The sequence below is a fragment of the Bradyrhizobium sp. JR4.1 genome, assembly GCF_040548605.1.
Taxonomy (GTDB): domain Bacteria; phylum Pseudomonadota; class Alphaproteobacteria; order Rhizobiales; family Xanthobacteraceae; genus Bradyrhizobium; species Bradyrhizobium canariense.
The window spans coordinates 168,513-214,780 of sequence record NZ_JBEPRY010000013.1; the positions used below are offsets into that span (position 1 = coordinate 168,513).

Here is a 46,268-nt window from a genome sequence, read left to right on the forward strand (position 1 = left end):
GCGCGGCTGCAGTCGCTGCACGACATGCTCGCGACGCTGCTCGGACCCGCGATCGAAATTGCGATGCGGCTGCCGGCCGAGCCCTGTCTCGTCAATGCCGATGCGAGCCAGTTCGAGACGGCGTTGATCAACATGGCGACCAATGCGCGCGATGCCATGCACGGCAAGGGCAGGATCGTTTTCGAGGTCGAGGCCGCGGCGACCATTGCGGACACGCGGGCTCCCGTCTCGGTCAACGCTGACCTTTCAGGCCACCATGAGCTTTCCGGCAAACATGAGCTTGCTGACAAACATGGCTTCGTCGGCATTGCCGTCAGCGACACCGGCATCGGCATTCCGGCTGCGAGGCTCGAGCGCATCTTCGAGCCGTTCTTCACCACCAAGCAGGTCGGCCACGGCACCGGTCTCGGCCTGTCGCAGGTGTTCGGCTTCGCCCGGCAGTCCGGCGGCGAGGTGACAGTCACCAGCGAAGTGGGCCACGGCAGCACCTTCTCGCTCTATCTGCCGCGCGTGGCGCCGCACCTGCTGCCGCAGCGGCAGGCACCGAACACGGCCCCGGCTGTGGCCGGTAGCGGCATGTCGGTGCTGCTGGTCGAGGACAATATCGAGCTCGCCAATTTCGCGGCCGACGGCCTCACCGAGCTCGGCTACAGCATCACGCTGATCGACAATGCAACTGATGCGCTCGCCGAGCTGGTCATGGATTCCGATCGCTTCGATGTCGTTTTCTCCGACATCGTGATGCCCGGCATGACCGGGCTCGATCTCGCGCAGGCAGTCCGCGAGCGCGGCATCGGCGTGCCGGTCGTGCTGACCACCGGCTACAGCGAGGCGCTGTCCCAGGACGGCAAGGTCGATTTCGAGCTCGTGCAGAAGCCCTATGCGATCGATCAGCTATCGCGCGTGCTGCACCGGCTCGCGCGACGCCGGGTGCGCGACGGCGCCGCCGAATGATCCGACACTCGGAACCGAGTGGAACCTTTTGATTTAGCTTGCGTTATCCGGCCATGCAAAAGCCGGCCAGAAAGCGCGAATCGGGCAAGAAGCCGCCCATCGTCGAAATCGTCGGCGAGACCGGCGAGGAAGAGGCTCCGCCGCCGCCCGAGTTGGTCGAGCCCGACCCGGAGCAATCGCCCGAAGAGGCCGAGCAGGCCCGCAAGGACTACCTCCTCACCCGCTTCTGGATCAGCGCGCGCGGCTTCTGGGGCCGCAACGGCGACCGGCTGGCGTGGCCGTTCTCGATCGGCCTCGGCGTGCTGATCGTCCTGACCGTCGGCTTCCAATACGGCATCAACGTCTGGAATCGGGCGATCTTCGACGCGATCGAAAAACGCGAGGCGTCCACCGTCTTCCATCTCACCGCGGTGTTCTTCCCGCTCGCGATCGGCAGCATCGTGCTCGGCGTGGCGCAAGTGTTCGCGCGCATGGGCATCCAGCGGCGCTGGCGCGCGTGGCTGACGGCCAGCGTGCTGACGCGCTGGCTCGGCAACGGCCGCTATTACCAGCTCAATCTCGTCAGCGGCGACCACAAGAATCCGGAATACCGGATCGCGGAGGATCTGCGCGTCGCGACCGATTCGCCGGTGGATTTCCTCGCCGGCGTGACGTCCGCGCTGCTGTCGGCCGCGACCTTCATCGTCGTGCTCTGGACCATCGGCGGCGCGCTCACCGTCACGCTTGCGGGATCGTCGGTGACCATTCCCGGCTTCCTGGTGATCGCCGCGATGCTTTATGCGGGAATCGCATCGGGCTCGATCCTGGTGATCGGCCGCCAATTCGTGCAGGTCTCCGAGGACAAGAACCAGGCCGAGGCCGATTTCCGCTACACGCTGACGCGCGTGCGCGAGAACGGCGAGAGCATCGCGCTGCTCGGCGGCGAGGAGGAAGAGCGCGACGGCATCGACCGCAACTTCACGAATGTACTGCGGCAATGGGCGCGACTGGCGGGCCAGCACATGCGCACCACGCTGGTGTCGCAGGGATCGAGTCTTGTTGCTCCCGTGGTCCCTCTCCTGCTCTGCGCGCCAAAATTCCTCGACGGCAGCATGACGTTGGGGCAGGTGATGCAGGCGGCTTCCGCCTTCACCATCGTGCAGAGCGCGTTCGGCTGGCTGGTCGACAATTATCCGCGGCTCGCCGACTGGAATGCCTGCGCTCGCCGCATCGCCTCGCTGATGATGTCGCTCGACGGCCTCGAGCGCGCCGAGCAGGGCGACGGAATCGGTCGCATCAAGCGTGGGGAGACCAGCAACGACGCCATGCTGGAGCTGAACGACCTCTCCGTCACGCTTGATGACGGCACCGCCGTGGTCGGCGAGACCGAGGTGGTGATCGAGGCTGGCGAGCGGCTCCTGGTGGCCGGCGAATCCGGCACCGGCAAGAGCACGCTGGTGCGCGCCATCGCCGGGCTCTGGCCATGGGGTGGCGGCAGCGTCAATTTCCATCCCGACCGGCGGCTGTTCATGCTGCCGCAGCGACCCTACGTGCCATCAGGCTCCTTGCGCCGCGCGGTCGCCTATCCCGGCGCGGAAGATGACTGGACCGTCGAGGAGATCGGCGAGGCCTTGCACAAGGTCGGTCTCGACCATCTCAAGGACAAGATCGAGGAAGAAGCACCGTGGGACCAGACGCTGTCTGGCGGCGAGAAGCAGCGTCTCGCTTTTGCGCGGCTGTTGCTGCACAGCCCTGATATCGTCGTGCTCGACGAGGCCACCTCGGCGCTCGACGAGAAGAGCCAGGACAAGATGATGAAGATGGTCACCGACGAGCTGCCGAAGGCCACCATCGTCAGCGTCGCGCATCGTGTCGAGCTGGAGGCCTTTCACAGCCGCAAGATCGTGCTGGAGCGCCGCAAGGGCGGTGCAAAACTCGTCAGCGATATCGACCTGATCCCGCGCAAGGGCAAGCGCAAGCTGCTCGGGCGATTCCTGGGCCAGCGCAAGGCGCCACCGAAGAAGGCGGCGTGAGGCTAGCAGCTGTAGCCCGGATGGAGCGTAGCGCAATCCGGGACAGTCCATCGAGAGGCGAAACCCGGATTGCGCTGCGCTCCATCCGGGCTACCGACCCCTCGTGAACGATTGGAGTCCCCGGCAAAACCGGCTATGCATGCGCCGCTTGCAACGAGGACTTTGACTTGGCGACCGACAATGCCCCTTCGTCCGCGCCGTTCGGCGCGTTTGCGCCGAATGCGGCGCAGGCCGCGATCATTCGCCTCGCGACACAGTCGCGGCTGAAGCGCGGAGCGTTCCGGCCCTGGCTTTCGCGATTGGTGAACCTGCTGCGCAGTGGTCCCGTCGACGTGCAATACCAGGGCGCATCGTTCCGCTTCTATCACCAGGGCAGCGCGACCGAGCGCGGCGCGCTGTTCAATCCCGATTACAATCTCGACGAGCTCGACTTCCTGCGCCAGCACACCCCGGAGGCCGGCGTGTTCGTCGATGTCGGTGCCAATGTCGGCACCTTTGCGCTGGTGATGGCGCGACAGGTCGGGCCATCAGGCAAAGTGGTCGCCATCGAGCCGCATCCGATGACGTTTGGACGGCTCTCGTTCAACCAGGCCGCATCGAAAGCGACGCAGGTGCGCCTGGTGCAGGCGGCCGCCGGCGACAGCGACGGCGAGCTGATGATCGAGAGCGGCGGCGGCAATCTCGGCGCCACGCATGTCGTCACCGGCACGGCCAGCGCGGAGGCGATCAAAGTACCCTCGCTGCGGTTGACGCGCATTCTCGACGAGGCCGGCATCACCAAGGTGGACGCATTGAAGATTGACGTCGAGGGCTTCGAGGATCGCGTGCTGATCGGCTTCTTCCGCGACGCGCCGCAATCGCTATGGCCGCGCGCGGTGGTGATCGAGCATTTGTCACAAAAGGAATGGCGGGACGATTGTATCGCTGACATGGTCGCGCGCGGCTTTGTGGTTGCGCGCAAGACGCGGAGCAATACGTTCCTGTCGCGCTGACGACGAACGACGGAGGTTGCGATGATCGACCATATGGGTTTCCCGGTCTCCGACTATGAGCGCGCCAAGGCGTTCTACGCCAAGGCATTGGCGCCGCTCGGCTACAGCCTGATCATGGAGGTCACGCAGGAGCAGACCGGACACGATCCGGCCGCCGGCTTCGGCGCCGACGGCAAGCCGGATTTCTGGATCGGCGGCGAGGGCGCGCTGAACAAGCCGGTGCATGTCGCGATTCTGGCGAAAGACCGCGCTGTGGTGGATGCATTCTACAAGGCGGCGATTGCGGCGGGCGGGCGCGACAACGGGCCGCCCGGGATCCGGGCACATTATCATCCGACCTATTACGGCGCCTTCGTGCTCGATCCTGATGGACACAACATCGAGGCGGTTTGCCACGCGCCGGAATAGATAAAGTTCCTTCTTCCGGCCGGAACCTCGTTCCGCGCCCGCCGTTGTCGTCCCTTGCAAGAAGGAGCACGACATGGCCAACGACAATGCTCGCGACGTCGATCGCGATTTGGATCGCGTGTGGGATCTGATGAAGTCGATCGGATTCGCGATGCTGGTGACGCGCGATGGCGACAAGCTCCGCGCGCGGCCGATGAGCGCCTATCTCGATCGCAACGCGGACACGATCTATTTCCTCACCGACGCGCGGCGTCACAAGGACGATGAGATCGCGCGCAATCCGTCCATCAACCTGTCGTTCGCGGATGCGGGCAGCCAAAAATACGTGTCGCTGACGGGCACTGCCGTGGTCTCCAATGACCGTGCGAAGATCAAGGAGCTGTTCGCGACGCCGGCCAAGGCGTGGTGGGACTCTGCGGAAGATCCCAACATTCGCGTGCTCAAGGTCACGCCTGACGATGCCGAGTTCTGGGATTCGCCCGGCACGGTGATCTCCTATGTGAAGATGGCGGCCGCGGCGGTGACGAACACGCGGCCCGATCTCGGCGACAACCGCAAGGTCTCGATGTAATGCCGATCGAGCCGCCCGAGATTCCGCCGTCGACGCCGGGCACGCCCACCGAGCCGCCGCCGGGGATTCCGCCGGGCAATCCGCAGCCTGAAATCGCGCCGCCGGTGCGCGAGCCCGGCGCGCCGACGCCACCCGACGAACTGCCGGGCCGCATGCCTGAAGAGATTCCATCGCGCGGGCCGAACGGACCGCTCACGCCGAATCCTGCGACGGATGCAAGTCCGCCGCGGGATCGCGCATGAGGCGACGCATCACATCGGAGGCAATTGCAACCTGCGTCTGAATGCGCAATGAACGTCACTATAGTGAGGTGATTTGCGTGCAGAAATAAATCGCGCCGCGTCGGCTTCGTCCGCCACAATCCGGCCTAACGCGTAGCTGTTCATCCCAACACTTCGTCAAAGAACCTTCCGGGGAAGTTCACCATCATGACTAATCTTCGTTTCGTGCTGCTTGCCACCACGGCTCTGACCGCGATGCAGTTCGCAAGCTCCGCATCACATGCGCAAGGCGCGCCGCCGCTCGTGGTCGCGCAGGCGCAGCCACAAGAGACCGGCCCTGACGGAAAACCGAAGGAGCCGCCGAAGGGAGCGCCCGCGCGCCCGGCTACACCGCCGCCTGCGGCGCCCGCGCGCCCGACCGCACCGCCGCCCGCAGCTGCACCGCCCCATCCGCCCGCGCCGCCTCCGCCGGCGGCCGCTCCGCAGCGCCCAGCAGCACCGCCGCCGCCTCCGCCGCCACCTGCGGCTCGTCCGGCACCGCCGCCGCCCCCACCGCCGCCTGCCGCCCCGAAGCCGCCTGCGCCGCCCCCGGCTGCGGCTCCGCAACAGCATGCGCCGCCTCCTGCACCGCCCGCGGCACGCCCGGCTCCCACGCCTCCAGCGCCGCCGCCCGCCGCGGCTCCGCAGCAGCACGCACCCACGCCTCCGCCGCCTGCGGCTCACCCGACACCACCGCCGCCACCGGCAGCAACTCCTCAAGGCCATCCCGCGCCGGCGCCCACGGGGACACCGTCGCCTGCGCCCGCGCCGACGGTGCGACCGGGCGCGCCCGCTCCGGCCGCCACACCTACACCGACAAGTACACCTTCACCGACCGCGACGCCGGCTCCGGGCAGTACGCCGCCGACTGGCCGTCCCGGTGCGCCGACCCCCGGCGGACGTGCGCCCTCGGCGGCGGGATCACCGACACCGGCTCCAGGCGCCACGCCCGCTCCAACGACGACACCGGCGCCAGGGGCCACCCCGACGCCGTCCGGCCGTCCGGGTCCCGCGCCGAGCGCAACGCCGGCACCGGGCGCAACGCCCGCGCCCGGAGCAACCCCTGCCCCGACAACGACGCCGGCCCCCGGTGGCGCCGTGACATCGCCCCCGGGACGCCAGGGTGGTGCACCCGCTGCTGGCGCGCCCGCTGCCGGAGCTCCGCCGACCCAGCCGCAGACAGCTGCCCCGTCCCGGCCGCCGGCTCCCCCCGCCGGCGCCGCAGCACCGAGCACCGTCCCGGGCTCGGCGGCTGCGACCCCGCCGCCCAACAGGGCGCAATACGCGACGCCCACGGTTGCGCCGGCCTTCCGCGCCGCGCCCACGACGACCACGCCCCTGCCGCCACCGCCGCGTCCGCCGCAGCGTGACCTGACACCGCTCGCGATCGGTGCAGGTGTCGTTGCCGGTGCCGTGATCGGCGCCACCATCGCCGACTACCGCAACCAGCGCCGCGAAAGCATCGAAGGCGGCCGCACCGTCTACACCGAGCCGGACCGCATCATCATCCGCGATCCGGGTGGGCAGACATACGTCCGCGGCAACGATCTCTATCGCTTCCGCTATGGCGCCCGCGACATCCGCACCGAGACTGTCGGCGCCGATACCCGCACCGTGGTGATCCGTCCCGACGGCAGCGAGATCGTTACTGTTGTCGGTCCGGACGGTCGGCTGCTGCGGCGAATCCGCAGGGACCCGGCCGGGCGCGAGCTCGTCATCATCGATAACAGCTACCGCGATCCGCAGTCGGTCGGCGGTTTCTATGTCGACGCTCCGCCGCCCGTCGTGAACATTCCCTACGATCGCTATATCGTCGATGCCGAGGAGGCGTCGCCGGACGTGATCTATCAGACGATGGTGGCGCCGCCGGTGCAGCGGATCAACCGTCGCTACACACTCGACGAGATCCGCTACAGCCCCAATGTTCGCATGCAGATGCCGAGCATCGACCTCAACACGATCAACTTCGAGACGGGATCGTGGACCATCCCACCAGACCAGGCGGCGAAGCTGCAGTCGATCGCCGACGGTCTTAACCGTGCGATCCAGGCCAACCCGCGCGTGGTGTTCTTGATCGAAGGTCACACCGACGCGGTCGGCAACGACGTCGACAATTTGTCATTGTCGGATCGTCGTGCGCAGGCCGCGGCCGAATTGCTGACCCAGCAATTCGGTGTGCCGTCCGAGAACCTGACGTCGCAGGGCTATGGCGAGCAGTACCTGAAGGAGCAGACGCAAGGACCGAGCGCGATCAACCGCCGCGTCACCGTCCGCAACATCACGCCGTTGCTCAACGGCGGCCAGGCTTCGCTGCCGCCGCCCCCGCCCGGCACCGCGCCGCCGCGGTAACGGCACGCACAAACGCAAATGGCCGGGAGCAATCCCGGCCATTTTTGTTTTGCTTGTAGGGTGGGTTAGCCGAAGGCGTAACCCGCCACTGTTCGTATCCGCAGAGACAGAAGAGGTGGGTTACGCTGCGCTAACCCACCCTACGCTTCAGCCCTTGTCGTTCTCCAGCCGGAAGATCTGCGAGCCTTCACTGCCCGACAGCAGGCCCGTGTCGCTGTAGAGCTTCAGCTTGGCGCGGGTATCGTTGATGTCGAGGTTGCGCATGGTGAGCTGACCGATGCGATCGGCCGGCGTGAACGCCGCGTCCTCGACCTTTTCCATGCTGAGCCGCTCCGGCGCATAGGTCAGGTTCGGGCTTTCCGTGTTGAGGATCGAGTAGTCGTTGCCGCGGCGCAGCTCCAGCGAGACCTCGCCGGTGACGGCGCGGGCGACCCAGCGCTGCGCGGTCTCGCGCAACATCAGGGCCTGCGAATCGAACCAGCGGCCCTGATAGAGCAGACGTCCCAGGCGCATGCCGCTGATGCGGTACTGCTCGATGGTGTCTTCGTTGTGGATGCCGGTGACGAGGCGCTCATAGGCGATGTGCAGCAGCGCCATGCCGGGCGCTTCATAGATGCCGCGGCTCTTGGCCTCGATGATGCGGTTCTCGATCTGGTCGCTCATGCCGAGGCCGTGGCGGCCGCCGATCGCGTTGGCTTCGAGGAACAGCGCGACGGGATCAGAGAAGGTCTGGCCGTTCAGCGCGACCGGCTGGCCTTCCTCGAATCGCACCACGACCTTCTCGGCCTTGACGTTGCAGTCGTCACGCCAGAATGGCACGCCCATGATCGGGTTGACGATCTTGATGCCGCTGTCGAGGCTTTCGAGATCCTTGGCCTCGTGCGTCGCGCCGAGCAGATTGCTGTCGGTCGAATATGCCTTCTCGGCGCTCATCTTGTAGGCAAAGCCCTGCGCCGTCATGAACGCCGACATCTCGGCGCGGCCGCCGAGCTCGTCGATGAACTGCTGGTCGAGCCAGGGCTTGTAGATGCGCAGGCCCGGATTGGTCAGCAGGCCGTAGCGATAGAAGCGCTCGATGTCGTTGCCCTTGAAGGTCGAGCCGTCGCCCCAGATGTTGACGCCGTCCTCCTTCATCGCCGCGACCAGCATCGTGCCGGTGACGGCGCGCCCCAATGGCGTGGTGTTGAAATAGGTGATGCCGCCGGTGGAGATATGAAAGGCGCCGGACTGGATCGCGGCGATGCCTTCATGGACGAGCTGCGTGCGGCAATCGACCAGCAGCGCTTTCTCCGCGCCGAACTCCATCGCCTTGCGCGGAATCTCGTTGTAGTCGGCCTCATCGGGCTGGCCGAGATTGGCGGTATAGGCGTAGCAGCGCGCGCCCTTCTGCTTCATCCAGAGCAGCGCCGCTGACGTGTCGAGGCCGCCCGAAAAAGCGATGCCGACTTTCTCACCCTTGGGCAGGCTTTTCAGGATCGTGGTCATGGGGCTTCCAATCGGTCTCGAAGGGCGGATGTCGTTTCACGGGTTGACCGCGCGAATATCAAATTTCGCGGGGCTCGGCACCCCTTTAATGGCTCAAACTGACGGCTCGGGCCCCGTCTTGCGGCCGAACAGGCGCTGGCGCAGCCGGTAGGCAGGCATGTTCAGGCGGGTCAAGGCGGCATCGACGGCCTCGTCCGAAAACCGGGTCCGCGGCCAGCGGTAAATCAGCGCGTAGGCAAACCAGATCACGACGAAGGTGACGAGGCCGGCGATCGATACGTCGGTGAAGAAGTGGCCGCCAAATGCCATCCGCAGGCCGCTGGTCACGAGGCCGAACACCACGGCTCCGGCATAAGCGAGCGGCCGCCACGGCGGCGGTGCCAGTGCGGCGGGCGCCAGCGTCCAGAACGCAGTCGCGCCCTCGCCCGAGAAGAACGAGCAGTTGCGCGCGCAACCGCCGCGTGGGTCCCACCACGGCACGAATTGCTGGTCGCCGGCAAACTGCGTCACCACCACCGGGCGCGGCCGGCCCCAATGGGTCTTGAAGGCGAGGTTGGAGAGAATGACGGCTGAGAGGATAATCGTGGCCAGCAGGAACACGATCGCGCGGCCGGATACCATCAAGGGACGGTCAGGCCGGATCATCTTGACCACAAGCGCGACCAGCGCAGGCAGCACGAACGCCCAGGCAACCCACATCGCGGCGTCCCGCGCAAAGCTGGCCCAGCCGTTCAGCTTGAGCGGAAATGTCTTGGTCTCAGGGTCGAAGAACAGCGCGGCGAGCTTGAGATCAAGCTCGGGATAAAGGCCGAAAACGACGCCGATCACGAGCCACAGCGCCAGGGCAATGAAGAGTCCGGTCCGGTTCATGGCGCGCGGTTTAGCCGAGTGGGAAGGGGATGAAAACCCTGGAATCCGTCATTCCGAGCGAAGCGAAGCAATCCAGAATCCATCCGCGGCGATAGTCTGGATTGCTTCGTCGCTTCGCTCCTCGCAATGACGGCACCTCAATCCGGCCTTGAATTCGAGGGCAGCGGCGGAGGCGGCTTACGCGGCAGCGGCGGATTGCGCCAGGCACCGGCATTGCGACCGGCGATCAGCCAGTAGACGACACCGGCGACGATGCCGGCGCCGGTCATGATCTCGAGATGGCGGCGCACGATGCCTTCGAACTGCAAGGTGTCGGAGTGAAAGGGAATGAGGCCGAGATAGCAGGCGAGGCCGACGAGGCCGCCGCCGACGGCATAGGTGAGAGCACTGCGGATGTAGAGCGCCTCGGTGATCGCGACGATCACCGCCGCCGGCACAAGCGCAAAGCCAGAGACGAAGATGAAACCGAACCCGAGCAGGATGTCGATCGTGCCCTGATCGACGGGACCGGCGCCGAGATCGGCGAACTCCGGAAACAACAGCGCGATGACGACGATCATGCCGCCGACGAAGCAGGCGGCGAGAAAGCCGATGAAGATGACGATGAGGCGGCCGATCAAGGACATCACACCACCCTCGCCGTCATTGCGAGCGTAGCGAAGCAATCCAGTCTGCCTCTGCGGAAAGACTCTGGATTGCTTCGCTGCGCTCGCAATGACGAGGATGCGAGAGCATTTGCGCGCATCAACTCAATCCGTCATCGCCATGGCGCGCAGCGTCTGGCGTTCCCTGGCGGAGAGTTTTTCGGTCTCCGACTTCAGCTGGCCGCAGGCGGCGAGAATGTCGCGGCCGCGCGGGGTGCGCACCGGCGAGGAATAGCCCGCGTTGAAGACGTATTCGGAGAACTTTTCGATCTGGTCCCAGTCCGAGCATTCATAGGCGGTGCCGGGCCAGGGGTTGAACGGGATCAGATTGATCTTGGCGTGAATGCCCTTGAGCATCTTCACCAGCAGCTTGGCATCGTCGAGCGAATCGTTGACGCCCTTGAGCATCACATATTCGAAGGTGATGCGACGCGCGTTCGAGGCGCCGGGATAGTCGCGACAGGCCTGCAGCAATTCCTTGATCGGATATTTGCGGTTGAGCGGCACCAGCTCGTTGCGCAGCTCGTCGCGCACCGCATGCAGCGAGATCGCGAGCATCACGCCGATCTCCTCGCCCGCGCGCACGATGTTCGGCACCACGCCCGAGGTCGACAGCGTGATGCGGCGGCGGGAGATGCCGATGCCTTCGTTGTCGCCGACGATGAGCAGCGCATCGCGCACCGCTTCGAAATTATAGAGCGGCTCGCCCATGCCCATCATCACGATGTTGGTGACGCGACGCGTACCGTCTTCGCGATCGGCCCAGTCGTTCAGACGATCGCGTGCGACCATCACCTGTCCCACGATCTCGCCGGCGGTGAGGTTGCGCACCAGGCGCTGCGTGCCGGTGTGGCAGAACGAGCAGTTCAGCGTGCAGCCGACCTGGGAGGACACACACAGCGTGCCGCGATCGGTTTCGGGGATGTAGACGCACTCGACTTCATGCGCCCGCTCGACATTGTCGCCGCTCGGCAGCCGCAGCAGCCATTTGCGGGTGCCGTCGTTGGAGATCTGCTCGGCCACGACTTCGGGCCGGTCGACGGTGAAATGTTGCGCGAGCTCGGCGCGAATGCCCTTCGAGACCGAGGTCATCTCTTCGAAATTCTGGGCGCCACGGAAATACATCCAGTGCCACAGCTGCTGCACACGCATCTTGCGCTGCGCCGGTGCAACGCCGATCTCGCCGAGGCGATCGGCAAGCTCGGTGCGCGACAGGCCGATCAGCGAGGGCCTCGCCGGCGGCACATAGGTTTCGAGCGGAGTCTTCTCCACCAGCGTTGCGTTGTGCGGCTCGGTCATCGGTTGCATTGAATGGCCTGATTAGGTGGTCGTTCCGGGATGGTCCGAAGGACCAGACCCGGAACCTCGAGATTCTCAGGTGCGCAATTGCGCACCATAGTTGGCGCTTCGCGCGCCCCGGAATGACGGGAGAAAGTCTAGTCCGCCCTATATAGCAACCGGAACCGCCGATTGCGACCTTATCGACCGCAGGCTTAACGCCTGCAATCCTGCGCGATCTTGTCGAGCGCCTGGGCGAGGCCCTTCAGCGAGAACGTGTCGGTGGTCTCGGTCCCCTTGGACGAGACGCCCTTGACCACGAGATCGGCGGATTTACGCATGGCCTCGACCATCCGCTCTTCCTCGGCCGCATTCTTGATCCAGAGACCGTCGCCCTGCGAGTACATGGCGAAAGCGGCGCCACCGACCTCGACCGACGATTCAGAGCCCGGCTTCAGTGCGTAGCCGATCAGGACCGAGACTTCGTTGTTGACCTTCTCCGCCGGGCGGGTGGAGACGAAGGCATAGGCAGGATCGCGCGGCCGATTCGGCGGGTTGGTCTTCGACGACGACGGCTTGGCCAGCGCGAAGCAGACCTTTTTGCCGTTGGGCGCGGCCGAATAGGCGCCCCAGGTGCCGAACTGACCAATCAGGGTTGGCTCTGCGCCGCCCGCAACCGCCGCGTGCGGAGCCACGGGCTTGCTCTCGGGCTTTGCAGCCGTCTTTCCAGTCGTATTGGTCGCCGGCGCAGCCGATTTCGGCGCGGCCTCTTTCGGTGCAGTTTTGGGCGCGGGCTGCGCCGTCTGCGCCCGCGCGGAATCGACGATTCCACAGGCCGCCACGCCCGTCATCAAAGCTAAAATCAGCACCCGCCACATGCTGGAGTGGTTCCCTCAATATTGTGACTGGAAGATGGCCCGGTCGCGCATTGTCCCCGCGGCAGGGATAGCCGGGAAAGTCCAATTTGGGAAGGCAGTTAGCGAAGGTCGCGGCGACTAGGCCCGGGATCGCGCCGCGCGTTGCTCCGCCCATTGCGCATCGGTCCAGCGCAACAAATCCTCGGCGCCTGAGCTGCGCAAATGCGCGCCACCGTCGATCACCACCATCTCGCCGTTGATGTAGCCGGCACGGTCGGAGACCAGGAAGCTGGCGAGGTCGGCAAGCTCGCGGTGCTCGCCGGCGCGTCCCATCGGGTTGCGCGCGGCCCACCCTTCGTCGCGACCCTCGGGGCGGAGCTGACCCGAGGCGCCCGCGGTCGGGAACGGTCCCGGCGCGATCGCGACGGTGCGGATGCCCTTCGGGCCCCATTCCACGGCGAGACTTTTGGTCATCGCCAGCACGGCCGACTTCGCCATCGCCGACGGCACGGTGAAGGCGCGGCCGGTGATGGTCGAGGTCGAGAGGATCGAGAGCACGACGCCGCCATGCTTGCCGTCGATCCAGCGCTTGCCGGCGGCAAGCGTGCAATACATCGCACCATGCAGCGTCGGCGCAAGGATCGCATCCGCAGCGCGAAATGAGAGATGCTCACTCTGCGCGATGAAAGTCGCAGCCGCGTTGTTGACGAGAATATCGAGCGGCGCCTCGCGCCAGATGGCGTCCATCATGCTCTCGACGGCGGTGCCATCGCGGATATCGCAGGCGATCGTCGTGACTTTGCCGCCGATCTCTTCGCGCATCGCGCTCGCCGCCGCCTCGAGCCGATCGACCTTGCGGCCGCAGATCACGAGTTCAGCGCCGAGCGCGAGGAAGCGGCGCGCCATTGCAGCACCGAGACCCGAACCGCCACCGGTGACGAGGATGCGCTTGTCCTTGAGCAGGCCTGTTTCAAACATGGTTTGAATCCTCCCTTTCTGTCTTCCCGTCATTGCGAGCGCAGCGAAGCAATCCAGGCTATTTCCGCGGCACGGATTCTGGATTGCTTCGCTGCGCTCGCAATGACGAGAGGATAGGCCGGTGCGGTCTAATAGACAAAGAAACCGGATTGTCGCCCGCACCTAAATCCGGCAGAAACGGGCAAACTATAAATCCACTCGAAACGCCCAGTACTTCACTTCTCAAGAAGGTGCCGCCATGAAAGCCATCCTCTGCTCGCAATATTGCCAGCCCGACGATCTCGTTCTGGCCGACGTGCCGGATCCGGTGGCCGGTCCCGGCGAAGCCGTGATCGCGATCAAGGCTGCGGCGCTGAACTTCTTCGATATCCTGATGATTCAGGGCAAGTACCAGATCAAGCCGCCGTTCCCGTTCTCGCCGGCCGCCGAAGTCGCGGGCGTGATCGAGAGCATCGGCCCCGGCGTAACCGATCTGAAGGTCGGCGATCGCGTCGTCGCCTCCTGCGGCCACAATGGCGCGCGCGAAAAGATCGCGCTGCCTGCGGCATCGATCGTGAAGATCCCCGACAATCTCGATTATGACCGGGCGGCCGGCATCATCATCATCTACGGCACCGCGCTGCATGCGCTGGAAGATCGCGCGAGCCCGAAGCCGGGCGAGACGCTCGCGGTGCTCGGCGCCGCCGGCGGCACCGGACTTGCCGCGTGCGAGCTCGGCAAGCTGATGGGCCTGAAGGTGATCGCCTGCGCGTCGTCGGACGAGAAGCTCGAATTCGCGAAGGCGCACGGTGCAGAACTCACGCTCAATTACGGCAAGGAAGATTTGAAGGAAGGCTTGCGAAAGCTCACCGGCGGCAAGGGCGTCGACATCATCTTCGATCCGGTGGGCGGCACCTATGCCGAGCAGGCGCTACGCTCGATTGCCTGGGAAGGCCGCTTCCTCGTGATCGGATTTGCCGCCGGCGACATTCCGAAGATGCCGCTGAACCTCGCGCTGCTGAAGGGCTGCGACATCCGCGGCGTGTTCTGGGGCGCGTGGACCCGACTTAACCCGGAAAAGAACCGCGCCAATCTCGAGAAGCTCGTGAAGTGGACAGCGGAGGGGAAGATCTCCTCGCATGTCGATCGCGTCTTCCCGCTGGCACAGACTGCGGATGCGCTGAAGGTGCTGGCGGGACGTCAGGCCATGGGCAAGGTGATCCTGCATCCGTGAGGCTATGCGGCGTGGCGTGTGTCGGTACGGCCGCTCGCCACGAGCTCAACTGTCATCGCCCGGCTTGACCGGGCGATCCAGTACTCCGAGACGTCAGTCATTGAATCGAGAAGCCGCGGCGTACTGGATTCCCGCCTTCGGGGAGAATGACAGCGAGCGCGGGACAGGCAGTGTCCGCGCCGCCGCCGGATCAATCCCCGTCAACCATTACCGACAAAATTGCGGGGCATTCCTTCGCCTCGCCCCAATCAAACCCAAATATCTCCCGATTCGCGCAAGCCGCCGACTTTTTTTGGGCTGATTCAGACGGCGATTTACCGGCTCCAGTTTGCGGGGCATTTCTGGACAACAACAAAAAGACTGAAGCCGGGATGCCCCAGCGTTGCGTTAGTAAGGGGGAGCATCACCATGGAGACGACGGCGTACCGCCCGTCCAGGGAATCGAGATCGGTCGATTCCGATCAAGCTGCATCACATCCGGCCGTCGCGTCCTATATCCGTGCGCGCGCCGCGCGGGTCGATCTGTCACCGGAAGATCCAATTCCACTGTTCCTGTCCGATCCGCTCGGTGTGCCGGATTCAGCCGAATATACGGCGCGGGCGTTGAGTCCCCGGCTCAGATTTGTCCCGCCTGTTCTCGCGGCGGTTCTCGTCGCATCCACGCTGGCCGTTGCGGCCGCGCTGTTTCAGCCCAGTCTCCGCAATCTCTTCGCCGCCGACGCTGCCAGCCCGACGGGTGCCGAGCTGGACCAGGCCATGGCGTCGGCCGACGTGCCGGACAGGCCTCAAACCGCGTACAAGGACCCGGCGCGCTTGGGCAACACGAGGCTGGCGAGCGCTGACGCGCAGGATCTCCCCGCAGCCTCAGCTCCGAGCCGCGAAGCGATTGCGACTGCCTATCAAACCGCGCTGCAAGCCCAGGCGCCCGGGCCAGTCGCCGCGCCGCCTGCGCCCCCACCGCCCGCCAAGACGCTCGATGCCGACACACTGGCTGGGCTGATGGCGCGCGCGAACGGTCTGTTGGCGGTCGGCGACATTGCCGCGGCGCGCCTGCTGCTCGAACGCGCCGCCAATGCACAGGATGCAACGGCTGCATTTCTGCTCGCGCAAACCTATGACCCGGCGGTGCTGGGCACGAGCGACGCGCGGCGCGTTGCTGCCGACGCGACCGCCGCGCGCGACTGGTACCAAAAGGCCGCAGGCCTTGGATCGGCGGAGGCGCGGCAACGCCTCGCCCAGCTTCAGAACTAGAACTCTTTAGGGGATATCATGCGTAACGCTTTGAGAATGGCGCTTGCCGCCATCATGACGATCTGTGCCTTCGCGGCACGCGCCGAGCAGACCGAATATGATCCGGCCAAGGTCTCTGACAGCCTGAAAGCCATCTTCCAGTTCGGTTCGAGCTCGACCAAGCAGTCGCTGAACGCCAACACCGTGACGTTGATCACCGGCACGATCGGCGGCACCTATGTGCAATTCGGCGCCGACCTCGCCTCCGTGCTCGACGACGGCAACAGGATTCGTGTGTTGCCAATCGTCGGCCGAGGCTCGGTGCAGAGCGTTGCCGACATCCTGTTCCTGCAAGGCGTCGATCTCGGAATCGTGCGCGCGGATACGCTCGACTATCTCGAGCGCAAAGGTTTTGCCAAGGACATCAAGAAGCAATTCACCTATGTGACGAAGCTCTACAACGAGGAGATGCAGGTGATCGCGCCAAAAGCGGTCGCGACACTCAAGGATCTGGAAGGCAAAACTGTAAGCGTCGATCTGCCGAACGGCGGCACCTTCGTCACCGCGCTCACCGTGTTCGAGCGGCTCGGGATCAAGGCGAAATTCGTTTATGTCGAGCAGCGCATCGCGATGGAGAAACTGAAGGCCGGCGAGATCGACGCCGTCATCGTGGTCGGCGGCAAACCGTACAAGTCCGTTTCGACCTTCGGCAATGACGGCCGCTTCCACCTTGCGACCGTGGATTATGCAAAGCCCCTCCAGAGCGACTATCTGCCGGCGACGCTGACCGCCAAGGACTATCCGAACCTAGTCAAGGAGGGCGAGAGCGTGGACACCATCGCGGTGCCGGCGGTGCTCGCGGCCTACAACTGGGCGCCCAACACCGAGCGCTACCGCAAGCTTGCATTGTACGTGGACGCGTTCTTCACGAAGTTCCCGACGCTGCAGAACCCGCCTTTCCATCCCAAGTGGAAGGAGGTCTCGCTCGCGGCGCCCCTGGCGGGCTGGAACAGATTGCCGGTGGCGCAGCAATGGCTCAACCGCCACGGCGTCGAACCGGTGACGCGGCAACGCTTCGAGGCGTTCCTGCAACAGAGCCCCTCGGCCGCAAAAGTGTCCGACGCGGATAAGGAAACGCTGTTCAAGCAATTCCAGGCGTGGGACGCGGAAAAGGCGCAGGCGCAGGCGGAAAAGAAGTAGCGAGCAGCCATCCACAGCTGTCATCGCCCGCGAAGGCGGGCGATGACAGCATTCCGAGACGGTTATGGTTCAATCGGAAGGCGGCCGCGGCGTACTGGATTCCCCGCCTTCGCGGGGAATGACAGCGGAGTATGCGGCGACAGCTACTGCGCGGCTTCCACGTCCACCTCATCCACCCCGCGCTTCAGCGCGGCGCGGGCGGCTTCGCGATGCTCGTTCGTGATGTGGCTGGCGACCATGCGGATCGCAGTGGCGAGCACGGCGGCGTCATCGGTGAAGCCGAGGATCGGCATCACGTCGGGGACGAAATCGAACGGCAGGATGAAATAAGCGATCGCCCCGAGCAGCGACGCCTGGACATGGCGCGGCGTCTGCCGGTCGAAGGCGCAGTAATAGGCGGCGAGCAGATCCTCCGCGAACGGTAGTTGCGCGGCGACACGCTTCAGCTTGCGCCAGAAGCGGCGCCGCACGCTCTCACGATCTTCCGCGAGCCGGTCGGCCGGCTCGAAACCGACGCTGTGTTCGGCGGCCATTTTCGGCAAACTCCCCGTTCCAGCCTGGGGCGGCAGATCGCCGCATCCCGTGCTGATCACAAGATGGGGACGCGGCCGGGCCCTGCAAGACGTCAGCCTGGTGTCAGCTTGGCGATGGCGTTCATCGCCTTGGCGAGCGCGATGTCGAGCGCGGTGACGCCGCCGGCGTCGTGGGTCGACAGCACCACCTCCACCGTCTTGTAGACATTGCGCCATTCGGGGTGGTGGTCCATCTTCTCGGCGACCAGCGCCGCGCGCGTCATGAAGCCGAACGCCTCGTTGAAATCCTTGAAGACAAAGGTTTTCCCGATCGCGTCGCGTCCTTGAACCTCGGTCCAATCAGGTAGTCCGCCCAGCGCCTGCCTGCGCGCCTCCGCCGAGAGCCGTTCTGCCATCATCGCCTCCGTCCTTCAGGGGAACTTTACCTTAACACCGCACCGACGCCCCGGGTTCATACGGGATTAGACCCCATCCGCTAACCATGACGGAGATGTAACCCTGCCGGACAAGAAATTTGCTACACTTGCGGGCGTAAATCGCCGGCCAAGATGAAACTGAGCCTCAAGCGACTGTTCGGGAGATCGATGACCGGGGGATTGGACCTGGCCGAAGCGCCCACCCCGCCCTCGCCGCGATCATCGGCGCGGAAGACGGCGCTCGTGACTCTCGCGCTGGTGCTCGCGATCGTTGGCGCGCTCGCCGGCGGCTACTATTTTGCCATGCGGCCGGTGACGCTGAAGATCGCGGTCGGCCCCGCCAATAGCGATGACGTCAAGGTCGTGCAGGCACTGACCCAGGCCTTCGCGCAGCACAAGAGTTCTGTGCGGCTGCGCCCGATCCAGACCGACGGCGCCACCGCCAGCGCCAATCTGCTCGCGGAAGGCAAGGCCGACCTCGCCATCGTGCGCGGCGACGTCGACGTACCGAAGAACGCGCAAGCGGTTGCGACCCTGCGCAAGAACGTCGTGGTGCTGTGGTCCGTGTCCGGCAAGGGCAAGAAGAAGGGTCCGAAGATCACCAAGATCGCGCAGCTCGCCGGACATCGGGTCGGCGTGGTCGGCCGCACCCAGGCCAACGTCAATTTGCTCAAGGTGATCCTGCAGCAATACGGCGTCGATCCCGCCAAGGTCGAGATCGTGCAATACCCGGCAAGCGAAGCCGTCGAGGCGATCAAGGCCCAGAGGGCTGATGCCTATCTCGCGGCCGGTCCCGTCAACAGCAAGATCACGTCCGAGGCGATCGCCGCCTCCACCAAGGATTTCGGCACGCCAACCTTTCTCGCGATCGATTCCGCGGATGCGATCGCGCAAAATCATCCGGTCTATGAAGCGGCCGAAATTCCCGCGGGCACTTACGGCGGCTCGCCCGATCGCCCCGAGGACGAGGTCAAGACCATCAGCTTCTCGCACCACATCGTGGCGCGCAAAACTGTGTCCGAAACCACTATCGCGGCGTTCACGCGCCAGCTTTTCTCGGTACGCCAGCAATTGGTGACGGAATTCCCGCTGGCGGCGAAGATCGAAACGCCCGACACCGACAAGGATGCGGTGATCCCCGTGCATCCCGGCGCCGCCGCTTTCGTCGACGGCGAGGAAAAGACCTTCCTCGACAGATACAGCGATTACATCTGGTGGACCCTGATGGCGCTCTCGGCCATGGGCTCGATCGGCGCCTGGTTTGCAGGCTATCTGAAGAAGGACGAGCGCGACAACAACAGCCATCTGCGCGAGCGGCTGCTCGACATGATCACCGCCGCTCGAAAGAGCGAAACGAACGAAGATCTCGATCAGATGCAGACCGAGGCCGACGAGATCCTGCGCGACACTCTGCGCTGCTACGACCACGGCGCGATCGAGGAAGGTGCGCTCACCGCCTTCAACATCGCGCTCGACCAGTTCCATGCGGCGGTTGCCGACCGCAAGGCGGTGCTGTTCAGCCTGCCGCAGAACCTGCAGCGCGCCGGCGCGCAATTCCGGGCCGCCGGCAACGCGTAAGCGCTTGCACCCGTTATCGCTGCGTCACATTGTCTCAATATAGCGTCGGGCTCACCGTGGCGACCGCCCTGGACGGCCGCCTCACGCGATATCGAGACCATCCCATGAACATCAAATTCTCCCGCCGACGTTTCCTGACGACCGGTGCCGGCGCGCTCGGCGCGGTCGCAATGCCCCATCTCTCTCGCGCGGCCGACCGGCCGGCGGTGACCCATGGCGTGCAGTCGGGCGACGTCACCGTCGACGGCGGGGTGGTCTGGGCGCGTACCGACCGGCCCGCACAGATGCTGGTCGACGTGGCGACGACGGAGTCGTTCAGGGATGCCCGCGCACTGCCGCCGATCGCGGCGCTGCCCGAGAGCGACTTCACCGCAAAGATGCTGATCGAAAACCTGCCGGGCGGACAGGACATTTTCTATCGCGTCCGCTTCCGCGATCTTTCGCACACCGCGGTGGAGGGCGAGCCGGTGACCGGCCGCTTCCGCACCGCGCCCGCCGACCGCCGTGACGTCAGCTTCGTCTGGGGCGGCGACGTCGCAGGACAAGGCTGGGGCATCAACCCCGACGACGGCGGCATGTTCACCTTCTCGGCGATGCGCAAGCACCGTCCGGATTTCTTCCTGCACTCCGGTGACACCATCTATGCCGACGGCCCTATCCAGTCCGAGGTGAAGCTCGCCGACGGCAAGATTTGGAAGAACGTCACGATTCCCGAGAAGGCCAAGGTCGCCGAGACGCTGGACGAGTACCGCGCCGCGCACAAATACAATTTCACCGACGACAATCTTCGCGCCTTCAATGCCGAAGTGCCGATCTTCGTGCAGTGGGACGACCATGAGGTGACCAACAACTGGTCGCTGTCGAAGGAGCTGCCCGCGACCTACAAGGAGCGCGACATCGCGCTGCTTGCGGCCCGCGCAGGCCGTGCCTTCCACGAGATGTATCCGATGCGCGAAAGCATCGTCGAGCCCGGCCGGGTCTATCGGCAGATCTCCTATGGTCCCCATCTCGACGTGTTCGTGCTCGACGAGCGTAGCTATCGCGGCCCGAATGGCCCCAACCTCGAAACCGCTTACGACCCGGCCAGCTATTTCCTCGGCCCGGACCAGACCGCCTGGCTCAAGCGCGGCCTGTTGAATTCGCGCGCGACCTGGAAAGTGATCGCCTCCGACATGCCGCTCAGCCTCGTCGTGTCGGACACGCCGAAGGGTGGATCGGAAGCCATTGCGCAGGGCGACGGCCCGGTGCGCGGCCGCGAGTTCGAGATCGCCGACATCCTGCGCTTCATCAAGATGGCGCCGGTCAGCAACACCGTGTGGCTGACGGCGGACGTGCATTACGCCGCCGCGCATTATTACGATCCGAATAAGGCGCAATTCCAGGATTTCGAGCCGTTCTGGGAGTTCGTGTCGGGCCCGCTTCACGCGGGCACATTCGGTCCGAACGCGCTCGACAATACGTTTGGGCCGGAGGTGCGTTTCGTCAAGGCGCCGGGGAAAGACAACCAGAACCTGCCGCCGTCCGCCGGGATGCAGTTCTTCGGACACGTCAAGATCGACGGCGCTTCCGGCCAGATGACGGTGACCTTGCGCGACCGCGCCGACGTCGCGCTGTGGTCGACCACGCTCGATCCGAAGCAGGCCTGACGCCGTATCGCTAGTCCGCCGCGCGGACCTGGAGCGCCGCCTCCAGCGCTTCGCTCGAACACGGCTTCTGCAGACGCGGCTGGCTGGCGAATTCCGGCGGGATGCGCGCGTCAGCGCCGTAGCCGGTAACGAAGACGAACGGAATTTTCAGCGCCGCGAGCCGTTCGGCCACCGCAAAGCTGTTCTCGCGACTCAATCCGACGTCGAGCAAGGCGAATCCGGGGACGCGCGCCGCGATCGCGGCCAGCGCCTGCGCCACTGAACCTACCGTGCGCACGCTCTTCACGCCAAATCCGAGCAGGCGATCCTCGAAGTCGATCGCGATGATCGGATCGTCCTCGACGATGAGAACATCGGCAGGACAATTTGAACTATCGGAAACGGCGGGTGCCATCATCGTAACTTGGAGCATGAGGTTTCTCTGACTGGGATACCGGTCACGACGCCTGCACCCAGCGCGGAGGGTTCCCGGAACGAAACCCACCACATTACAGTTATTAGGTCTGTCCACTTGTGCACACAGGACCTCGACGGAACTCGCTAAGGTGGAGGCGGATGGGAGTTTGAGATGGACGCGCGGACCAGCAACGCCACCGAGATCGACAGCCGGCCGACCAACAATCTGCTGCGGCGCTTGAGCCCGGCCGACTTCGCCCTGCTTGCGCCACATGTCATGCTCGAAAGCGCCGCGGCGAATGAATTGCTCTACAACCCCGGCGATGACGTCCAGGTCGTCCACTTTCCCTGCGGACCATCGCTTGCGACCTTCCTCGTTCCCAATGAGGACGGCCGCGACGTCGAGACCATCCTGGTCGGCCGCGAAGGCGCGGTGGGCGGCATCGTCAGCGAAGGATTTTTACCGGCCTACACCCGGATCTGCGTGAAATTCGGCGGGCCGTTTGCGCGCATTCACGTCGGCAAGCTGGAGGCCGCCAAGCAGCGCTCGCCCTCGTTGCGCCATGTCTTCGCTCGCTACGCCGACTGCATGCTGGCGCAGATCTTCCAGTCCACCGCCTGCAACGCCATTCACTCGATCGAGCAGCGCACCGCCAAATGGATGCTGGCGGCGATGGAGCGGACCGGCGACGAGAGCAGTGTGCCTCTGACCCACGAGCAGCTCGCGACACTGCTCGGCGTCGGCCGCAGCTATGCCAGCCGGGTGCTTCAGTCGTTCAAGGCGGAAGGCGTGCTCGACACGCGACGCGGATCGATCCTGGTCCGCAACCGCGAGGGCCTGCGCCTGCGCGCCTGCATGTGCAACGAGGCCGTGAAGTTGCACTTCGAAGAGGTGCTGCGCGGGGTCTATCCGACCGAAGAGCGGCAAGCCGGCTAGCCACCTGCCTCGCTCCTCTTCGGGGATAAGAAGCGGCCGCACTATCCCGCCGGGCGGGAACCTGGGCTAATGTCCCCCCGCATGAGCGGGGCTTTCCTTCACACTCTCTTCGACATCGCAGCATGGCTGGCTGCGGCCGTGGCGCTGTACTGGCTGTCGCGACAGGGCTTGCTGTTTCCGGCGCAATCCTTCGAGCGGTCCTACCTCGCCGCTTTGGTGTTCGGTGCGGGCCTCGGCGCCTATCTGTTCGGCTCCGCCAATCTGTGGCTGTCGGGCCAGAGCGGCATTGCGCGCTCGGTCGAGGGCGCGCTCGCCGGGGGCATCGCGGCGATCGAGCTCTACAAATGGTCCGCAGGGATCACGGTGCGAACCGGCGCCCGTTTTGCGCTGCCGCTGGCCCTCGGCATCGCGATCGGCCGGCTCGGCTGCTATTTCGCGGGCCTTGAGGATTTCACCTACGGCACGCCGGCGGCATGGCCCTGGGGCCATGATTTCGGCGACGGCATCCTTCGGCATCCCGTGCAGCTGTACGAAAGCGCCGCGATGGGCGTATTCGCGCTGCTCTACGTGGTGGCGGTCTTGAACCGGAGCGCGTTTGTGATCACCAATGGTTTCTACCTCGTCCTCGTCTACTATGGCGCACAGCGCTTCCTGTGGGAATTCCTCAAGCCCTACGGCACGCTGATCGGCCCCTTCACGCTGTTTCACGTGCTGTCGCTGTCCATCCTGCTCTACGCTGTCGTCATGCTGGCGACGGCGCCCAAAGCGAGACCCATGCATGAACGCGCCGTTGCGTAAGTCGCGCCCCTATATCTTCTGGGGCCAGACTCAATCTCTCTGCGAGACCTGCCTGAAGCTGGTGCCGGCCAAGATCCAGATCCTCGACAACGAGGTCTGGTACGAGAAGCGCTGCAAGGAGCATGGCGTCCAGTCCACGCTGGTCTCGACGGACGCAGCCTATTGGCGCCTGTGCAAGGATTTCATCAAGCCCGGCGACCGGCCGCTCGCCTTTCAACGGCATACCGAATTCGGCTGCCCCTATGATTGCGGCCTGTGCCCCGACCACGAGCAGCATTCCTGCCTGGCCCTGATCGAGATCACCGAGCATTGCAATCTGACCTGCCCGGTGTGCTTTGCCGATTCCTCGCCGGCGCGGACCAGCTTCACGCCGCTGGCCAAGATCGAGCGAATGCTCGACGCGCTGGTCGCGAGCGAGGGCGAGCCTGATTTGGTGCAGATCTCCGGTGGCGAGCCGACGCTGCATCCGGACTTCTTCGCGATCCTCGATGCGGTGCGCGCCCGCCCGATCCGCCATGTCATGATCAACACCAACGGCCTGCGTATCGCCCGCGAAAAAGATTTCGTGGCGCGGCTCGCCGAGAACAAGCGAGGGCTTGAGGTCTATCTCCAGTTCGACTCGCTTGAACGCGACGCGCTGATCAATCTGCGCGGCGCGGATTTGCGCAAGATCCGTCAGCAGGCGCTGGAGAATCTCGAGCATTACGGCGTATCGACCACGCTGGTGGCGACCATCAAGCGCGGCGTCAACGATGCCGAGATCGGCGACATCGTTCGCCACGCGCTGACCTGGAAGTGCGTTCGCGGCGTCACGCTGCAGCCGGTGCAGGATGCCGGCCGCAACGAGAATTTCGACAAGAACACCGACCGCATCATGCTGTCGGAGATCCGCAAGCGCGTGGTCGAAACCGGCGTGTTCGGCGACAAGGACATGATCCCGCTGCCCTGCAACCCCGAAAGCATCTCGATCGGGTACGGCCTGCGCAACGGCGACAAAGTGCTGCCGCTGACCTCGCTGATCCCGCAGGAGCAACTCGTCGCATTGTTGCCCAATACGATAAGCCCGGAGAAGCATCCGGCGCTGAGGGAGAAATTCATCGATCTGTTTTCGCTGTCCTCGGGGCCGCTGAACACCAGCGAGCGCGTCTGCGAATTGTTGTGCTGCCTGCCGAGCTTCGAGGTACCGCAGGGCATCACGTACGAGAACGTATTCCGCGTCACCATCGTGCAGTTTCTCGACCGCTTCAATTTCTGCGTCGGCAACGTCAAGCGCAGCTGCATCCATTTCGTCACCGAGAGCGGCGCGATCATTCCGTTCGACACCTACAATCTGTTCTACCGGAACGGAAAGATCGACGGCATCCGCGCCGAACTGGCGGCGCAGTCAACCGAAGGAGTCCTGCAGGCATGAGCATCAGCGACACGCCGCCAGCCCCTCCGGGACCGCCTCCTGCCCCGCCGAACAAGCGCAGCGGCTGCCTGACCGCGCTCATGGCGATCTTCGGGATCATCCTGCTGCTGCCCGGCGCCTGTGCACTCCTGTTCGGCGGAATCTCCATATCCGACAGAGGCCGGATCGATTCCGACGTCGCGCCCCTGGTGTTCCTGGGCCTGGTCGTGGGGCTGGGCGGGGTCGGCCCTGATCTGGGCCGCCATCAAGGGCCGGCGCGGCTGAGGGCGGCTTTTCGCCTAACCCCCGGGAATCCCCGGACAAAATTCAATCAACCAACGGCCAAAGAACACATTGTTTTTTGGCCGTTTTTGCCTATATTGCGCCGCAACGCGTAGGGTGCCCGGTCGATATGCCGGGCTTTCCCTTTTGGGCGGAAAGCGCCCCGTTTCCAGTCTTCAAGCGTTGTTTCGAGAAGAGGTCCCGGTCTGACCGGCGAGATCGCGCTTAACCCATTGTCCGACCGCAAAGAAGCTCACTCATGAACCTTCGCAACATCGCCATCATCGCCCACGTCGACCACGGCAAGACGACTCTGGTCGACCGCCTCCTCCAGCAATCCGGCACCTATCGCGAGAACCAGAAGGTGACCGAGCGCGCCATGGACTCCAACGATCTGGAGCGCGAGCGCGGCATCACCATCCTGGCCAAGGCGGCCTCGGTGCAGTGGAAGGACACCCGCATCAACATCGTCGACACCCCCGGCCACGCCGATTTCGGCGGCGAGGTCGAGCGCATTCTCAACATGGTGGACGGCGCGCTGGTGCTGGTCGACGCCGCCGAGGGCCCGCTGCCGCAGACCAAATTCGTGGTCTCCAAGGCGCTCAAGGTCGGTTTGAAGCCGATCGTCGTGATCAACAAGGTTGACCGTCCCGACGCGCGGGCGACCGAAGTCATCAACGAGGTGTTCGATCTGTTCGCGGCGCTCGACGCCAGCGAGGAGCAGCTCGACTTCCCGATCCTCTACGGGTCGGCCAAGCAAGGCTGGATGGCCGAGAGCCCGGACGGGTCGCACGAAGCCGGCATGCAGCCGCTGTTCGACCTGATCGTGCGTCATGTCGCGCCGCCGACCGTCGAGGAAGGCCCGTTCCGCATGATCGGCACCATTCTGGAGGCCAACCCCTATCTCGGCCGCATCATCACCGGCCGTATCTCCTCAGGCTCGATCAAGCCGAACCAGGCCGTGAAGGTGCTGGGCGCCGACGGCAAGACCATCGAGACCGGCCGCATCACCAAGATCCTCGCCTTCCGCGGCATTGAGCGCACTCCTCTCGACGAAGCCGAGGCAGGCGACATCGTCGCGATCGCCGGCCTGACCAAGGGCACAGTCGCCGATACCTTCTGCGATCCGTCGGTCGACACCCCGCTGGTGGCGCAGCCGATCGATCCGCCGACCGTCTCGATGTCCTTCATCGTCAACAACTCGCCGCTCGCGGGCACCGAAGGCGACAAGGTGACCAGCCGCATGATCCGCGACCGCCTGCTGCGCGAGTCCGAAGGAAACGTCGCGCTGCGGGTCGTCGAAGCCTCGGACAAGGACGCGATGGAAGTCTCGGGCCGCGGTGAATTGCAGCTCGCGATCCTGATCGAGACCATGCGCCGCGAGGGCTTCGAGCTTTCGGTGTCGCGTCCGCGCGTCGTGCTGCAGAAAGACGAGGCCACCGGCGCCACGCTGGAGCCGATCGAGGAAGTCGTCATCGACGTCGATGAAGAGCATTCCGGCGTCGTCGTGCAGAAGATGAGCGAGCGCAAGTCCGAGCTGATCGAGATGAAGCCGTCCGGCGGCAACCGCCTGCGGCTGGTGTTCTACGCGCCGACGCGCGGCCTGATCGGCTACCAGGGCGAACTGCTCACCGATACCCGCGGCACCGCGATCATGAACCGTTTGTTCCATGGCTACGCGCCGTACAAGGGCGAGATCCAGGGCCGCCGCAATGGCGTGCTGATCTCCAACGACCAGGGCGAAGCGGTGGCTTACGCCATGTTCAAGCTGGAAGATCGCGGCCCGATGATGATCGAGCCGGGCTGGAAGGTCTACAAGGGCATGATCGTCGGCGAGCATACCCGCGACAACGACCTCGAGATCAACGTGCTCAAGGGCAAGCAGCTCACCAACATCCGAACCACGTCGAAGGATGAAGCGGTGCGCCTGACCCCGCCGATCCGCATGACCCTGGAAAAGGCGCTGGCCTATATCGAGGACGACGAGTTGGTCGAGATCACGCCGAAGTCGATCCGCCTGCGTAAGCGGCACCTCGACCCGAACGAGCGCAAGCGCGCGGAAAAATCCAAGGAAGCGGTGGCTTAAGCTACCGCCCTCGTGCCCCGGACGCAGCGCAGCACGCAGTGATGCGCTGCTGAGCCGGGGCCCAGTTACTCTCACAACCTCCACATCACCTTGGGTCCCGGCTCTGCGGAGCGGCGTTACACGCCGCACCGCGTCCGGGACACGTGAGCTGTGTGTCCGCCCGGCTTCAGCACTCTTTGCGAACGTGCTAGAGCCCGCCCATGAGCTCCCTTCCCTCCTCCGTTGACGTCGCGATCATCGGTGCGGGCGCCGCCGGCCTCGGCGCGGCGCATGCGCTGGCAGGATCCGGCCTCTCGACAATCGTGCTGGAGGCGCGCGACCGGCTCGGCGGGCGGGCCTGGACGGTGCAGGCCTCGCCCGAAGTCACCTTCGACGTCGGCTGCGGCTGGCTGCATTCGGCGGACAACAACTCCTTTGTCGCGATTGCGAAACAGCTCGGTTTCGAGGTCAACAAGGACCTGCCGCCCTGGCGCGAGCGCGCCTATGGCAACGCGTTTCCGCAGAGCCAGCGCGACGAGTTCATGCGCGCGATGGACGCATTCTACGAGCGGCTCTGGCAGGCCGCGCAGAAAGGCAAGGACGAGCCGGCCAGCCTGAGCCTGGAGCCTGGCAATCGCTGGAATCCCATGATCGACGCGATCTCGACTTATATCAACGGCTGCGAACTGAAGGACATGTCCACACTGGACTGGGACGCCTATGAGGACAGCGACCTCAACTGGCGGGTCCGCCGCGGCTATGGTGCTCTGATCGCGGCCTATGGCGCGCCCTGCCCGGTGGCGCTGAACTGCAACGTCACGGTGATCGATCATTCCGGCCAACGCATCCGCGTCGAAACCTCCCGGGGCACGCTGATCGCGGGCAAGGTGATCGTCACCGTGCCGACCAATCTGATCGCCGACGAAGCCATCCGCTTCTTCCCTGCCTTGCGCGCCAAGGTCGACGCCGCAGCCGGCCTGCCGCTCGGTGTCGACGACAAGGTGACGCTTGCGCTCGACGATGCCGAGGCCTTCCCGAAGGAAGGCAATTTGCGCGGCGCCACAATGCGCACCGACATGGGCACCTATCATATCCGCCCATTCGGCCAGCCCTGCATCGAAGGCTTTTTCGGCGGCAGCTTTGCACGCGGACTGGAAGACGCCGGCGAAGGCGCGATTGCCGCGCAGGGCATCGACGAGATCGCAGGCCTTCTCGGCAACGATATCAGGCGAAAGCTGAAGCCGCTCTACGAGTCGCGCTGGGCCCACGACCCCTTCGCGAGAGGCTCCTACTCGCACGCGCTGCCGGGCCACGCCGGTGACCGCGCCGTGCTGGCGGCACCTGTGGATGGGCGGCTGTTCTTTGCAGGAGAAGCGACGTCGCCGAATTTTTTCTCGACGGCGCACGGGGCAAGGGACAGCGGCGAACGGGCGGCACAGGAAGCGCTGGGGGTCCTGGGCAAACCGTAGCCACACACGCTGTCATTGCGAGCGCGGCGAAGCAATCAGAATCTTTCCGCAGCCGGAGTCTGGATTGCTTCGCTACGCTCGCGATGACGAATTACTCAATCACCCGTGCTCGCAAATCGGCATCAGGCACGAAGCACGCGTCGTACTTGCCAAAGATGCGGTAGCGGTTGCGCGCAATGAGGCTGTAGACCGGGTCGCGCAACGCTTTCGGCACGGCGAACAACGCGCGCACCCAACCCCAGCCGGGGAGCTGCGACAGCACCGTCAGCGCGGCGTCCGACTTCATGAACACCTCGCCGCCGTGAACCACGGCGTTGGTGTCGGGATCAGCGGGATCGATGCCGAACGTGCGCGCGAGCCGGGCGCCATAGTCAGACTGGATCGGCGTGAAGCGAAATCGCTTCGCCGTGTCACGTTTGGCGACGAAGCGGACCCAGCGCGAGCAGAAAATGCAGACCCCATCGAACAGGATGACGTCATCGTCAGGCCATTTGGGCATCAGCGATTATCCAATATCAGGAAATGCAGCGTCATGGCTTTTTGCCAGCCGCCGGCTTCAGAGCGCGATCGAGTTCGGCACTCGCGGATTTGACGCCGGCCTCGCTCTCGATCATCCAGTGCCCTTCGCTGCCCACGCCCGGCAGCGCACGGAACTCGACCTTGCCGCCGCTGCGCCGAAACGCGTCGACCAACGCAAGCGAAAATGACGGTGCAAAGTAGCTGTCATTGGCGGCAACGAGCCACGTGACGGGGATGCGCGCGGCCTTGCCGAATTCCGCCGCCGCCGCGAGAAGCGTATGCGGCGCGCAGATCCGGTTCGGCTCGTCATTGGCATGGCCACCGCGGCCCGGCGCAAGGACGATGATGGCGGAGGTCGTCTTCGGATCGGCATTCGCGAGCGCCAGAGCGCCCCAGCCACCGGCGGAATGGCCGATCACGATCGCGGCGTCCTTGCGGATGAAATCCTGCTTTCGCAAATCCTCCAGCGCGAGCGCGATTTCGTCGGCCGTTAAACGGCCCGAGCGCACATAGTCCGCCTCGTCGCAGCCACCCTGGTCCTCGACATAGCGGCCGCCTGTACGCCATGGCCGAGCCGTTCCGGCACCAGCACGGCGAAGCCGCGCGCGATGAGGAATGCCGTGAGTGCGCGGTATTCCGGCTGGGGCATTTGCGCGCGTCGCAAGGCATTTTGCGTCGATGCGTGCGCGATCACCGCAAGCCGGAACGGGCCGGCACCCGGCGGGCGAAACAGCAGGGCATGAGCGGCGATGTCGGTATCCGGCGATGGCACGCGCCATTGCTGCCGGCGAAACGGATCGCCCTCCGCTCCGGACGAACCAAAAGTGACCTGAGCGCACACAGGCGACGCAGTCAGCAAGGCCAACAAAGGCAGAAGCACGAGGATATTGAGGAGCCGCATGAATTGCCGGAGGCGAGAACTGCGACGGTCACACTAGTAGGAACGAATCAATATCGGCAGACTTTCTGCGTTGCCATTGCCGTCCATTCGTTGCCGCAAAGCGGTTTTGCACCGGCGCAGAGCACCCCGGTGCCATTCGAATCGGCGTCTTGTCTTTTTTCGGTACAACATGGTTCAAATACTGATGCAGAAAGTCCACACGTTAACCGATAATTAACGATAGGTCTTGCCGCCGGCGCGGCGACTTGGTTTGATCACGTCCATGAGCACAACCCTGATCGAGGTCCGGCCGGCCAAAGCCGCAGATGCAACTGCGGTGGCGTCCACCCATGACGAAGCCTGGCGCTCCGCCTATCAGGGCATCATTCCCGGCGCCGAACTGGAGAAGCTGATCAACCGCCGCGGTCCGCAATGGTGGGACAGTGCGATCCGCAAGGGCAGCCGCGTCAGCGTGCTGGTGTTCGGCGACAAGATCGCAGGCTACGCCAATTACGGCCGCAACCGCGCCCGCAGCCTGCATTTCGACGGCGAGGTCTACGAGCTCTATCTGCGTCCCGAATTCCAGGGCCTGGGCTTTGGTCGCCGCCTATTCACCGCGGCCCGCCGCGACCTGATGCAGAGCGGCCTGAAGAGCATGGTGGTGTGGGCGCTCTCGGACAACGATCCGGCCACCGAGTTCTACCGTGCCCTGGGCGGCCGCATGGTGGCGCGCTCCTCGGAGCGTTTCGGGCCGAAGTCGCTCGACAAGGTTGCCTTCGCTTGGACCAATTGAGCTGCTGAAGTCCGCTCGGCAGCGTTTCCCTTCCGTCGATACCGTTGCCGTTTGAGCCGGTGATCGCTGGATTCATTATTTCACAAAAACGCGATGGATCAGCGGGCCAAGCCCGCGTATGACAGCGCCAAAATCGCTGCCGGGTGCGATTTAACCTTGGCAACAACGGAGCCTTGAATGCGTATCGATGCGGTCTCGATCGGGAAAAACGTACCCCACGACGTCAACGTCATCATCGAAGTCCCCGTGGGCGGCGAACCGATCAAATACGAGATGGACAAGGAAGCCGGCACGCTGGTGGTCGATCGTTTCCTCTACACCCCGATGCGTTACCCCGGTAACTACGGCTTCATCCCGCACACGCTGTCCGATGACGGCGATCCCTGCGACGTCCTCATCATCAACACCCGCGCCATCATCCCCGGCGCGGTCATGAGCGTGCGTCCGGTCGGCGTGCTGTTCATGGAAGATGAGGCCGGCGGCGACGAGAAGATTTTGGCGGTGCCCTCGTCCAAGCTCACCCAGCGCTATGACAAGGTGAAGTCGTATTCCGACCTGCCGGATATCACGCTCCAGCAGATCCAGCACTTCTTCGAACACTACAAGGATCTCGAACCCGGCAAGTGGGTGAAGATCCTGCGCTGGGGCGGCCCAGAGGATGCGCACAAGCTGATCCTCGAAGGCATCGATCGCGAGAAGAAGAAGAACGGGTAAAGCTACCGCGTCGAGCGATGGTGTGCTCCCTCGCCCCGTTCTTACGGGGAGAGGGATCGCTTCGTAATCGACCTCTCCCCGCAAGCGGGGCGAGGTGAAGAAAACCTACACCGCCGACTTCGGCAGCCCTGCGATCGCGCAGGCCGCGCGCAAGGTGTTCACGAGCAGGCACGCGACCGTCATCTGACCGACGCCGCCCGGCACCGGCGTGATGGCGCCAGCCACGGCGAGCGCTTCCTGATAGGCAACATCGCCAACGAGACGCGTTTTGCCGTCGTCCTTCGGGATCCGGTTGATGCCGACGTCGATCACGGTCGCCCCCGGCTTCAGCCAGTCGCCGCGCACCATCTCGGACTTTCCGACCGCGGCGTAGACGAGGTCTGCGCGCCTCACGAGCCCGGGCAGGTCACGCGAGCGCGAATGCGCGATGGTCACCGTGGCGTTCTCGTTCAGCAACAGCTGCACCAGCGGGCGGCCGACGAGGTTGGAGCGGCCGATGACGATGGCGTTCATGCCTTCGAGCGAGGCATGCACGCTCTTGGTCAAAATGATGCAGCCGAGCGGCGTGCAGGGCGACAGCGCCTCGAAGCCGCCGGCGAGGCGGCCGGCGTTGTTCGGATGCAGCCCATCGACATCCTTAGCGGGATCAATGGCATTGACGACGGCCTCGGTGTTGAGGCCCTTGGGCAGCGGCAATTGCACCAGAATACCGTGCACGGCGGGATCGCGGTTAAGTTTTGCGACGAGCGCCAGGAGATCTGCTTGCGAGACGTCGGCCGGCAGCTTGTGCTCGAACGAGGCCATACCGGCGGCCTGGGTCTGGGTGTGTTTCGAGCGCACATAGACCTCGCTGGCCGGGTCGCTTCCGACCAGAACGACCGCAAGGCCCGGTACCAGATTGTGCTCGCGCTTGACGCGTGCGACCTCGTCGGCGACGCGGGCGCGAAGTTCCGCGGCGATGACTTTTCCGTCGATGATCTTGGCGGTCATGTCAGTTCCCTCAGTCCGTCGATTTGGCTGATGCGAGCAGGCGCAGCGCTTCGCCGAGCCGCGCCGGATCGCCGTCGACCGCGATCTGCTTCAGCCGCGAGGTCGCTCCCGACAGGAGTTTGACGCTGGCCTTCGGCACGCCCAGCGATTTCGCCAGCAGCACCAGAACGGCCTTATTGGCCTCGCCGCCATCCGCGATAGCGCGCACACGCACCTTGAGCACGCTGCGGCCATCGGAGAGCTGCTCGATCCCGTCGATATCGTCGCGGCCGCCGCGCGGCGTCACCCGCAGCGCGATGCTGATACCTGCGGCCCCGTAACGCCAAGGTTCCTTGATGACAAGGTTCTTTGGCAACCCAGGGCGCTCCAGCCTGCTTAGATCACGTTCGGGTAGATGTAATACAGGATCACCCGCTCGATGAACATGATGAGCAGGATCAGGATGATCGGCGAGATGTCGAGGCCGCCGAGGCTGGGCAGGAAATTGCGAATCGGCGCCAGGACCGGCTCCGTGATCCGGTACAGGAACTCCGCCACTGCCGACACGAACTGGTTGCGGGTGTTCACGACGTTGAAGGCGATCAGCCAGGACAGGATCGCGGACGCGATCAGCAGCCAGACGTAGAGGTCGAGCACGATGATGACGATGTCGAGAACGGCACGCATGGCTTTTAAAAACTCTGGCTTCGGTCGGGATTGACGTCTTTTGCTAGATATCGGTTCCCCCCGGTCCAAACAAGGGAAGTCGGTGCCGGGATGGCTAAAACCGGGTTACAGCCGTCCTTGACTTGACCTTGGCGGGGACTTAAATGGCGCCCGGTTGTCGGCCGCATTGACCAGAGCGGCCTACAAAAGGGGCCATAGCTCAGCTGGGAGAGCGCGTCGTTCGCAATGACGAGGTCGGCGGTTCGATCCCGCCTGGCTCCACCAGCCTTCGCTCGCTTCGCGAGCTACGGCTCGGCAAGCCCGGACAGTCCCTCGTAGCGAAACGAGCGAAGGCTGCCGCGGCGTAGCCCGCAGGGCGAAGACGGACTGCCGACGAATCCCTCCTACTTCCCCGTAAACCTCGGCGGCCGCTTCTCCATGAAGCTCGCGACTCCCTCCCGGAAATCGCTGCCGTTCAGCGCTACCATCATGTCCCGATTGGCTTCGATCGTCGCCTCCGCCAGCGTCTGGAACGGCACCTCGTAGAGCTGCCGCTTGATCACGGCCATCGCGCTCGGCGAGACGAAATCGGCGAGGTCGCGCGCATAGGCGTAAGTCTCCTCGCGCAGCTTCTCGGGCGAGCAGAGCCGGTTCACCAGCCCGATCCGCAGCGCCTCGTCACTCGAAACACGGCGTGCCGAGAGCAACAGATCCATCGCATTGGCGTGGCCGACGATTCGCGGCAGCATCCAGCTGATGCCGTGCTCGGCGATCAGGCCGCGCCGCGCGAAGGCGGTGGTGAACACGGTGTTGTCGGCGGCAAAGCGCAGGTCGCAATAGAGCGCGTGGACGAGGCCGATGCCGGCGGTTGCGCCGTTGAGCATGGCGATGACAGGCTTTCCGATCGACGGGTAGAAGCCATAGCGCGTCTGCCAGTCGGGCCGCCGGTTCATGTCGAAGGGCGGCAGGTTCGACGCGCGCCTGACATCATCGGGGTCGAGCCCCTTCAGCGCGTCCATGTCGGCACCGGCGCAGAAAGCGCGGCCCGCGCCGGTGATGACGATGACGCGGACGTTGTCATCGGCGCTCGATGCTTCCATCGCATGGCGCACGTCGCGCTCCATGATGGGCGTCCACGCATTCATGCGGTCGGGACGGTTGAGCGTGATGGTCGCGACCTTGTCGCTGACCTCATAGAGAATGTGTTCGTAGCCCATGGCGCTCTCCCTTTGTTTGCCGGCGCAGTTACGCGCGCGCACGTTGGCAACGAGCCTACCATACAAGGGGATGAGAAGAGCTTGTGCTAAGGCGCGATCACTCGGCCGCCTGCGCCAGCAACGGCCGGCGCGTCAGCCAGCCGTCGACGAAATGATCGAGCCAACCGCGTTCCGCGGCATCGTAGATCGCACGGTCCGCGAAATGATGATGCCGCTGTCGCGCGCCGGGCGCGCTGAGACCGTCATAGCCCCGGGTGGTCCAGCGATGCATCATCGCGTAGGTCACGTCGGGATGGAACTGCACGCCGAAAGCGTTGCCGGTGCGGAATGCCTGCACCGGAAAATCATCGCCTTCGGCAAGCAGTTCAGCGCCAACCGGCAACTCGAAGCCTTCGCGATGCCAATGATAGACCCGCGCCGGCCAATTCGGGCAGAGCCCGTGTCCCGCTGCTGTCGGGCGAATCGGATAGTAGCCGATCTGGGTCAGCGCGTCGGCATGCGGCGCGACGCGGGCCCCCAACTGCTTCGCCAGCATCTGCGCGCCGAGGCAGATGCCGAGGAACGGCCGCTGTTCGCGGAGCGGAATTTCGATCCAGTCGATCTCGCGGCGGATGTAGTCGTCGGGATCGTTCGCGCTCATGGGACCGCCGAAGACCACAGCGCCGGCATGCTGGTCGAGGGTCTCGGGCAGCGGATCGCCGAACCGGGGACGGCGGATGTCGAGACGATGGCCGAGCGCGCGCAGCGCATTACCGACGCGGCCAGGCGTTGAGGATTCCTGATGCAGGATGATCAGAACCGGCAACCGGGTTTCGGAGGCGGCGACGTCCGGCGTCCTTCTGGGGAAGGGCACCACTTCTGCGCCACCAAACCTGTTCGTCCGGAACGACATGGTCTCTGCGAGTGCTATCGGTTCAGACCGCCAGCATAACTAAGCGATCGTTAATTTCGTGTGAGTTTGCGCACACACCCACCCGATAGAAAGCAAGCTCCGGGCCACGACCGACCGAGAGCTCGCTTTAGTGTCTTTGCCTCTGAAACCAGCTGGTGGCAGACAGAATGAAGCCGCGCGGGAAGAAGCGCAGCGCGAATGGCACGATCTTGATGCCCAGACCGGGGAGCACTGCCCGCTTGTTGGCCATCAGGCCGCGATAGGCCTGCCGTGCGACCTCGGCGGCAGGAACATTGAGAAGGGCCGTATCATGTCCGGAGCCAACGCGGGCGCGGGCCTGGAATTCGGTGGGCACCGGGCCCGGGCAAAGGACGGTGACGCGAACGCCGCGCGGTGCAAGCTCCGCCCGCAAGGCCTCGGTGAAGGAAATGACATAAGCCTTGGACGCGTAATAGACGGCCATGCCGGGGCCGGGCAGAAAGCCGGCGACCGACCCGACGTTGAGAAGACCGCCCTTGTTCCTGATCAGCTGATCGGCAAAGCGCAGCGACAGATCCGTCAGAGCCCGGACATTGACGTCCACGATGCCGACCTGCTCGACGCGGTCGCGCTCAACTGCGTCACCGAATACGCCAAAGCCGGCATTGTTGACGAGATTGTCGAGCTCGACGCCTTCGGCAGCGAGTGCGGCGGCGATCTTCTCGCCGGCATCCGCGTCCTGGAGATCGCAGGCGATCACGATCGGCTTCTTGCCGCCGTTGGCGGCGAGCTCGTTCGCGAGCGCCTCGAGCCGGTCCGCGCGTCGCGCCGTCAGCGCAAGACGGTGTCCGTTCGCGGCGAACACACGCGCCAGCTCCGTGCCGATGCCCGCCGAGGCACCGGTGATCAACGTTACCCGCTCAGTCACGATCGAGATCTCTTGAATTGAAGTTTTTGGCCCCGGAATGCTGGAACGAGAGCATAGGCCGAGCGCGACAGGCAAGCGGCGCCGCCGCATAGCCACTTGAGCGGGAAACGGGGGAAGCAGGCAAACCACGGATTTACAGGAGAAATCCGGAACCCGGACAGCCCGAGGCTACATTAAAGTTTCGTCATGTGACCTGCACAACCGTCAATTGGCGGTGTTGGCACGGATCACCCACCGACCGCGTCGTCCTTGACCTGGCCGCCGGCACGATCTGCGACCGCGTGCTTCAGGTCGATCCGGTCGCGTTGCGAAATCCCGAGCAGGTCGGAAGCGCGCCAGACCACATTATCCTCGAACTCGGTAACCTGGCCGTCGGCGTAGACCAGCTCCCACATCATCTGGACGACGCGCTTGCGGCCCTCTTCGTCGAGCGAGCGCATCATGATGCTGGTGAAGTGATAGAGGTCGACCGCCTCGCCCTCGACCTCCGTCGCATCCGCGATCAGGCGATCCGCGGTGCCGCGATCGAGCCCGAAGTGGCTTTCGATCAAACTGTGCAACTTGCGCTGCTCGGCAGCAGTCGGCTGGCCGTCCAGCGAGATCACGTGAACGAGCAGCGCGGTCGCCGCCAGCCGGTAATCACTGTCACCGAATGCGCGGTCCTGGGCATGGGGAGCAACAATGTCGGCGATGAATTGGCGCAGGCCGTCGAGCATAAGGTCCTACCGAAATCGATGAAGCCGCGGAGCGCGACTGCTACCAGCATTATATGAGCAGGAAACCCAACCGGCGCAACGTGCGTCAGTTCCGCGCGCCGCATTACGTTTCGGCAATCTGGGAGCGTTGGTTTCTGGAGGGCGGCTAAATCGTCTCTCCGACGTCGTCCTGGCGAAGGGCCAGGACCCATTACCCCAGGGTGTAGTTTGGCGAAGACTGGTTGTGGTCCGGTACGCCGACCATCCGCAATCGATAGATTCCGCGGTATGGGTCCTGGCCTTCGCCAGGACGATGTGGGGGGCAACACCTCACGGTATCTCGTACACCACCATCTTGTCGGCGATGCCGCGCAGGGCGGCCTGCTTCTGGATCGGCCTGATTTCGCGCTGCTTGAGGACTTCGGCGACTGCCGGTGCATCGAGCACCGGGCCGGTGATGTGGATCTCCTGCGCGGTCGAGAGGCTCTGCACGCGGGCGGCGATGTTGACGGTCTGGCCGAAATAATCCTGCCGCTCGTTCAGCATCACCGCGAGGCACGGACCCTCGTGGATGCCGATCTTGACGATGAGATCGGCGGTGCCGCGCTTTTTGTTGAGCTCGTCCATCGCCGCGCGCATCCGCAAACCCGCCGCGATCGCATGCTCGGGACGGACGAAGGTCGCCATCACGGCGTCGCCAATGGTCTTCACCACCGCGCCTTTCTCCGACGAGATGATCTCGAGCAGTGCATGGAAATGCGCGCGCACGAGGTCGAAGGCGGCGAGATCGCCGACGCGCTCATAGAGTGCGGTCGATCCCTTCAGATCGGTGAACAGGAAGGTCAGCGAGGTGATCTGGAGCCGCTGGTCGAGACTGAGATTGTCCGCCTTGAACACGTCGCGAAACGTCTGGTTCGACAGCATCCGCTTGGCGGTCAGGAACGGCTTGCGCTTGCCGATGAGGTGATGGAGTGCCTCGGCCGCGATGAAGACCGACGGCAGCACGCGTACGCCGGCCTGGTTCTCCAGCGACAGCCGCAGCGGGCCCGGCCGCATGGTCGTGGTTCCCGTCGGCGCCTGCACCCTGTTGTACATGATGGCGAGCTGCTGACGGTCCTTGGTCGGCTCGCCCTGCACGTCGATGAAATGGGCCGCGTGAGTCACCGGTTCGAAGATGATGATGAAATCGTTCGGCAGTTGCAGCGACATGGTCGCCTTCTCGCCGGCCGGCAGCTCCATCGTATCCAGCGTCACCTCGTTGGCGAGCGTCGCGAACGATTCCTTGTTGAAGTCGACGCCGGAACTCCAGAACACCTGCTTGAAGTACTCCCACACCGGAAGCGTATCAGGATCATGCGCCGCAATGCGCCGGACACGTGAATTGACGGTGAAGGAGACTTCGACCTGATCATCGACGGAGGCCTTGTAGCCGCAGGCGCACAGCGCACAATGATAATCATCGGGCTTGAGCGCCTTCAGGGTCGAGTGCGCACCCAACACGCCGCCGCAGCCCGGGCACAGCACATTCCAACCCAGATCGAACAGGCCGAGCCGCGCCGAATGCAGGAATGCCGAGATCGCGTGCTCTTCATCGAGACCGTGCTGCTTCGCGAAATCGAGGACATTGACGCGGTTGAGCTCGTGATCTTCGCCGTCCTCGATGAGGCGCGCGATCGCGTCGACCACTTTCGCATCGGCGGTCTGCTTCAGAACGGAAAACTGGGCCTGGATATCGCTCATGGCGCAACTCTATCTGGTGTGGATCACGCCGTCCGCCAGGCGAACGCCTGTCACCGACGCGTGATGCGGAACAGCGGCGAACGGTCCGGCTGGGTCGTGACGACGCCGAGCGGAATGACAGGGCTGGTATCGGCAAGCTCGACACGGAACGCACCGATCAGCCGGGCCAGCGCCAGCACGGATTCGGCTTGCGCGAATGGTGCGCCGATGCAGACGCGCGGACCCGCGCCAAAGGGCAGATAGGCAAACCGATCGGGTGCTTCCGTCGACATGAAGCGTTTTGGAATGAACGCGTTCGGCTGATCCCACAGCTTCTCGTGCCGGTGCAGCAGCCACGGCGCGATCATGATGATGTCGCCCTTGCCGATGGCGACGCCGGCCGCGTTGTCCTTCTCGCGCGCGGCCCGGGCGATCAGGAAGGCCGGCGGATAAAGCCGCATGGTCTCCTCGATCGCGGCGCGGGTGAACTTCTGGCGATCGATATCGACCATGCTGTCGAGGTGCTCGCCGCGGGTCTCGGAGGCGACCTCCTCCTGCGTATCGGGATCGAGGGCGAGCAGATAGAGCGCCCAGAACAGCGCGGTCGCCGTGGTCTCGTGACCCGCGAGGATCATGGTTGCGACTTCGTCGACGAGTTGCTCGTCCGAAAAGCCTTTGCCGGTTTCGGGGTCCCGCGCCTCGTCCATGAGATCGAAAAGATCGCGCGGCGGCGCGCCCGCTTTCTTGCCCATCTCCCGCCGCTCGGCGATCAGCATCGCGACGAATTCAGTCCAGCGCTTGCGGAAACGGGCGCGGGCAAAATCCATGGGGCTCGGCCAGGACAGCGGCAGCACCATGTCGAGCAAGTACGGCCGCCCGAGTCGGGCTCCATACTCCATGACGAAGTTGCGCAAGGTCGGACCATGCCGGTCCATGCCGAACGAGAACATGGTGCGTCCGGCGATCTCCAGCGTCATGCGCTGCATGATCTCGCGCAGATCGATCGGCTCGCTCGTTCGCCCGTCCAGCTTCGCGATGGTCTCGTCGAGCACCGCCGTCATGTGCGGAACGAGATTTGCCGTCGCACGCGGCGTGAACGCCGGCGCGAGAGTGCGGCGCTGAAACGTCCACGAATGGCCCTCCGCAATCAGAAGACCGTCGCCGAGCACGGGACGAAGCATGCGGATGCCCGCCGGGGTACGCGAATAATTCTCGTAATTGCTGAGCAGGACATGCCGGATCGCATCCGGCTGGTTCAGGATGAAACTGTTGCGGAAGAAGAAGCGGCCCTCGATGACGTCTTCCTCGTAGGCGCGCTGGCCCCAGGTCGCGATCATGTTCCGCTTGATCACGGCTAGCCGGCCGAGGAACGACATGTCGTCGGGCGCACGCGGCGGGGTCGGAGGGACGATGGGCCGACGCACGCTGGCGATGTTCATGGCTCGCTCCCGCAGAGGTGACGCAGGCAATTAGCTAGTAAGTCAGCTCGGCAATCGCAATCCTGTTCTCGGAGGCAGGCCAGGCGCGTGCCACAATTCGTTCTTCGCCAAATTGGGCCACGATGTTACGCCCCACCTCGCCGGCCGGAAGGCGCAGTGTTGCTGTCGAATCTGTGGGCACACCCGATTTGACGTCCGCCGGCTCCTTGCCGTCGAGCAGCACCACATCCCGCGGCAGGCCGAAATAGCCGCGCGGACGCGACATGATCACCACAGCCCCGGCGTCCTTGTCCGCGGGCCCGAGCGGACGCGCGGCGCGCAGATGCACGACGTCCGACGAGCGCGGGAAGGGTGAGCGGTAGATATGCGTCGTCGGCGCATCCGGCGATGCGACGACGAATTCGAGCGACCAGGAAGGCTCGACCTGCGCCGGTCCCCAGCGGCCGTCGGCACCGGTCTTCGCACTGTGGACGGCGTTGCCCTTGCGCTCACCGGTTTCAGGATCGACCCGAAACACGTCGACGGTTGCGCCGGCCATCGGCCGGTTGGTCGACACGCCGCCGGGCGCGCCGGTAACAAGCCCACTCAGCTTCACGCTCTGCTCCGGGACAATCGCGATTCGCGCGGGCTCGCGGGCGGCGATGAATTTGTAGATCTCGCGGAAGGCCCGGAGGTGGAACGCCACCTCGCGATGATCGAGCGCGCCGAGCACGAGGTTGGCCGCCCCCTTCAACTCCGGACCTTCGACGTTGACGCCGGTCGGCGTACCGGGCTTGCCGATGAAACGGCCATCGGCCTGCGCGTATTTGTCCATACCGTCGCTGCGCAAGGTGAGGAAGGCGACATCCGGCGTCACCTCGCTCTCGCCCTCGTTCAGGCCGCGCAAGAACGCGCCGCGGCCGTTGAACTCGCTGTTGGGCTGGTCGTCGGTCGCGAACACGCCGTGATTGGGCGTGCCGCACAGCACGGCATGGCTGACATCGCTGGCGCCGCCGTTCTTGATGACGTTGCGGATGGCATAGCCGCCGCGCGAGCTGCCAACCAGCGCCACGCGGGCCGCGCCGGTGCTGCGCTTCAATTCGGCTATGGCGGCGGCGAGCTCGCGGCGCTGGTCCTCGGTAGAGGAGCGGCCCGCCTGCTCGACCTTGTCGTCACTTCGTGCATTGGGATCGGTGAAATTGATCGCCATCATGCGGTCGCGCGCGATGCCGTTGGATTCCATCCGCCACAAGGTCGTCATCCAGAGCGCGTCGTATTCGCCATTGCCGTGGACGAACAGGATCGGCGGCACCTCGCCCGACGCGGCAGGTGAGGGCTGGGCCAACGCGCCCGTCCGCAAGCTCGCAATTGCGAAGGGCAAGCTGCCGGCCCCTAGCATGATCATTCGTCGTGACAGCTTCATCTGTTCCTCCCCCGCAAAACCATCTCTGTGCACCGCTTATACCGGCCTAACCACTGGACAGCGAAGGACTTTCGCAGGCATCACTGAACTTGCCGGAATCGCCCAAAGACCACTCCAAGACGACTTCAAGACTACTTCTGCCAGCCCATCTGGAAGGGGATATGACCGAGCAGACGAACCGCCAGAAAATTGCGACCGACGGCATCATGGCGCCGCTGCGGTACACCGTGTTCCGGCGCATCTGGCTCGCCAGCCTGCTCTCCAATCTTGGCCTGCTGATCCAGGGCGTGGGCGCCGCCTGGGCGATGACGCAGATGGCCGCTTCGGCGGACAAGGTGGCGCTGGTGCAGACCGCCCTGATGCTGCCGATCATGCTGATCTCGATGCCGGCCGGCGCCATCGCCGACATGTATGACCGCCGTGTCGTCACCTTGATCGCGCTCATGATCGCGCTGACTGGCGCGACCGCGCTCACGGTCCTGGCCTGGTTCAACTACATTTCTCCGGAAACGCTGCTCGCGTTCTGCTTCGTGGTCGGCAGCGGCAACGCGCTGTTCGGCCCGGCCTGGCAATCCTCGGTCAGCGAGCAGGTGCCGCCCGATGCCCTGCCGTCGGCCGTCGCGCTGAACGGCATCAGCTACAACATCGCGCGCAGCTTCGGTCCGGCGGTCGGCGGTGTCATCGTCGCCGCGCTCGGTGCGGTGGCGGCGTTTGCGTGTAACGCGATCCTCTATTTGCCGTTGCTGGTGGTGCTGCTGCTCTGGCGGCGCAACACCGAGCCCTCGCGGCTGCCGCGGGAGAAGCTCAACCGCGCCATGGTGTCGGGCTTCCGCTACATCACCAATTCGCCGCCGATCAAGATCGTGCTGTTGCGCACGCTGGTGATGGGCCTGATCGGCGGTGCCATCATGGCACTGATGCCGCTGGTCGCGCGCGATCTGCTGCATGGCGGCGCGCAGACCTACGGCGTCATGCTCGGCGCCTTCGGGATGGGCGCCGTGGTCGGTGCGCTCAACATCCACGAATTGCGTAAGCGCATGAGCGGCGAAGCCGCGATCCGCGCCTGCACCATTTCGATGGCGTTTGCGATGGCTGCGCTCGCCGTGAGCACCGAGCCGGTGCTGACCGCGGCTGCCCTGGTGCTCGCCGGCGCGGTCTGGATGGCCGCCGTCGCACTGTTTAATATCGGCGTGCAGCTCTCGGCGCCGCGCTGGGTCGCCGGCCGCTCGCTCGCGGCGTTCCAGGCCTCGATTTCGGGCGGCATCGCGGTCGGCGCCTGGGGCTGGGGCCATCTCACCGACTATGCCGGCGTCGAGGTCGCGCTGCTGACGGCTGCCGGCCTGATGCTGATCTCGCCGGTGCTGGGGATCTGGCTCACGATGCCGCGCGTCGGCGCCCGTAATGAAGACGCCGATTTGCTAGCGGATCCGGAAGTCAAACTGTCGCTCACGGCACGCAGCGGGCCGCTGGTGGTCGAGATCGAATACCGCGTCGCCCAAGACAACGCCCGCGCCTTTCACAACGTGATGCAGGACGTGCAGCTCTCTCGTCAGCGCAACGGTGCTTACGGCTGGTCGATCGCGCGCGACATCGCCGATCCCGAATTGTGGACCGAGCGTTACCACTGTCCGACCTGGCTCGACTATCTACGCCAGCGCAACCGCTCGACCCAGTCCGAACGCGCTCTGCATCAGGAGGCGATCGATTTCCACATCGGCCCCGATCCGGTGCGGATCCGCCGCATGCTCGAGCGTCCGTTCGGCTCGGTGCGCTGGAAAGAGGAGACGCCGGATCAGGCAGCAAGTGAGGTGCTGCCCGTGGTCGCCACTGCGGCGGGAAGCAGCACGTAGGGTTTCGCGAGTCCGTAGCGACGTCTTACTGCCCGTGATCCGTCAGCACCTTCTCGCAGCCTTTGGTGAGCCGCGTACGGTTTTGCTTGAGGCAGGCGAGCACAGCCTGATCGCCATTGTTCATCACCGGGCGGCAGAAGCGCGTCACATCGCGCGCACAGGCGTCGTGACCGGGCTGCTGCGCGGACGCAGCCGATGCAAACAGGATCAATGGAATGATGAAAAGAAATCTGGTCATCGCGTAATGCCTCTTACCCGGAAGATGTGCGGGCGAAGCTAGAGCGACGATCCCGAAGCCGCAACGGCTTTATTGGCAGGCGGGCTTGCGCTGCCGCGTGGCCCCGGCTTGACGCCGGGGCACATCGCGAGGGGAGCTAACCGACGCAACGACGCTATCGTTACTGTTACTGAGCGTCCTGGGCGTCAGCGACCTTGCGTGACGCGCCGCCCTTGGCGAGGTCCTTGTCCATCACCGCACGGCAACCGGCGCTCAGATCCGAACGATGCTTCATCATGCACGCCGTGATCTTCGGGATGTTCGGGATTTCCGACGAGCACAGGCGGAAAGCGTCGCCGGTGCACTGCTGCTGGGCTTCGGACGAGAAGGCGAAGCTGGAGCCGGTCGAGGCGATCGAGAGGATGGCGGCAAAGCCCAGAGCCAGGCTGGTGTCGCGGATCTTGCTACTCAAGGACTTGGTGTTCAGAGACTTGGTGTTCAGCGAGTTGGTCATTTGAAGCTCCCATTGGCACCGCTGGAAGCGGGCCCGTTGTTGATGGGATCGACCATGCTCCAGCAAAACAGTTTCCACTGTGATGACGGTCACGGGAGGCCCACCCTCTGTGACTATGGTCACGTTGGCGCACCTCGCTGAAATTCCTTCATATCCGCTGTCGTGTTGGTGTCACGTTAACTGTTCCTTCGCATTAATGGCTCGTCGAGCGGGAAATTCCGCCGGTTTGGTTGCGTAATTGGAAAGAATGGCGATGCGTAATGCGTTGGGCCTGATGCTGGCCAGTGTAGTTGCGGCGGTCGTGATTGCCGCCGGCGGTTGGTTTTATTATTCCTCGCGCGCCGACCAGGCCGCTCCCAAGACGATTGCCGCCCGTGCCGCCGATCAATTGCCGGCACAGGCGAAGCTCGCCGCCAAGGACGACGTCACGACCACGGCGGCGATTGCGGCCAAACCGGCGGCAGCCGCCCCGGCCGCCGCACCCGCGCCGATGCCGGTTCAGCAGAAATCGACCTGCGCCAATCCCAACGCGCTCGGCGTCTCCCGCGTGGTCGAGATCGACACCACCGGCGGTCCGGGCTTCGGCTTCGATCATTTCAAGCAGTTCGACTTCCTCACCGACAAGGAGGTCGTGCTGACGTTCGACGACGGTCCCTGGCCGGTCAACACGCCCGCCGTGCTGAAGGCGCTCGCGGATGAATGCACCAAGGGCCTGTTCTTCTCGGTCGGCAAGCATGCGACCTACCATCCGGAAATCCTTCGCCAGGTGCTGGCGCAGGGCCACACGGTCGGCACTCACACCTGGTCGCACGTCAACCTGAACGGCAAGAAGATGACCGAGCAGATGGCCAAGGACGAGGTCGAGAAGGGTGTTAGCGCCGTGAAATACGCGCTCGGCACCAACCCGGCACCGTTCTTCCGCTTCCCGCAGCTGCAGCACAATCCGGCGATCGTGAGCTATTTCGGCACCCGAAACGTCGCGATGTTCTCGACCGACATCGACTCCTTCGACTTCAGGAAGGGCGCCACGCCGGAGAAGATCATCGAGACCGTGATGACCAGGCTCGACAAGCTCGGCAAGGGCATCATCCTGATGCACGACTTCCAGAAGCATACCGGCGAAGCCATGCCTGCACTGCTCGCGCGGCTCAAGGCCGGCGGCTACAAGGTCGTGCAGATGAAGGCCAAGACGACGCTCGAGTCGCTGCCAGAATATGACGAGGCATTGCTGAAGGACCTGAAGGTGCCGACCTCGAGCGCACGTCCGATCGGGAGCGTGGTGCAGACGGTTTCGCAGTAGCGCGTCCAGTCCGATCCAAATCTCTTGCATCATGGCCGGGCTTGTCCCGGCCATATGCTTTTTGAGAGCAGGCACCTTACCAGTAGATGCCGTGGCGATGCAGCTCGCTGATGATGCGGCCTTCGGTCCAGCTGCGCTTGTGCTTCGACTTGTCCGCCTTGGCCGTCGTCTTCGCGGCGGGTTGGGTCGTCGTCGCGAGCGCTGAGGTCGTCGCGGTCGTCGGTGTGGGAGTCGCCGCAGGCGCAGTGAGCGAAACCGCCGGCGGGCGATCGAGATATTTCGGAGCTTCGGCGGCTGGCGCTGCTTCGCTCACCTGCGTCGGCGCGGCAGCGAGCGTCGGCGCCGTTTGCTGAACCGAAGCCGGCTCGCTCACCGCGGACAGCGACAGGCTGCGCGGGCCTCCGGCCTGGGCAGAGGCAGAGACCAGCACCATAGCGGCCACCAGAATGATCTTGCGCATATGAAATCTCCCCGTGTTTGGCGTGAGCTGGACACTAGGGGAGCCAATCGCGAGTTTATGTGATCACGATCACTCAGACTGCCGTGCGATACTGAATCCTCCGACGGTGAGGCAATGGCCGCGCTCTACCGGATTCATCTGCACCAGCGCGCTCATGGTGACCAAATGCGCCGGTCACAACGCCTGGCTTGGGGAGATCAAATGAGCTGTGAGCGACCCGAGACATAGGTGACAGTTCGTACCGGACACATGGGTTACACTTTCCGCTTTTGTTCTGCGGGAGGTGTAGATGCCGTGGAAAGCG

44 protein-coding genes, 1 tRNA gene and 2 pseudogenes (1 of these 47 only partly in view) are annotated in these 46,268 nt (G+C 64.5%); 23 read left to right on the forward strand and 24 right to left on the reverse strand.

The genetic code is table 11. The annotated features are described in order from the left end of the window. The 7 genes from ABIB90_RS24460 to ABIB90_RS24490 all read left to right on the forward strand — a co-directional run. A protein-coding gene (locus tag ABIB90_RS24460; protein ID WP_354201536.1) for an ATP-binding protein crosses the window boundary here: on the forward strand, positions 1 to 954 show its final stretch. 1,236 nt of this gene lie to the left of the window's left edge; the window shows 954 of its 2,190 coding nt (coding positions 1,237-2,190); the start codon falls outside the window, past its left edge; it ends in the stop codon at positions 952 to 954. Between the two features lie 53 nt (positions 955 to 1,007). After that, entirely contained in the window at positions 1,008 to 2,966 is a 1,959-nt protein-coding gene (locus ABIB90_RS24465; protein ID WP_354201537.1) for an ABC transporter ATP-binding protein/permease, read from the forward strand. A gap of 167 nt (positions 2,967 to 3,133) precedes the next feature. Further along, the gene (locus ABIB90_RS24470; RefSeq protein WP_354201538.1) at positions 3,134 to 3,958 is read left to right on the forward strand and encodes an FkbM family methyltransferase; all 825 of its coding nucleotides are present in this window, start codon (positions 3,134 to 3,136) and stop codon (positions 3,956 to 3,958) included. A 21-nt stretch (positions 3,959 to 3,979) separates the two neighbouring features. Further along, positions 3,980 to 4,366 (forward strand): VOC family protein, encoded by a 387-nt coding sequence (locus ABIB90_RS24475; RefSeq protein ID WP_354201539.1) that lies wholly within the window; start codon positions 3,980 to 3,982, stop codon positions 4,364 to 4,366. A gap of 73 nt (positions 4,367 to 4,439) precedes the next feature. Continuing rightward, entirely contained in the window at positions 4,440 to 4,937 is a 498-nt protein-coding gene (locus tag ABIB90_RS24480) for a pyridoxamine 5'-phosphate oxidase family protein (protein WP_007598769.1), read from the forward strand. Then, a complete protein-coding gene (locus ABIB90_RS24485) occupies positions 4,937 to 5,179 on the forward strand; it encodes a hypothetical protein (protein ID WP_007598768.1) in 243 nt (80 codons plus the stop codon). The genes ABIB90_RS24480 and ABIB90_RS24485 overlap by 1 nt, the downstream gene beginning before the upstream one ends. Positions 5,180 to 5,365: 186 nt before the next feature. Further along, the gene (locus ABIB90_RS24490) at positions 5,366 to 7,546 is read left to right on the forward strand and encodes an OmpA family protein (protein ID WP_354201540.1); all 2,181 of its coding nucleotides are present in this window, start codon (positions 5,366 to 5,368) and stop codon (positions 7,544 to 7,546) included. Between the two features lie 147 nt (positions 7,547 to 7,693). Here ABIB90_RS24490 and argG read toward each other — a convergent pair whose 3' ends face one another. The 6 genes from argG to ABIB90_RS24520 form a co-directional block, all read right to left on the reverse strand. Then, positions 7,694 to 9,031, reverse strand: coding sequence for an argininosuccinate synthase (gene argG / locus ABIB90_RS24495; protein WP_007598765.1), 1,338 nt, complete (start codon positions 9,029 to 9,031; stop codon positions 7,694 to 7,696). A gap of 93 nt (positions 9,032 to 9,124) precedes the next feature. Next, positions 9,125 to 9,901, reverse strand: coding sequence for a phosphatase PAP2 family protein (locus ABIB90_RS24500; protein WP_354201541.1), 777 nt, complete (start codon positions 9,899 to 9,901; stop codon positions 9,125 to 9,127). Positions 9,902 to 10,038: 137 nt separating this feature from the next. After that, entirely contained in the window at positions 10,039 to 10,527 is a 489-nt protein-coding gene (locus ABIB90_RS24505) for a hypothetical protein (protein ID WP_007598761.1), read from the reverse strand. Between the two features lie 123 nt (positions 10,528 to 10,650). Next, positions 10,651 to 11,853, reverse strand: a complete 1,203-nt coding sequence (gene rlmN / locus ABIB90_RS24510; RefSeq protein WP_007598759.1) for a dual-specificity RNA methyltransferase RlmN — start codon at positions 11,851 to 11,853, stop codon at positions 10,651 to 10,653. Positions 11,854 to 12,038: 185 nt separating this feature from the next. After that, on the reverse strand, positions 12,039 to 12,701 hold the full coding sequence (locus ABIB90_RS24515; RefSeq protein ID WP_354201542.1) for an invasion associated locus B family protein: 663 nt from the start codon (positions 12,699 to 12,701) through the stop codon (positions 12,039 to 12,041). A gap of 117 nt (positions 12,702 to 12,818) precedes the next feature. Next, on the reverse strand, positions 12,819 to 13,658 hold the full coding sequence (locus ABIB90_RS24520; RefSeq protein ID WP_354201543.1) for an SDR family oxidoreductase: 840 nt from the start codon (positions 13,656 to 13,658) through the stop codon (positions 12,819 to 12,821). 238 nt (positions 13,659 to 13,896) lie between these two features. Here ABIB90_RS24520 and ABIB90_RS24525 point away from each other — a divergent pair, with 238 nt between their 5' ends. From ABIB90_RS24525 to ABIB90_RS24535, 3 genes are all read left to right on the forward strand, one after another. Then, entirely contained in the window at positions 13,897 to 14,871 is a 975-nt protein-coding gene (locus tag ABIB90_RS24525) for an NADPH:quinone oxidoreductase family protein (RefSeq protein ID WP_007598751.1), read from the forward strand. Between the two features lie 219 nt (positions 14,872 to 15,090). Beyond that, positions 15,091 to 16,122 carry an SEL1-like repeat protein gene (locus ABIB90_RS24530; protein ID WP_354201545.1) on the forward strand — a complete coding sequence of 344 codons (1,032 nt, stop codon included), beginning with the start codon at positions 15,091 to 15,093 and terminating at the stop codon, positions 16,120 to 16,122. An 18-nt stretch (positions 16,123 to 16,140) separates the two neighbouring features. Then, the gene (locus ABIB90_RS24535; protein ID WP_007598749.1) at positions 16,141 to 17,301 is read left to right on the forward strand and encodes a TAXI family TRAP transporter solute-binding subunit; all 1,161 of its coding nucleotides are present in this window, start codon (positions 16,141 to 16,143) and stop codon (positions 17,299 to 17,301) included. 143 nt (positions 17,302 to 17,444) lie between these two features. On the opposite strand, the gene ABIB90_RS24540 is transcribed toward ABIB90_RS24535, so the two are convergent. Together ABIB90_RS24540 and ABIB90_RS24545 are read right to left on the reverse strand one after the other, a co-directional pair. Next, a complete protein-coding gene (locus tag ABIB90_RS24540) occupies positions 17,445 to 17,834 on the reverse strand; it encodes a YkvA family protein (protein WP_007598747.1) in 390 nt (129 codons plus the stop codon). 92 nt (positions 17,835 to 17,926) lie between these two features. Next, positions 17,927 to 18,229: a 4a-hydroxytetrahydrobiopterin dehydratase gene (locus ABIB90_RS24545; protein WP_007598746.1), complete on the reverse strand. Its 303-nt coding sequence runs from the start codon at positions 18,227 to 18,229 to the stop codon at positions 17,927 to 17,929. Between the two features lie 153 nt (positions 18,230 to 18,382). On the opposite strand from ABIB90_RS24545, the gene ABIB90_RS24550 reads away from it, so the two are divergent. Further along, positions 18,383 to 19,828 (forward strand): TAXI family TRAP transporter solute-binding subunit, encoded by a 1,446-nt coding sequence (locus tag ABIB90_RS24550; protein WP_354201546.1) that lies wholly within the window; start codon positions 18,383 to 18,385, stop codon positions 19,826 to 19,828. Between the two features lie 104 nt (positions 19,829 to 19,932). After that, positions 19,933 to 21,474 (forward strand): alkaline phosphatase D family protein, encoded by a 1,542-nt coding sequence (locus ABIB90_RS24555; protein WP_354201547.1) that lies wholly within the window; start codon positions 19,933 to 19,935, stop codon positions 21,472 to 21,474. Positions 21,475 to 21,484: 10 nt separating this feature from the next. On the opposite strand, the gene ABIB90_RS24560 is transcribed toward ABIB90_RS24555, so the two are convergent. Continuing rightward, on the reverse strand, positions 21,485 to 21,886 hold the full coding sequence (locus ABIB90_RS24560) for a response regulator (protein ID WP_354201548.1): 402 nt from the start codon (positions 21,884 to 21,886) through the stop codon (positions 21,485 to 21,487). A 156-nt stretch (positions 21,887 to 22,042) separates the two neighbouring features. Between ABIB90_RS24560 and ABIB90_RS24565 the strand changes: the two genes are divergently transcribed. From ABIB90_RS24565 to ABIB90_RS24590, 6 genes and pseudogenes are all read left to right on the forward strand, one after another. Next, on the forward strand, positions 22,043 to 22,807 hold the full coding sequence (locus ABIB90_RS24565; protein ID WP_007598738.1) for a Crp/Fnr family transcriptional regulator: 765 nt from the start codon (positions 22,043 to 22,045) through the stop codon (positions 22,805 to 22,807). An 81-nt stretch (positions 22,808 to 22,888) separates the two neighbouring features. After that, positions 22,889 to 23,605, forward strand: coding sequence for a prolipoprotein diacylglyceryl transferase family protein (locus ABIB90_RS24570; protein WP_354201560.1), 717 nt, complete (start codon positions 22,889 to 22,891; stop codon positions 23,603 to 23,605). Further along, positions 23,586 to 25,016, forward strand: coding sequence for a radical SAM protein (locus ABIB90_RS24575; RefSeq protein ID WP_007598734.1), 1,431 nt, complete (start codon positions 23,586 to 23,588; stop codon positions 25,014 to 25,016). The genes ABIB90_RS24570 and ABIB90_RS24575 overlap by 20 nt, the downstream gene beginning before the upstream one ends. Then, positions 25,013 to 25,280 (forward strand): annotated as a pseudogene (locus ABIB90_RS24580) (hypothetical protein). Before ABIB90_RS24575 ends, ABIB90_RS24580 begins: the two are co-directional and overlap by 4 nt. A 256-nt stretch (positions 25,281 to 25,536) precedes the next feature. Continuing rightward, positions 25,537 to 27,363 carry a translational GTPase TypA gene (gene typA, locus ABIB90_RS24585; protein WP_007598731.1) on the forward strand — a complete coding sequence of 609 codons (1,827 nt, stop codon included), beginning with the start codon at positions 25,537 to 25,539 and terminating at the stop codon, positions 27,361 to 27,363. Positions 27,364 to 27,563: 200 nt separating this feature from the next. Beyond that, positions 27,564 to 28,811, forward strand: a complete 1,248-nt coding sequence (locus ABIB90_RS24590) for a flavin monoamine oxidase family protein (protein WP_354201549.1) — start codon at positions 27,564 to 27,566, stop codon at positions 28,809 to 28,811. A gap of 91 nt (positions 28,812 to 28,902) precedes the next feature. On the opposite strand, the gene ABIB90_RS24595 is transcribed toward ABIB90_RS24590, so the two are convergent. After that, a complete protein-coding gene (locus ABIB90_RS24595; RefSeq protein ID WP_354201550.1) occupies positions 28,903 to 29,310 on the reverse strand; it encodes a thiol-disulfide oxidoreductase DCC family protein in 408 nt (135 codons plus the stop codon). A 31-nt stretch (positions 29,311 to 29,341) separates the two neighbouring features. Continuing rightward, positions 29,342 to 30,231, reverse strand: a pseudogene (locus ABIB90_RS24600) (alpha/beta hydrolase family protein). 262 nt (positions 30,232 to 30,493) lie between these two features. On the opposite strand from ABIB90_RS24600, the gene ABIB90_RS24605 reads away from it, so the two are divergent. Continuing rightward, complete coding sequence (locus ABIB90_RS24605) at positions 30,494 to 31,003, forward strand: GNAT family N-acetyltransferase (RefSeq protein WP_007598725.1); 510 nt, start codon at positions 30,494 to 30,496, stop codon at positions 31,001 to 31,003. A gap of 177 nt (positions 31,004 to 31,180) precedes the next feature. Beyond that, a complete protein-coding gene (gene ppa, locus ABIB90_RS24610; RefSeq protein WP_211394934.1) occupies positions 31,181 to 31,717 on the forward strand; it encodes an inorganic diphosphatase in 537 nt (178 codons plus the stop codon). 105 nt (positions 31,718 to 31,822) lie between these two features. Here the strand turns inward: ppa and folD are convergent, their stop codons facing one another. Genes folD through ABIB90_RS24625 form a run of 3 tightly spaced genes read right to left on the reverse strand, consistent with a single transcriptional unit; the run spans position 31,823 to position 33,373 of the window. Then, complete coding sequence (gene folD, locus ABIB90_RS24615) at positions 31,823 to 32,707, reverse strand: bifunctional methylenetetrahydrofolate dehydrogenase/methenyltetrahydrofolate cyclohydrolase FolD (protein ID WP_354201551.1); 885 nt, start codon at positions 32,705 to 32,707, stop codon at positions 31,823 to 31,825. A gap of 10 nt (positions 32,708 to 32,717) precedes the next feature. Beyond that, positions 32,718 to 33,062: a DUF167 domain-containing protein gene (locus tag ABIB90_RS24620; protein WP_007598722.1), complete on the reverse strand. Its 345-nt coding sequence runs from the start codon at positions 33,060 to 33,062 to the stop codon at positions 32,718 to 32,720. Positions 33,063 to 33,082: 20 nt separating this feature from the next. Then, positions 33,083 to 33,373, reverse strand: coding sequence for a YggT family protein (locus ABIB90_RS24625; RefSeq protein ID WP_007598721.1), 291 nt, complete (start codon positions 33,371 to 33,373; stop codon positions 33,083 to 33,085). A 188-nt stretch (positions 33,374 to 33,561) separates the two neighbouring features. Between ABIB90_RS24625 and ABIB90_RS24630 the strand changes: the two genes are divergently transcribed. Beyond that, positions 33,562 to 33,637: transfer RNA gene (locus ABIB90_RS24630), tRNA-Ala, on the forward strand. A 119-nt stretch (positions 33,638 to 33,756) separates the two neighbouring features. Here the strand turns inward: ABIB90_RS24630 and ABIB90_RS24635 are convergent. The 7 genes from ABIB90_RS24635 to ABIB90_RS24665 all read right to left on the reverse strand — a co-directional run bounded on the left by ABIB90_RS24635 (position 33,757) and on the right by ABIB90_RS24665 (position 41,623). After that, positions 33,757 to 34,569 carry an enoyl-CoA hydratase gene (locus ABIB90_RS24635; RefSeq protein ID WP_007598716.1) on the reverse strand — a complete coding sequence of 271 codons (813 nt, stop codon included), beginning with the start codon at positions 34,567 to 34,569 and terminating at the stop codon, positions 33,757 to 33,759. Between the two features lie 97 nt (positions 34,570 to 34,666). Further along, a complete protein-coding gene (locus ABIB90_RS24640) occupies positions 34,667 to 35,461 on the reverse strand; it encodes a glutamine amidotransferase (protein WP_354201552.1) in 795 nt (264 codons plus the stop codon). A gap of 127 nt (positions 35,462 to 35,588) precedes the next feature. Continuing rightward, the gene (locus ABIB90_RS24645; RefSeq protein WP_007598712.1) at positions 35,589 to 36,368 is read right to left on the reverse strand and encodes an SDR family NAD(P)-dependent oxidoreductase; all 780 of its coding nucleotides are present in this window, start codon (positions 36,366 to 36,368) and stop codon (positions 35,589 to 35,591) included. 227 nt (positions 36,369 to 36,595) lie between these two features. After that, positions 36,596 to 37,084: a tellurite resistance TerB family protein gene (locus ABIB90_RS24650; RefSeq protein ID WP_007598711.1), complete on the reverse strand. Its 489-nt coding sequence runs from the start codon at positions 37,082 to 37,084 to the stop codon at positions 36,596 to 36,598. A gap of 309 nt (positions 37,085 to 37,393) precedes the next feature. After that, positions 37,394 to 38,803 (reverse strand): adenylate/guanylate cyclase domain-containing protein, encoded by a 1,410-nt coding sequence (locus ABIB90_RS24655; RefSeq protein WP_247474935.1) that lies wholly within the window; start codon positions 38,801 to 38,803, stop codon positions 37,394 to 37,396. Between the two features lie 50 nt (positions 38,804 to 38,853). Then, positions 38,854 to 40,221, reverse strand: coding sequence for a cytochrome P450 (locus ABIB90_RS24660; protein WP_354201553.1), 1,368 nt, complete (start codon positions 40,219 to 40,221; stop codon positions 38,854 to 38,856). Positions 40,222 to 40,255: 34 nt separating this feature from the next. Further along, positions 40,256 to 41,623: a hydrolase gene (locus ABIB90_RS24665; RefSeq protein WP_354201554.1), complete on the reverse strand. Its 1,368-nt coding sequence runs from the start codon at positions 41,621 to 41,623 to the stop codon at positions 40,256 to 40,258. 161 nt (positions 41,624 to 41,784) lie between these two features. Between ABIB90_RS24665 and ABIB90_RS24670 the strand changes: the two genes are divergently transcribed. Further along, positions 41,785 to 43,473 (forward strand): MFS transporter, encoded by a 1,689-nt coding sequence (locus ABIB90_RS24670; protein ID WP_354172355.1) that lies wholly within the window; start codon positions 41,785 to 41,787, stop codon positions 43,471 to 43,473. Positions 43,474 to 43,498: 25 nt separating this feature from the next. Here the strand turns inward: ABIB90_RS24670 and ABIB90_RS24675 are convergent, their stop codons facing one another. Both ABIB90_RS24675 and ABIB90_RS24680 read right to left on the reverse strand, forming a co-directional pair. Next, on the reverse strand, positions 43,499 to 43,711 hold the full coding sequence (locus ABIB90_RS24675; protein WP_219681861.1) for a hypothetical protein: 213 nt from the start codon (positions 43,709 to 43,711) through the stop codon (positions 43,499 to 43,501). A gap of 166 nt (positions 43,712 to 43,877) precedes the next feature. Beyond that, positions 43,878 to 44,204: a hypothetical protein gene (locus ABIB90_RS24680; RefSeq protein ID WP_007598705.1), complete on the reverse strand. Its 327-nt coding sequence runs from the start codon at positions 44,202 to 44,204 to the stop codon at positions 43,878 to 43,880. 253 nt (positions 44,205 to 44,457) lie between these two features. Here ABIB90_RS24680 and ABIB90_RS24685 point away from each other — a divergent pair, with 253 nt between their 5' ends. Further along, complete coding sequence (locus ABIB90_RS24685; RefSeq protein ID WP_007598702.1) at positions 44,458 to 45,504, forward strand: polysaccharide deacetylase family protein; 1,047 nt, start codon at positions 44,458 to 44,460, stop codon at positions 45,502 to 45,504. A 76-nt stretch (positions 45,505 to 45,580) separates the two neighbouring features. On the opposite strand, the gene ABIB90_RS24690 is transcribed toward ABIB90_RS24685, so the two are convergent. Next, positions 45,581 to 45,964: a hypothetical protein gene (locus tag ABIB90_RS24690; RefSeq protein WP_219681862.1), complete on the reverse strand. Its 384-nt coding sequence runs from the start codon at positions 45,962 to 45,964 to the stop codon at positions 45,581 to 45,583. Positions 45,965 to 46,268: the final 304 nt, after the last annotated feature.

Bases quoted from the DNA above. Each gene is read 5' to 3' on its own strand.
- argG (WP_007598765.1), bottom strand. From the start codon at position 9,031: ATGACCACGATCCTGAAAAGCCTGCCCAAGGGTGAGAAAGTCGGCATC.
- ABIB90_RS24650 (WP_007598711.1), bottom strand. From the start codon at position 37,084: ATGCTCGACGGCCTGCGCCAATTCATCGCCGACATTGTTGCTCCCCAT.
- ABIB90_RS24570 (WP_354201560.1), top strand. From the start codon at position 22,889: ATGAGCGGGGCTTTCCTTCACACTCTCTTCGACATCGCAGCATGGCTG.
- ABIB90_RS24550 (WP_354201546.1), top strand. From the start codon at position 18,383: ATGAAACTGAGCCTCAAGCGACTGTTCGGGAGATCGATGACCGGGGGA.
- ABIB90_RS24565 (WP_007598738.1), top strand. From the start codon at position 22,043: ATGGACGCGCGGACCAGCAACGCCACCGAGATCGACAGCCGGCCGACC.
- ABIB90_RS24515 (WP_354201542.1), bottom strand. From the start codon at position 12,701: ATGTGGCGGGTGCTGATTTTAGCTTTGATGACGGGCGTGGCGGCCTGT.
- ABIB90_RS24535 (WP_007598749.1), top strand. From the start codon at position 16,141: ATGCGTAACGCTTTGAGAATGGCGCTTGCCGCCATCATGACGATCTGT.
- ABIB90_RS24680 (WP_007598705.1), bottom strand. From the start codon at position 44,204: ATGACCAACTCGCTGAACACCAAGTCTCTGAACACCAAGTCCTTGAGT.
- ABIB90_RS24690 (WP_219681862.1), bottom strand. From the start codon at position 45,964: ATGCGCAAGATCATTCTGGTGGCCGCTATGGTGCTGGTCTCTGCCTCT.
- ABIB90_RS24525 (WP_007598751.1), top strand. From the start codon at position 13,897: ATGAAAGCCATCCTCTGCTCGCAATATTGCCAGCCCGACGATCTCGTT.
- typA (WP_007598731.1), top strand. From the start codon at position 25,537: ATGAACCTTCGCAACATCGCCATCATCGCCCACGTCGACCACGGCAAG.
- rlmN (WP_007598759.1), bottom strand. From the start codon at position 11,853: ATGCAACCGATGACCGAGCCGCACAACGCAACGCTGGTGGAGAAGACT.
- ABIB90_RS24670 (WP_354172355.1), top strand. From the start codon at position 41,785: ATGACCGAGCAGACGAACCGCCAGAAAATTGCGACCGACGGCATCATG.
- ABIB90_RS24575 (WP_007598734.1), top strand. From the start codon at position 23,586: ATGAACGCGCCGTTGCGTAAGTCGCGCCCCTATATCTTCTGGGGCCAG.
- ABIB90_RS24640 (WP_354201552.1), bottom strand. From the start codon at position 35,461: ATGTCGTTCCGGACGAACAGGTTTGGTGGCGCAGAAGTGGTGCCCTTC.
- ABIB90_RS24655 (WP_247474935.1), bottom strand. From the start codon at position 38,803: ATGAGCGATATCCAGGCCCAGTTTTCCGTTCTGAAGCAGACCGCCGAT.
- ABIB90_RS24475 (WP_354201539.1), top strand. From the start codon at position 3,980: ATGATCGACCATATGGGTTTCCCGGTCTCCGACTATGAGCGCGCCAAG.
- ABIB90_RS24485 (WP_007598768.1), top strand. From the start codon at position 4,937: ATGCCGATCGAGCCGCCCGAGATTCCGCCGTCGACGCCGGGCACGCCC.
- ppa (WP_211394934.1), top strand. From the start codon at position 31,181: ATGCGTATCGATGCGGTCTCGATCGGGAAAAACGTACCCCACGACGTC.
- ABIB90_RS24635 (WP_007598716.1), bottom strand. From the start codon at position 34,569: ATGGGCTACGAACACATTCTCTATGAGGTCAGCGACAAGGTCGCGACC.
- ABIB90_RS24465 (WP_354201537.1), top strand. From the start codon at position 1,008: ATGCAAAAGCCGGCCAGAAAGCGCGAATCGGGCAAGAAGCCGCCCATC.
- ABIB90_RS24560 (WP_354201548.1), bottom strand. From the start codon at position 21,886: ATGCTCCAAGTTACGATGATGGCACCCGCCGTTTCCGATAGTTCAAAT.
- ABIB90_RS24590 (WP_354201549.1), top strand. From the start codon at position 27,564: ATGAGCTCCCTTCCCTCCTCCGTTGACGTCGCGATCATCGGTGCGGGC.
- ABIB90_RS24480 (WP_007598769.1), top strand. From the start codon at position 4,440: ATGGCCAACGACAATGCTCGCGACGTCGATCGCGATTTGGATCGCGTG.
- ABIB90_RS24555 (WP_354201547.1), top strand. From the start codon at position 19,933: ATGAACATCAAATTCTCCCGCCGACGTTTCCTGACGACCGGTGCCGGC.
- ABIB90_RS24595 (WP_354201550.1), bottom strand. From the start codon at position 29,310: ATGCCCAAATGGCCTGACGATGACGTCATCCTGTTCGATGGGGTCTGC.
- folD (WP_354201551.1), bottom strand. From the start codon at position 32,707: ATGACCGCCAAGATCATCGACGGAAAAGTCATCGCCGCGGAACTTCGC.
- ABIB90_RS24605 (WP_007598725.1), top strand. From the start codon at position 30,494: ATGAGCACAACCCTGATCGAGGTCCGGCCGGCCAAAGCCGCAGATGCA.
- ABIB90_RS24490 (WP_354201540.1), top strand. From the start codon at position 5,366: ATGACTAATCTTCGTTTCGTGCTGCTTGCCACCACGGCTCTGACCGCG.
- ABIB90_RS24545 (WP_007598746.1), bottom strand. From the start codon at position 18,229: ATGGCAGAACGGCTCTCGGCGGAGGCGCGCAGGCAGGCGCTGGGCGGA.
- ABIB90_RS24685 (WP_007598702.1), top strand. From the start codon at position 44,458: ATGCGTAATGCGTTGGGCCTGATGCTGGCCAGTGTAGTTGCGGCGGTC.
- ABIB90_RS24540 (WP_007598747.1), bottom strand. From the start codon at position 17,834: ATGGCCGCCGAACACAGCGTCGGTTTCGAGCCGGCCGACCGGCTCGCG.
- ABIB90_RS24505 (WP_007598761.1), bottom strand. From the start codon at position 10,527: ATGTCCTTGATCGGCCGCCTCATCGTCATCTTCATCGGCTTTCTCGCC.
- ABIB90_RS24665 (WP_354201554.1), bottom strand. From the start codon at position 41,623: ATGAAGCTGTCACGACGAATGATCATGCTAGGGGCCGGCAGCTTGCCC.
- ABIB90_RS24675 (WP_219681861.1), bottom strand. From the start codon at position 43,711: ATGACCAGATTTCTTTTCATCATTCCATTGATCCTGTTTGCATCGGCT.
- ABIB90_RS24520 (WP_354201543.1), bottom strand. From the start codon at position 13,658: ATGTTTGAAACAGGCCTGCTCAAGGACAAGCGCATCCTCGTCACCGGT.
- ABIB90_RS24625 (WP_007598721.1), bottom strand. From the start codon at position 33,373: ATGCGTGCCGTTCTCGACATCGTCATCATCGTGCTCGACCTCTACGTC.
- ABIB90_RS24500 (WP_354201541.1), bottom strand. From the start codon at position 9,901: ATGAACCGGACCGGACTCTTCATTGCCCTGGCGCTGTGGCTCGTGATC.
- ABIB90_RS24660 (WP_354201553.1), bottom strand. From the start codon at position 40,221: ATGAACATCGCCAGCGTGCGTCGGCCCATCGTCCCTCCGACCCCGCCG.